The organism is Lysobacter sp. yr284 (assembly GCF_900107375.1).
Taxonomy (GTDB): Bacteria; Pseudomonadota; Gammaproteobacteria; order Xanthomonadales; family Xanthomonadaceae; genus Lysobacter.
In genome coordinates, this window is record NZ_FNPT01000018.1 from 1 (window position 1) to 57,671 (window position 57,671).

The following is a 57,671-nucleotide window of genomic DNA, read 5'->3' on the forward strand; positions in this document are numbered from 1 at the left end:
GCGGCCGGGTCACTTTCTTTGTCCAAAGCAACAAAGAAAGTAACCAAAGAAAGTGCTTTTTCCTGTTTCGAATCAAGAGCCACTATGGCTCACAGCGGCGCAGGGCCGCGCCATAAGGGGCATCCTGCCCCATGGCGCACGTGCGCATCCATGCGCACGCCCTCCGGGGCTGCGAGCATGTTCTTCGCGTGAAGTTGCGTCCGAGCGAACAGCAACGGCAACGGCAACGGCAACGGCAAAATGGATTCTGGCGTTCGCAGGAATGGCGGCGGTTGGAATTCGGCGTAGGTGATTCGACGTGGTCGCGGCTCGCGCCGCTCCTACAGTCGGAAGTGTGTCGGCCGAAGCCTTTGCAGGAGCAACGCGGGCCGCGGGCGCATTGCCGCACGGCTGCGTCAAACACTCCACCTCGCTCGCCCGCTCCAGGCCCGTCCATTCGCCGCGCGAACGTGCGCGGCGGCGGCCCTCGCAATCGTCTCAGCCTTCGCGCAAGGCCGCGAAAAACCGTCGCGGCGCGCCGTCGAAACCGCCGTTGGACATGAATACCACGTGGTCGCCCGCACGTACGCGTTCGCGCAAGGCCGCGATCAGCGCGTCGGCGTCGGCCACCGCCACGCCTTCGCCGCGCAGGCCGGCGACGACCTTGCCGGCGTCCCAGGCCAGTTCCGGGCGGTGCAGGAACACCACCGCGTCGGCTTCGCGCAGCGACGGCGCCAGGGCCTCGGCGTGCGCGCCCAGGCGCATGGAGTTGCTGCGCGGCTCCATCGCCACCACGATGCGCGCCGCGCCCACGCGCGCGCGCAAACCCGACAGCGTGGTCTCGATCGCGGTCGGATGATGGGCGAAGTCGTCGTAGACGGTGACGCCGGCGGCCTCGCCGATCAGTTCCAGGCGGCGCTTGACGCTGCGGAAGTTCGCCAGCGCCGGCAACACCGAGGCCACCTCGACGCCGACCGCGTTCGCTGCGGCCAGCGCCGCCAGCGCGTTCATCACGTTGTGGCGGCCCAGCAGCGGCCAACGCGCTTCGCCGATCTCCACGCCGCGATGCAGCACCGCGAACGCGCTGCCGTCGGCTTCGATCAGGCGTGCGCTCCACTCGTAATCGCCGCCGTCCAGGCCGAAGCGCTCGACCGGCGTCCAGCAACCCATCGCCAGCACTTCGGCCAGGCGCGCGTCCTCGCCGTTGACGATCAGGCGGCCGCGTCGCGGCACGGTGCGCACCAGATGGTGGAACTGGCGCTGGATCGCGGCGACGTCGGGGAAGATGTCGGCGTGGTCGTATTCGAGGTTGTTGAGGATCGCCACCAGCGGCCGGTAGTGGACGAACTTGCTGCGCTTGTCGAAGAACGCGGTGTCGTATTCGTCGGCCTCGACCACGAACTCGCGGCCCGCGCCGATGCGCGCGGAGGCGCCGAAGTCCTCGGCCACGCCGCCGATCAGGAAACCCGGCGCGCGGCCGGCGGCTTCCAGCAGCCAGGTCAGGATCGTGGTGGTGGTGGTCTTGCCGTGGGTGCCGGCGACCGCCAGGGTGTCGCGGCCCGGCAGCACCCGCTCGCTGAGCCACTGCGCGCCGGAGGTGTAGCGGCGGCCGTCGTCGAGCACCTGCTCCACCGCCGGGTTGCCGCGCGAGAGCGCGTTGCCGACCACGATCTCGTCGCAGTCGGCGGAGATGTTTTCCGGCGAGTAGCCCTGGCGCAGGGCGATGCCGAGGCGTTCGAGCTGGGTCGACATCGGCGGGTACACCGCCTGGTCGCTGCCTTCCACGTCGTGGCCGAGTTCGCGCGCGAGCGCGGCGACGCCGCCCATGAAGGTGCCGGCAATGCCCAAGATATGGAGTTTCATTCGGAGATACGCTGAAAATCGATTACAAAAGAATCGCCGTCGAAATCGACGACACGCCCTGTTACTTCAGGCTTGGTGTGGAATTTCTTGCGCACCGCACTGGCATCGCGACCGGCATCGATCTGCTCGCGGGACACAGGGGTCGCAACGACCAGGCGCACCGGTAAAGACGATGCAACCGCTTGGGCAAGATGCTCTTTGAGCAAACGGTTGCCCGATTCGTTACCGGCCCAGCGCGACAGGCGATCGCGGTAGCGCAGCGTGCCCGCGTCGGGCCTGTCGAAATACAGGCTCCAGCAACTGATCACCAGCGCGCCGTCCTCGGCCAGGGCCGAGACCGCCCATTGCGGATTCGGAAGCTTCGCGCCGAACGACGCGAAGCACTCCGTAAACGACTTCACGAATCGGCCGACCGGCTCAACCCACCGTCGGCGCCGGTTCCAGCGCCTCGACGATGCGGGTGAACACCTCGTCCAGCGAGCCGACGCCGTCGACCACGGTCAGGCGGCCGTGCTGGCGGTAGTACTCGATCACCGGCGCGGTGACGTCGTCGTACACCTTCAGGCGGGTGCGCACGGCTTCGGGGCTGTCGTCGATGCGGCCCTGCTCGGCGGCGCGGCCGGCGATGCGCTGGACCAGCAGGTCGGTCGGCACTTCCAGCTGCACGGCGAAGTCCATCGGCTGGCCGATGCGCTTGAGCAGCGCGTCGAGCGCGTCGGCCTGGGCCAGGTTGCGCGGGTAGCCGTCGAGGATGAAGCCGCCGTGGGTGTCCGGACGCGAGAAGCGGTCCTCGAGCATGCCCAGCAGGATTTCGTCGCTGACCAGGTTGCCGGCGTCCATCACCGCCTTGGCTTCCAGGCCCAGCTTGGTGCCGGCGGCGACTTCGCCGCGCAGCAGGTCGCCGGTGGAAATGTGCGGCACCTGCAGGTGGTCCTTGAGACGTGCGGCTTGCGTGCCCTTGCCCGAACCGGGCGCGCCCAGAAGTACCAATCGCATCTACATCGCTCCTAGAACAGATGAAACCTTGGCGGCCGTCGCATCGCGGCGGTCCCGGAGCCCTGCGGCCGCCCGCCGGGCCTCGCCGCGGGCTGGCCTGAACGAGAGGCGGCGCTACACTCGAAGCGGCCTGCCACCCGCCGGGCGGAATATTGCGGCCAGCTTACCGCAAACCGGCGCCAATCCTGGAATCCCCATGCCGACTGCCAAAACCGCCAGAAAATCTCCTGGCAAACCCACCGGAAACCTGCTTTACGCCCAATCCGGCGGTGTGACCGCCGTCATCAACGCCACCGCCGCGGGGGTCATCGAGGCCGCCCGGGCGCGCAAGGTCCGGGTCCTGGCCGCCCGCAACGGCATCCTCGGCGCGCTGCGCGAGGAGCTGATCGACACCTCCAAGGAGTCGGCCGCGGCGATCCGCGCGCTCGGCCACACCCCCGGCGGCGCGTTCGGTTCGTGCCGGCTCAAGCTCAAGGCCCTGGACGCCGACCGCGCCCGCTACGAGCGCCTGCTGGCGGTGTTGCAGGCCCACGACGTGCGCTGGTTCCTCTACAACGGCGGCAACGACTCGGCCGACACCGCGCTCAAGGTCTCGCAGCTGGCGGCCGAGTACGGCTACCCGCTGACCTGCGTGGGCGTGCCCAAGACGGTCGACAACGACCTCGCCGTCACCGACTGCTGCCCGGGCTTCGGCTCGGCCGCCAAGTACACCGCGGTGTCGGTGCGCGAGGCCGCGCTCGACGTGGCGGCGATGGCCGAGACCTCGACCAAGGTGTTCGTCTACGAGGCGATGGGCCGCCACGCCGGCTGGCTGGCCGCGGCCGCCGGCCTGGCCGGCGCCGATGCCGACGCGGCGCCGCACCTGATCCTGTTCCCCGAGCGCCCGTTCGTGGAGGCCGACTTCTTCGCCAAGGTCAAGGCGACGGTCGAACGCGTGGGTTACTGCGTGGTGGTCGCCAGCGAAGGCATCCAGACCGCCGACGGCCGCTTCGTCGCCGACGCCGGCGGCGGCAAGGATTCCTTCGGCCACACCCAGCTCGGCGGCGTCGCCTCGCACCTGGCCGGGCGGGTCAAGGACGCGCTCGGCTACAAGGTGCATTGGGCCCTGCCCGACTACCTGCAGCGCTCGGCCCGCCACTTGGCCTCCAAGACCGACGTCGAGCAGGCGCGCGCGGTCGGCAAGGCGGCGGTGGAGTACGCGCTCAAGGGCATGAACTCGGTGATGCCGGCGATCGTGCGCAGCTCCGACGCGCCGTACCGCTGGAAGATCGAAGCGGTGCCGCTGAGCAAGGTCGCCAACCACGAGAAGAAGATGCCGGCCGGCTTCATCCGCAAGGACGGCTACGGCATCACCGCGGCGGCGCGCAAATACCTGGAGCCGCTGATCCGCGGCGAGGCGCCGCCGCCGTACGGGCGCGACGGCCTGCCGCAGTACGTGACGCTCAAGAACGTGGCGGTGAAGGCGAAGCTGCCGCCGTTCGAGGGCTGAGGGACGCGCGGCGGTGTCCGCGGGCGCGCCGTGGCGGCCGCAGTTGCGGCCCTGGATCGAGACGGTCTGGGCCTGCGCGCGGCCGCGCGCGCGGCCGGCGCATGCGCGCGAGCACTCGCTGCCCAGCGGCGCCGCGCACCTGGCGCTGCGCCTGGACGGGCCGCCGCTGCGCACCTACGCCGACGCCGACGACGCGCGCGGCCGGGTCCATGGCCCGGCCGTCCTCGCCGGCGCGCGCGCCGGTTACTGCATCAAGGACACCTCGCAGCCGGCCGCCTCGGTCGGCGCGGTGCTGCGGCCGGGCGCGGCACTGGCCCTGTTCGGGGTGTCGGCGGCGGAGCTGGAAGGCCGTTACGTCGGCTTGGACGAGTTGTGCGGCGCCGGCGTCGCCGCCGAGTTGTACGAACGGCTGGCGGCGACGGCCGCCCCGGTGCTGCGGCGCCGCGCGTTCGAGGCGTTCCTGCAGGCGCGGCTGCGGCCGGTGCGCGGGCTGGACCCGCAGATCGTGCGCGCGGTGCGCCAGCTCGAAGGCGTGGCCGCGCCGCTGCGCGAGGACGACGACGGCCGCGTCGCCGCCCTGGTCGCGGCCAGCGGGCGCAGCCACCGCCGCTTCATCGCCGGCTTCCGCGACGCCGCCGGGCTGAGCCCGAAACGCTATGCGCGGGTGCACCGGTTCAAGCGCCTGCTGGGCGCGCTGGCGGCGACGCCGCGGCCGGACTGGGCGCAGCTGGCGCTGGACGGCGGGTATTTCGACCAATCGCACCTGATCCGCGAGTTCCGCGAATTCGCCGGGGTGTCGCCGCGCGCGTACCTGGCCGCCGCGGCGGCCTCGCCGCATCATTTGCCGATCGACGATCCGCAGCCTCGGTAGGTGCGGCGCGAGCCGCGACCGCGATAGCGCGCTTACCACGCGCCTGCCGCGAGCTGCACCGAACGGCGGACGACCTCGATTCCAGGCTTGCGCCGCGAACGGCCGCGGCGCGGTCGCGGCTCGCGCCGCTCCTACAGGGGCGAACCCACTTGCGGCGCGGCGGGGTAAATTTCGTCCAATACGCAACGGCGCCGGCGCGCCCACGCTGCGCCCACCTCATCCCGGAGCCCGCCATGGCCGTGCACGAACTGTTTTCCTATCTCTGCGTCGGCGACGCCCAGGCCGCGGTCGGGTTCTATTGCAAGGTGTTCGATGCGACCGAGAAGTTCCGCCTGGTCGAACCCGGCGGCCGCATCGGCCATGTCGAGCTCGACCTGGGCGGCACCACCTTGATGCTGTGCGAGGAATTCCCCGAGGTCGACATCCGCCGCCCGGTCGCCGGCGCCGGCCACAGCCACACCCTGCACCTGCACGTGGACGACGCCGACGACGTGGTCGCCCGCGCGGTCGCCGCCGGCGCGCAGTTGGCGATGGCGCCGCGCGATCATTTCTACGGCGAGCGCTCGGGCACGGTGATCGACCCGTTCGGCCATCGCTGGAACATCGGCCACAGCATCGAGGCGCTGGAACCCGACGAGATGCAGCGCCGCTACGACCGCGACCCCGGCTGCGGCGACGCGGCCGGCGACTGAGCCGGCCGCCTGCGGGTTCGCCCGCGCACGGCCGGGCGAACCGCCCGGCCGCTTCGCCGGTCGCCCCGCCGACCGCGCGCGCCTGCGGCCGGGACGCGGCGGCGCCCGTCGCCTGCGCCGCGGCGTCCCCCGCCGCGGCCGGCGCCGCGTTTATCTGTGCGCGGCGTCGCCAATGTCCGGCGCCGCGCCGCGAACCAACCGAAAAACGTTGAACCGCCCACCCGATTGCGGCAATCTGCCGCCGCAAGCGTTCATGCGGGGCGCACGGACGCAACGCTTTACAGGCTTTAGGCCATTACAGGGAGTCCTTCATGAAAGGCAGGTTTCTGGTTCCGTTGATGCTGCTGGTCCCTTCCGTCTCGGCCGTCGCCGGCCAGTGCGAAGACAATTTCACCAAGAAGGGCAATCCGCTCTCGGGGCAGGAGTACTTCACCTCGGTGCAGGTCAACGGCCTGTCGACCGCCAGCGCCATCGGCCAGGTCCGCAACAACGGCATCGGCCAGAACATGGTCGTGCTCGACGAGGACCTCAGCGCCGGCACCCTGGTGCTGGAGCAGCCGTCCTCGACCCTGCACCGCCCGCTGCCGGTCCAGGTCACCGCCGACAACGCCGGCACCGTCACCATCTCGCTGAAGCTGCGCAAGGGCTCGTTCGGCGGCGCCAACGAGATCAAGAAGTCGATGTGCGACCTGATCGGTTCGCTCAAGCCGGGCAAGACCGCGCCGCCGCGCTCGGCCGCGCCCAAGCCGCTGCCGATCCAGATCAGCGCGCAGCAGCTGGCCCAGGAGATCGACGCCCAGGCCAAGGAAAACGCCGCGGTCATCGCCGACCGCTACAAGGGCCGCCAGTACACGGTCAAGGGCGTCAACGCCGGCGTCAGCGACGGCAAGAGCGGCCGCTACTACGTGACCTTCCAGACCGGCGGCTCGCTGCTGCCGGGCCTGGTGGAGAGCGATAGCAAGCTGTTCGACACCCGCGTGCGCTGCGAACTGCAGCCCAGCCAGAAGGCCTACGCGCTGACCCTGCGCGCCAACGAGCGCATCCAGCTCACCGGCACCTTCCGCGAGTACAACGCCGAAGACTTCGTGGTCGAGCTCAACGACTGCGTGGGCGTCAAGTAAGCCGCGCCCGGCAACTGGCGCGGACCTGAGCGTCCGCGCCGCCGGCGCAAAAAGCGAAAGGGCCGCGCGAGCGGCCCTTTCGTCGTTTCCGGCGTCGCCGCGGCGCTCAGCCGCCGCAGGCCTTGCCCTCGATCGTCATCGAAGCGGCGAACATCGGCACCGCGGCCAGCTTGGCCGCTTCGGCGCGGGCCTTCTCGTCCTGCAGGTACAGCCGCGCGCGGCCTTGCGCGTCGAGTTCCGGCGGCGCCACCGCGGCCGGCTTGCGCCATACCCGCACCACCGCCTGCTGCTGCGGGCAGGCCGCGCTGGGCACGCGGATCAGGTCGTTGAACTTCCAGCCCGCGGCTTCCGACGGCCGCGCCTTGGCCGCGTCGACGAAGCGCGCGCGCGGCTGGCAGTTGGGGCTGCTGCGGACCACCGCGAACTTGTAGGGCTCGGCGGCCTGGCCGGTGAAGGCGCCTTCCAGACGCGCGCAGGCCTCGGGAATCTGGCGCAGTGTGTGGACGCTGCCGGCCGGCTGCGCCGGAACGGCGCCGGAACGCTGGATCTCGGGGACCGGATCGGCCGCGAACGCGGCCGGGGACACGAATGCGGCGAGCGCCATGGCGGCGCCGAACGCGGGAAGAAGTCTGCGCATGGCGGCTCCTGATTGCGGGGCCGGGGCAGCCTCGCACGCAACGGCTGAACCGCCACTTCACCCTCGCCTGCCGGTTGGGCGGAACCAAGCGGGAGTCCGGGGCCACGCCGCATCGGAGACAAGAGCATCGGGCCTGAAGGAGCATCGGGCCTGAAGGCCCTCCCACAACCGCCGCGCTCCCTGTGGGACGGCCTTCAGGCCCGATGCCTTCCGCTCAACTCGCTGCGTCGTACCGGAAACAAAAGCCTCGGAACTGAAACCCCTCCCAAAACCGCCGCGCTCCCTGTAGGAGGGCCTTCAAGCCCGACGCCCTCCGCTCAAGTCGCCGCGTCGCACCGCAAACGAAAGCCTAGGGGCTAAAGTCCCTCCCACCACCGCCGCGCCCGGCGCAAACGATGCGGCTGCGCAACATGCCGGCGTCGTCGATGCGGCGCGCGGCGCCGCCAACCTCGCCGCCGTCAAGCGCGCGTGACGGCTGGGCGGACCGCCGGCGCAAGGGTTCCGTGACTTCGTTCGCAGCCCGGCCGCACGCCGCGCGATGCGCGCCGCCGGCGCCGCCGCAGCGGTTCCTCCGGCCCATCCCCTATGCGATAGTCGCCGCATGCCGCGTCCGCAACGCGGCATCGCTGCGATGCAACACGCGCCGCGCACAACGCGATCCGCGGAACACCGGTCCACGACCGTACGCGGCACAAGTCGAATCCGTTGTCCCGTGATGTCCACTTTTCCACTTGGGGAGGGGTTTCATGCTGGAGCAGTACGGTTTGATTCTGGCGCTAGGCTGCGCCGTCATCGCGATTCTCTACGGAATCGTGTCCGCGCGCTGGATCAGCGCACAACCCGCCGGCAACGAACGCATGCAGCAGATCGCCGGCGCGATCCAGGAAGGCGCACGCGCCTATCTCAACCGCCAATACACCACCATCGGCATCGCCGGCGCGGTGCTGTTCGTGCTGATCGGACTGTTCCTCAACTGGCATACCGCGATCGGCTTCCTGCTCGGCGCGGTGCTCTCCGGCGCGGCCGGCTACATCGGCATGAACGTGTCGGTGCGCGCCAACGTGCGCACCGCCGAGGCCGCGCGCAAGGGCATGGGCCCGGCGATGGACGTCGCCTTCCGCGGCGGCGCGATCACCGGCATGTTGGTGGTCGGCCTGGGCCTGCTCGGCGTGGCCGGCTACTGGCTGGTGCTGGCCAAGCTCGGCGTCACCGGCGAGAAGGCGCTGCACGCGCTGGTCGGCCTGGCGTTCGGCTCCTCGCTGATCTCGATCTTCGCGCGCCTGGGCGGCGGCATCTTCACCAAGGGCGCGGACGTCGGCGCGGACCTCGTCGGCAAGGTCGAGGCCGGCATCCCCGAGGACGACCCGCGCAACCCGGCGGTGATCGCCGACAACGTCGGCGACAACGTCGGCGACTGCGCCGGCATGGCCGCCGACCTGTTCGAGACCTACGCGGTCACGGTGATCGCGACGATGCTGCTCGGCGGGCTGATGGCGAGCACGGTCGGCGCCAACGGCGTGCTGTACCCGCTGGTGCTCGGCGGCGTGTCGATCATCGCCTCGATCATCGGCGCGTTCTTCGTCAAGGTGAAGGCCGGCGGCTCGATCATGGGCGCGCTGTACAAGGGCGTGATCGTGTCGGCGGTGCTGGCGGCGATCGCGTTCTACCCGATCACCACCGAATTGATGCGCGACACCAGCGTCGGCGCGATGAACCTGTACTGGTGCGCGCTGATCGGCCTGGTCCTGACCGGCGCGATCGTGTGGATCACCGAGTACTACACCGGTACCCAGTACAGCCCGGTCAAGCACGTCGCCCAGGCGTCCACCACCGGCCACGGCACCAACATCATCGCCGGCCTGGGCGTGTCGATGAAGTCGACCGCGCTGCCGGTGATCGCGGTGTGCCTGGCGATCTGGGGCGCGCATGCGCTGGGCGGGTTGTACGGCATCGCCATCGCCGCGACCTCGATGCTGTCGATGGCCGGCATGATCGTCGCGCTGGACGCGTACGGCCCGATCACCGACAACGCCGGCGGCATCGCCGAAATGGCCGAGCTGCCGCCGGAGATCCGCGACATCACCGATCCGCTCGACGCGGTCGGCAACACCACCAAGGCGGTGACCAAGGGCTACGCCATCGGCTCGGCCGCGCTGGCCGCGCTGGTGCTGTTCGCCGACTACACCCACAACCTGCAGACCGCGCATCCGGGCAAGGTGTTCGCCTTCGACCTGTCCGACCACATGGTCATCATCGGCCTGCTGATCGGCGGCCTGATCCCGTACCTGTTCGGCGCGATGGCGATGGAAGCCGTCGGCCGCGCCGCCGGCGCGGTGGTCGAGGAAGTGCGGCGCCAGTTCCGCGACATCCCCGGGATCATGGAAGGCACCGGCAAGCCGCAGTACGACAAAGCGGTGGACATGCTGACCAAGTCGGCGATCAAGGAAATGATCGTGCCCTCGCTGCTGCCGGTCGCGGTGCCGGTGGTGGTCGGCCTGCTGCTCGGGCCGAAGGCGCTGGGCGGTTTGCTGATCGGCACCATCGTCACCGGCATCTTCGTGGCGATCTCGATGACCACCGGCGGCGGCGCCTGGGACAACGCCAAGAAGTACATCGAGGACGGCCACCACGGCGGCAAGGGCTCGGAAGCGCACAAGGCCGCGGTCACCGGCGACACCGTCGGCGACCCGTACAAGGACACCGCCGGCCCGGCGATCAATCCGCTGATCAAGATCATCAACATCGTCGCGCTGCTGCTGGTGCCGTTGCTGCCGGTGGGCGATGCGACCAGCGCCTCGGTCGAGGCGACGCCGCCCGCGGTGACGGCTCCGGCGCAGGGCGGTTCCGACATCGGCTCCGGGCTGAGCCGTGCGGCCGACGGCGACGCGGGCGCGAACGCGGGCGCCACTGCGAGCGCCGACATGACCATGGCCGCCAGCGATCACGCCAAGCTCTACTTCGATCTGGGCTCCTCGCAGTTGCCCGCCACCGCCGCCGGCGACCTCGCCGGCGTGCTCGCGGCGCTCAACGCCAGGGGCGACAGCAAGGCGCGCATCTCCGGCTTCCACGACGAGTCCGGCGGCGCCGCGACCAATGCCGAGATCGCCAAGCAGCGCGCGCAGGCGGTCAAGCAGTGGCTGCAGGAACAAGGCATCGCCAGCGAACGCATCGAGATGGACAAGCCGGCGGTGACCGAGGGCGGCGGCGACGCCAGCGAAGCGCGGCGGGTCGAGGTCAGCGTCGAGTAACCCGACGCCCGCAGCGACAGAGAAAACGGCGGCCCGCGGGCCGCCGTTTTCGTTGCGGCGTCGGTTGCCGTTCCGATCCGGCCTCGCGCCCCCGCGCCCGCCGGCGCCGGCATTCGCGCGGCGAGCGCGCCGGCCCGGTTTGCCGCACACTGGCGGCCCGCTCATGTGCAAGGACCGCCGCCGATGCGCGCGTTGCCGCTGTTGCCGCTGTTGTTGTTCGCCGCCCTCGCCGCCTGCTCGCGGCCGTTGCCCACCGATGGCGGCGACGATCTCGCCGCCGCACGCGCGGCCCACCCCACCCAACTGCGCGAACGCGCCCGCGACGGCAGCCCGGCGCTCGCGCCGCCGCCGCAGGTCCTGCAGCTCGTGCGCTACCGCGCCGACGGCGGCGAACTGGCCGCCTACCAGACGCCACGCCCGGACGTCGCCGGCAAGCGCCCGGCGATCGTCTGGCTCACCGGCGGCGACAGCAACACCCTCGGCGACGTGTGGACCGCGCAGCCGCGCGACAACGACCAGACCGCGGCCGCGTTCCGCGACGCCGGGCTGGTGGTCATGTATCCCTCGCTGCGCGGCGGCAACGACAACCCCGGCGTGCGCGAAGGCTTCTACGGCGAAGTGAACGACGTGCTCGCCGCCGCCGATTACCTCGCCAAGCTCGACTACGTCGACCCGCAGCGCATCTACCTCGGCGGCCACAGCACCGGCGGGACCCTGGCGCTGCTGGTCGCGCAGAGCGACGCGCGCTTCCGTGCGGTGTTCGCGTTCGGCCCGGTCGCCGACGTGTCCGGCTATGGCGAGCGCTACGTGCCGGTGGCGCAGGACGACGAACAGGAGATCCGCCTGCGCTCGCCCGGCTACTGGCTGGCCTCGATCCGCAGCCCGGTGTACGCCTTCGAAGGCGACCACGACGCCAACACCGAGGACCTGGAGGCGATGCGCAAGGCCAGCGCCAACCCGCTCGCGCACTGGTACGTCGTGCCGCGCGCGAACCACTTCAGCGTGCTGGCGCCGACCAACGAACTGATCGCGCGCAAGATCCAGGCCGACAGCGGGCCGCGCACCACGATCGCGTTCGACGCGGCCGAACTGCAAGGCCTGGTGCGTTGAGGCGGAACGAAAAGCGTCGGGGCTGAAGCCCCTCCCACAAAAACAGGCGATCCGGTGAGAGGGCCTTCAGGCCCGATGCTTTCCGCTCAGGTCGCTGCACCGCGTCGGAAACAAAAGCGTCGGGGCTCAAGCCCCTCCCACAACAGCCGCGCGCTCCATGTGGGAGGGCCTTCAAGCCCGATACTTTCCGCTCAGGTCGCTTCGCCGCCTCGGAAACAAAAAGCGTCGGGGCTCAAGCCCCTCCCACAAAATCCGGGCCACGCCGCCCCTGTGGGAGGGCCTTCAGGCCCGACGCTTTCCGCTCAGGTCGCGCCGCGGTATCGGAAGCGGCCCTCAAGCCTCGAACGCGCCCTTGGCCACGTCGAACCACGGCGTGCACAGCATCTGTTGCGCATCGGCGGCCGAGAACGGCGCGCTCCACACTTCGCCGTCGGCGGTCTTGGCCGGCGCATCGAAGAACGAGGCTTCGAACGGCATCACGCCCACGCACCAGCGCAGGCGCTTGGGCTCGGCCTCGCTCCATATCTGGGTCTGGAACGCGCCCGCCAGGGTCGCTCCCGGCGCGACCTTGGCCGCCAACGGCGTCGGCGGCGACGTCGGCGCGGGATCGGGCAGCGGCATCGCGGCATGCAGAATCTCGACGTCGCCGTTCTGTTCGACGAAACCGGGCTGCCCGATCGCGCCGAGCTTCTGCCGGCCGATCCGCACCTGGTGCAGGTCGCCGCGGTCGAACACCGCCAACGGCGGCGCCGCCGCCGGGTTGTGCAGGCGGTAGTCGATCCGGGCGAGGCGCGACGACGCGCGATAGTCGAACCGGACCTCGATGCGCACGCCGTTCGGGCCTTGGATCGTGGTCTCGGCGCCCGCGGCCTGCCGCGCCGATGCGGCGGGGGCGGTCGGAGGTGCGGCTGGTTTCATCTTGGGCTCCGCGGAAGAAGGAGGGCGGGCCTGCGTGCAGCCCGAAGCGGACAGCGCCGCCACCACGGTCAATGCCGCCGAGGCCAGGCGCACGGCCGCGGCCAGCCCCACGCGCGGGCCGGCAAGCGTGTGCGGGCGGCGAACCGAGGCGGCCGTCATCGCGACGGCCCCGCGCGGACCGGCGCATCGGGCTGCGGCGCCTGCGCGGGCGCTTCGCTCGCCTGCGTCCGGACCTGCGCAGCCAGCGCCTCCCGGTCCGCGGCGACGACCGCTTCGGCACGCAACGTCTGGCCCGGCTCGGCGCTGGTCGCGGCCTGCGTCAGGCGGCGGAACTCGCCGCGATCGCCGGCCTGCGCCGCGCCGATCATGCGGTCCAGCGTGCCGCCCGGATCCTCGTGCAGCGAGGTGCGCCCGCCCGCGGGGGCGGGTGCGATGCGGTAACTGGTGCGATCGTCGAAACCCAATTCGCGGCGCATTCCGTTTTCGGTCAACGGCAACGGGTTGGCCGTGGTCGGCGCGGTGCGCGGGTTGCGATCGAAATCGTAGGCCGCGCCGCTGTTGGCCAGGCCTACCGCCTGACGCTCGCGGTTGTTGATGCCCGCCTGGACGACGCCGCCGACGGTATGCGGGCCGTCGAGGCCGCTGCCGGTGTAGGTGCCCTGCTGGAAGGTACCGGTGACTCCGTTGTAGGCGTGCGAGAGCTCGTGGTAGAGGATCACGCCCGGGGTCGGGAACTGCGCGTCGTAGTACGACGGGTTGTAACGCACCTCGACGTCGCCGCCGCGGCCCGGCCGGCCGTCGGCGCGGATGAAGGCATCGCCCTGGGGCGTGGTGCGGGCGAAGCCGTTCTGTTCGTTCTCCAGTTCGCGGATGGTGACCTGGTTGCCGCGGGTACGCGAGGCCTCGTCCAGCGCCGTCAGCATTTGCCGGCCGTTGGGCGATCCGCGCAGGAACTCGATGTCGGCCTCGACCCGCTGGCGGAACGCGGCGGAACCTTCCACCCGGATCGACAGGCCCAGGTTGGGATCGACGCGTCCGTCGCGGACCAGATCCACCGACTGCCGCTCCTGCACGCTGTCGCGGCCGGCGCCCGGGTACAGGCGGTCGCCGTGCTCATTGCCGTCGAGCCGGTCGTTGCCGCGGCCGCCGGCCAGGATGTCGCGCCCCTGCCCGCCCTGGATGCGGTCGTCGCCGCGCCCGCCGTCGAGATAGTCGCGGCCGCGGTTGCCGATGAGTTCGTCGTTGCCGTCGCCGCCGTAGATCACGTCGTCGCCGGCGCCGCCGTTGATGCGGTCGTTGCCGCCGTTGCCGAATACGTAATCGCGGCCGCCGGCGGTGTAGATGCGGTCGTCGCCAAGGCCGCCATCGACCCGGTCGTTGCCGGCGCCAGTGGTGATGCGGTCGTTGCCGGCGCCGCCGTTCACGTCCATGGTCACCGCGACATCGGCGCGGGCGTGGACGATGTCGTTGCCGGCGCCGCTGCGCACCGCCAGTTCCTGGCCCGGCGCCAGGGTCAACGCGTAGCGGGTGCCGTTGATGCTGACGTCGAGGCGGCCGTTGCGCCCGTTCGCCACCTGGATGTTGTCGTCGCCCGCGCCGGTGCTCAGCACCAGCTGGTCCTGGCCGGGAACGCGCACGGGGCGGTTGTTGCGGTCGTAGTGGGTCTCGATCGTGGTTTCGCGCGTGATCGACACATCCCCGCGCTGGAACAGCACGTCGTAGTGGATGGGCTTGCCGTCGGCGGTGGTGCGGCCGACCACGGGCGGACCGCTGCGCACATGCGTGCCATCGATCGGTATGGGCCTCGCCTGCTCCGCCATCGTCATTCTCCCCAGGCCGAATCGTTGGAACCGAATCCTTTCGGCCAGCCCGTCGCGGGGCTGGCATCGATCCCGGTATTACGCCGGCGTTGCGACGGTGTCAAACCGATTCGGCAGCGCAGCGGCCCGTACTACCGCCGCGCTCACATCGGTGGCGTACGGAAGGCATAGTGAATGCGCGCGATCCCATTCACCCTTTGCGGGAGCGCTCCGATCCACGGCCGTCGCGCGCGTCGGCGACCCCTCCGGCATCCTCCTCCCGAGCGTTGCGATGCGGCCGCGTGGCGGAGACGTTACAGGCTATAGCTCGGCCGATCCGGCAGGCCCAGTTCGGCGCGCATCCCGTTCTCGGTGAGATGGTCGGGGTTGGCCGTGGTCTTGGGCGTGGCCGGGTCGCCGTCGAAGTCGTAGGCCGGCGCGCTGGTCTCCAGGCCCACCGCCTGGCGCTCGGCGTTGGGCACGCGGCCGCTGTCCGGGCCGCTGCCGACGTAGGTGCCGGGCTGGAAGGTGCCGGTGACGCCGTTATAGGCGTGCGACATCTCGTGGTAGAGCACGCCCACCGGGGCCGGGAACGCGTCCATGTGGAACGAGGGGTTGTAGCTGATCTGCACGTCGCCGCCGCGGCCCGGCCGGCCGTTGGCGATGTCGGCGTCGTTGCTGAAGGTCTGGGCGTAGCCGTTCTCTTCGTTGGCCAGTTCCTTGATGGTCACCGAGTTGCCGCGTGCGGCGGCCTTGTCGAACTCGGCGAGCATGCGCTGGCCGTTCGGCGAGGCGCGCAGGAACTCGATCTCGGCGCCGACGCGCTGCTTGAACGCGTCGGAGCCTTCGATGGTCACGCCCTTGGCCGCGCCGATCTCGACATTGACTACGGTGTTGCGCGCGCCGCTGGCGGCGTTGATGAGGTCGACCGCGCGCTGGGCGTAGACGGTGTCGGTGCCGGACTGGTTGTCGACGCTGTCGCGGCCGTCGCCGGTGTAGACCGCATCGTCGCCCTCGCCGCCGCGCAGCAGGTCGGCGCCGAGGCCGCCGGAGAGCATGTCGTGGCCGCCGCCGCCGTCGAGTTCGTCGTTGCCGCTGCCGCCTTCCAGGAAGTCGGTGCCGGCGCCGCCGAGCAGGCGGTCGGCGCCGTCGCCGCCGTAGACCACGTCGTCGCCGTTGCCGGCGTCGAGGACGTCGTCGCCGCTGTTGCCGAACACGTCGTCGCGGCCGTCGCCGGTGCCGATGCGGTCGTTGCCCAGGCCGCCGTCGACGCGGTCGTTGCCGGCGCCGGTCGTCACCGTATCGTCTCCGGCGCCGGCATCGACCACGATATTGACCTTGACGTTGGGCGCGACGGTAATGGTGTCGGCGCCGTCGCCGCTGCGGATGGTCAGCTCCTGGTTCTCGGTCAGGCGCACCGCGTAGCTCTCGCCGTTGACGCCGATGTCCAGGGTGCCGTCGTCGCGCTGGGTGACGTCGACCTTGTCGTTCTTGGCGCCGGTGGTCAGCACGATCTGGTCGGCGCTGACGTACTGGCGGCCGCCGCCGGCGTCGGCCAGGGTGCGCTCGCGCGCGATCGAGACCTCGGCGCCGTCGTGCAGCGGATCGACCTGCACCGGCTTGCCGTCGGGCGTGCTGGTCTGGGTGCGCTGCTGCGGATTGGTCGCGCTGCCGTCGATCTCGACCGTGCCGTCGGCGGCCAGGCGCGCGGTCGGTTCGATCGCCGCGGTCTGCAGCAGGGTCATCGGCTCGGGCGTCACCTGCCGGTTCGGGTCGGAGGCGGCCGGGTTGTCCCAGTAGGCATCGGCCTGCGGCGGCGCGGAACGGGTGGCGTCGAGCTGTACGGACATGGCGGACCTGCGCGGGTAGGAGTACGAGGCTCCCTAGATACGCACAGGTATGGCCGCGTCCAAGCTAGCGCCGACCCCAGCTAGGGTCGGCCCCAGGCCGGCGGCGGCACGATCGGGAGCGGGCTGCGCGCTTGGGGGGCCTCAGCTCCGACGCGTTCGGCTCAGGTCGCCTGGCGGCGGACGCCGGGTCCTGCGCCGGCTCGCTGACGTCCAGCCGCAGGTAGCGCGCCCCGGTCGGGGCGATGGCGTGGCCGCGCCCGGACTGGGGCCTGCCCCAGGGGCCGGACGCCGCGCGTGCTGCATCGCAGCAGCCGGACGCGTAAAATGGCCGGCCTTCCGGCCCGTTCCCCTGCGGGCCCCATTCCATCCGGCCCGCCCGACGCGGGCCCCAGCAGTCGGAGCACACATGGGTCTGGACCACGTCCCCACCGGCAAGAACCCGCCGCACGAGATCAACGTCATCATCGAAATCCCGAAGGATGCCGAGCCGGTCAAGTACGAGGTCGACAAGGCCTCCGGCGCGATCTTCGTCGACCGCATCCTCTCGACCCCGATGCGCTATCCCTGCAACTACGGCTACGTCCCGCACACCGTCTGCGGCGACGGCGACCCGGCCGACGTGCTGGTGGTGCTGCCGCTGCCGCTGATCCCCGGCTCGGTGATCCGCTGCCGCCCGGTCGGCGTGCTGCGCATGAGCGATGAGGCCGGCAGCGACGAGAAGCTGCTGGCGGTGCCGGTGGACAAGGTCTTCGCCGGCTACTCGCACATCCACGACATCGACCAGGTCAGCCCGCACTGGCTCGAGCGCATCGGCCACTTCTTCGAGCACTACAAGGACCTGGAGAAGGGCAAGTGGGTCAAGCTCGACGGCTGGGGCAACGCCGAGGAAGCCAAGAAGATCCTGGTCGAGGCGATCGAGCGCTACGCGGCCGAGGAAGACAAGCCGAAGTTCTGAGCGCGCCCAGCGCCTGCGAACTCGCGAGAGGCCGCCTTCGGGCGGCCTTTTTCGTTGCCGCGCGGCCGCGTCGTTCGCATCGCCCGCGCCAGGCTTTTGTGGGAGGGGCTTGAGCCCCGACGCTTTCCCATCCGGTCGCCGCGACCTGAAAGAAAAGCGTCGGGGCTGAAGCCCCTCCCACAAAAGCTTGGCGCGAGTTCGTCGCGCGATCCGCCGACGCAAAAAACTACGGCCCCTTTCGGGGCCGTAGTCGTGTCGCTAGTACCGCTCAGGCTTCGATCAGAAGCGCTGGGTGTACTTCATGTACACGAAGCGGCCGATGTCGAAGCTGCCGTTGTAGACGAAGCTGCTGTTCGGCTGGCTGTACATGGTCTGGCCGATGTGGTCGAACACGTTGTTCGCGCCCAGCGCCACGGTGGCGTTCCACGGGGTGTTGTAGCGGACCTGCACGTCGTGGAAGGTGTTGGCGCCCACTTCGCGGACCGGCACGATGCCGCGGTACGAGGACTGGTAGTTCGGCTTGTTGCACTCCGGACCGCCGTCGAGATCGTACGCGCACTCTTCCTTCAGGCCGCCGTAGTAACGGATGCCCCAGCTCGCGCCGAAGTCGCCGCGGCTCCAGTCGGCGTTGAAGTTCGAACGCACGCGGAAGTTGCTCGCGCCGTCGGCCACCCAGCTGGTGCGCTGCTCGACCGGGGTGTTGGCTTCGCCGTCGCGCTTGTACTCGGAGTAGTCGACGTAGGTCGTCTTCCAGGTGAAGGCGAAGTTGCCGTACGCGGTGTCGGCCAGGCGGTAGGAGACGCCCAGGTCGTAGCCCGCGGTCTCCTGGTAGCCGGCGTTGATCAGCGTGCGGGTCACGTCGACGACCTGGCCCTGGTTCAGCGGATCGGTGTCGCGGATGAAGCGGCCGCAGGCCGAGTCGATGCCGAGCACGTAGCAGTTGTTCAGGATCGAGGTGACGGTCTCGGACGCGATCACGTTCTCGATCTTGATCTTCCACCAGTCCAGGCTGACGTCGAAGCCGCTGAACCAGCTCGGGCTATAGACGAAGCCGATGTTGGTCGACTTGGAGGTCTCCGGCTTCAGCAGCGGGTTGGAACCGGACAGGAACGCGCTGTCGGACTGGGCATTCGGGCCGGTGGCCGGATTGCCGCCGGCGGCGGCCTGGCGGAAGTTCGCCGGGACCACGCCACCGCAACGCTGGGCGACCTGGCCGTTGCGCACGGCCGCGCCGAACAGGGTGTCGCACGGATCGGTGTAGTTGTCGAAGCTCTCGCCGACGCCGCCGTACAGATCGTTCACGGTCGGGGCGCGGAAGCCCGTGGCGTAGGTACCGCGGACCAGCAGGTCGTCGATCGGCTTCCACTTCAGGCTGAACTTGCCGTTGGTGGTGTCGCCGAAGGTGTCGTAGTCGGAGTAGCGGCCGGCGATGTTGAACGACAGCTCCTTCGCGAACGTCACATCCGACAGCACCGGCACGGCCAGTTCGACGTAGAACTCGTCGAGCGAGTAGCCGCCGTGGGTGGAGCTGCCGGCCAGGTCGGAACTCAGGCCCGACTGCAGCAGGGCGTCCGGCTCGTAGTTCGCGGTTTCCTTGCGGTGCTCGTAACCCGCGGCCAGGCCGAGGTCGCCCGCCGGCAGCGTGGCGAGCACGCCGCTGAGGTTGAGGCTGTAGACCTGGGTCTTGTTGGTGTAGCTGTCGTGGGTCGGCAGGAACAGGTACTTCTGCAGTTCCGGATTGGTCAGCGCGCCCGGACCGTTGGAGTCCGGACCCAGCAGCGGGTTCCACGCCAGGCAGCCGGCGATCGGCGCGTCGGGCGTGCCGCAGCGGGCGACGCCGCCGGCGTCGACGAACGACGGGCCCAGGGCCTTCTCGACGTTCGGCAGGAACAGGTTGCCGGTGCCGGTCTTGTTGCCCTTGTTCTGGTTGTAGAGGTAGCTCGCGTCCCAGTCCCAGGTCTTGCCGGCCAGTTCGAAGGAACCTTCCAGGCCGCCGCTGAAGCGATAGGTGCTCAGCTCGGACTTGGTCTGGCGCGGCATCTCCCAGGTGCGGCGGATGACGTTGGCGTCGTAGCCCAGCGGGTTGAACGCGCTGCTGCCCTTCAGGCTGAGGTCGCCGTCGTAGCGGCCGAAGCCGACCGAGCGGAACGGATAACCGGCGATCTGCTGGGTGGCTTCGCGATCCGTGTACAGGATGTCGGCCTTGGCGCGCAGGTTGTCGGTGATGTCGAACTCGGCGTTGGCGAACACCGAACGACGCTCCAGGCCGGTCGAGAGATACATCTGCTCGTTCGGGTTGGCCAGGTCGTTGATGTCGGTCTCGTGGAAGTTGCCCAGCGAGCCGGTGCTCGTGCTGCCGCGGTTGGCGGTGTACGAGATGTCGTCCTTCGGATTCAGCGGGGTCTGGCGGTTGTCGATCAACGCGCCCCACTGGGTGATGCCGTTCCAGCCGTTGTCGTCGCCGGCGACCGGCGCGGGATGGCCGCGGCCGTTCGGGTAACGGGTGAAGGAACGATCCTTGGCCATGACCGGATCTTCCTTGCTGTACTCGGCGCCCAAGGTCACCGAACCGCGCTCGCCGGTCTGGCCGATGACGAAGTTGTAGGTTTCCTTGTTGCCGTCGCCCTGGCCGTACTGGCCGAGGTAGGCGCTGCCTTCCAGGCCGTCGAAGCGCTTGCGGGTGATGATGTTGACCACGCCGGCGATCGCGTCGGAGCCGTACAGCGCCGAGGCGCCGTCGGTCAGCACTTCGATGCGCTCGATGATCGAGGTCGGGATCGAAGCCAGGTCGGAATAGCCGCTGGAGCTGATGCCCATGCGCTTGCCGTCGATCAGCACCAGGGTGCGTTCCGGACCCAGGTTGCGCAGGTCGACGTACTGGCCGCCCACGTTCTCGCCCGAGGCGAGCGCGTCGGCGCGCGAGATCGCCGGCGAACCGGTGGCGGTGATGTTCTGGACGATGTCGGCGACGGAAGTGAAACCCTGCTTCTGGATTTCGGCGCGCGACATGGTGACGACCGGCTGCGACGTCTCCAGGTTGGCCTGGCGGATGCGCGAACCGGTCACCTCGATGCGATCGAGAGTGGTGGGGGTCTTGGAGGCATCGGCTTCCTGAGCGCCGGCGATCGCCGGGACCAGTGCCGACACAAGCGCCGCGGCGATAGCGGACGGCAGAACGCCGTACCGCGCCACGGGGCGCAGACTACGATGGTTCATCTATCTCTCTCCAGTAATCTCGTTATGGGCGTGTTAAAACGCCCTGCAAAAGTACGTTCGAAGTCTCCGCACTGCTTTGCGGGTGCCAACGGGAGACTTTGCGAAGTCAGGCGTGGAAGCCACTGTCATCGCGTTTGAAAAAACACGACGCACGCATGAAACGTGATGAATTGCCCGTGTTTTTGACCGTTCGCGGCGCAGCGCCGCAACCACGCCGCGCGCGTCGATGCGGCTTGCCGCGCATTGGCGAATCGCTTGCCGAATCCGTCGCGAAGCTTTGCATCGCGTCTTTGCGCTGCGTGTCCGCTCACAGAGAAGCCGCTGATTGTTGGTCGCCGCGCGCATACGCATGCGCTGCGATCCGTATCGACATGATTGCGCGCACGACTTCGGCGCATCGCGCCGGTGCCTGCGCGAACCGCGGGATTCCAGGGGTTTTCGCTGCGTTCGCGCGGTATGCGCAAGGTGTGCGCAGGTGTGCGCACACGTTCGAACTGAACGAGTTGTTCAGTCAACAAGGAAGCGAAGCGATCGTTTCGATGAACGCGGCGCTCGCATCCGTTGCGCGAGGTCGAGCGTCGGTGCGACGCGAACGCCCAACGCCGAACGTCGATGCGTGGCGACGCGATGCGATGCGTGCGATGCATGCGATGAATCGTCTTCCGTTCGAATGCGCGCAGCGATGCTGAACGATTCGTTCATGCCCGCGTCTCTCGCACACACGCTTGCACCCACGCATGCATGCATGCATGCGAGCGAGCGCACGCCCGACTGCAGCCGCGCGCACGCGACGCGCAAAGACTGCCGCCGCGCCGATGCAGCGCGCCTGTAACAAGAAGGAGAGAAACGACCCGCCAAGCGCGAAGGCGCGTGCGCGCCGGCCCGATGCCGCCGAGGTCGGCTGCGCGCGGTGCGCGCAGTCGAAGCCTCGGCGTTGCTGCGGTGTCGCTGAAGTCCGGCCTACGGGGGGAGGCGGCTGGCGGTATCGGCCTGGCGGCGGTGCCGGATTCGCATCGGGCGGGCCGTGACACGGCGGATACAGCGGGCTCGGAGGACTGCGTTTGCTGCGTTTGCTACGAACGGCTTGCTTCGGATCGTACTGCCCGGCCAGGTTGCGGCCGTTTCGGAACCTTCTTCGGTGTTTCGCAACGCTTTCGTCGCCTGCGCTAGCCGACGTCAGCTCGCCATCGCCAGCTTGCGCAACGGCACCGCCGAGACCACCGCCGCACGCGCGGCTTCGGCCTTGGCGCTGGCCGCGGCGCTGCGGTAACGCGTGGCCGAGGTGCCGAAGCGGGCGCGGAAGGCGCGGGCGAAGCTGCAGCAGTTGTCGAAACCGCTGGCGGCGGCGACCTCGCCGATCATCATCGAGGTGTTCTTCAACAAGTCCGCGGCGTGTTCCAGGCGCATGCGCGCGGAGGCCGCTTGCGGGCTCTCCTCGTACAGGCTGTGGAAGGTCTTGGAGAAGTACCAGCTCGAGAAGCTGGTCAGCTCGGCCAGTTCGCTGATGCGCACGACCCGGTCGCAGTTGCCTTCCAGGTACAGGCGGGCGCGCTGGAGGCGGCCGAAGACCTGGCGCTTGCGGCTGCGCGAACGGCCCGGGCACCGCTGGATGCGCGCGGTCAGCTCGCGCTGGACGCCGGCCAGGTGCAGCAGGATCGGGCGCAGGGCGTTCAGGTCGAAGCCGGTGTCGGCCTCGCCGTTGCGGGCATGGGCCTGGCGCCACAGGCGCAGGGCGATGCGCGCGTCGTGCCGGCTCATGCGGCCGCGGCCGGCGTACAGGGTGCTGTCGGCCAGGCGCGCCATCGCCTTGATCGCGTCCGGGGTCAGGTTCAGGCCGATGCAGACGCCGTAGCGGTCGGCCTGCAGCACCGGCTTGGAGTCGCGCTCGAACGCGATCCAGTCGCCGCGCTTGAGGCGGAACTTGCCCTCTTTGGCTTCGACCCACGAGCTGCCGCGCAGCTGCACCCAGAGCGAGAAGTGAGTCCCGGACAACTGGGCGCTGCCCAGTCGCGAGACACCGACGCAACTTGCCTGAGCGGAGTGATCCTGCGCGTCCAGCTGCAACAGCTGTCCGCGATCCGCCCACAATGCTTGCTCCATTGGTCCACCTCATTTGCGGGGAATGAGGTTTTTATTTGCGCGAGCAACGAACCTTTGCGCAGGAAATTTGACGGAGAGTTAGGCGAATTCGGAACGATGTCACATCCGACGAACTTCCGAAAGGACTTTTCCCAGCCGGATCAATCAGTTGAGCCAGCCAGGAACGAAGGTCTTCGGTTCCTCGGGCAAGTCCATGTAACCGATATCGGCCCCATCCCACTTGGCCAGGGCCAGATACACGGTGTCGCCGCGCGGACTCAGGCTGAATCCATTGATCGCCGAGCGCCGGCTTTGGTCCAGACACAGCACCGAGGGCGGCAGCTCCGGGGTGGCCATCCGCCGCATCAGCGACAGGCAGGTCGGCTGCTGGTCCATGTAGCGCAACTCGCCGGTGGCGACGGCCACGTCCCACAGCCGGTAGCGGTCGGCGACCGGTTCGCTGTCGTCGATCTGGCGGACGCTGGCCGCGGCCAGGCCCAGGTCGGCCTGCCACAGCCCGGACTGGGTCTGGCGGGCGAACAGCAGGCGGTTGTGGGCCGGGTCGGCCTTGGCCTCGACCACGTCGTCGATCGCCGCCAGCAGCTTCCACGGCGAGCGGCTGCGGTCGAACAGATGCAGGCGCAGGCGGCCGTCGCCGACCCCGGCCAGGACCAGCATCCGCTCCGGGTCGGGCAGCTGCATGGCCTGGATCGGTTCGTCCACCGGCGCCGGCAGGCGGGTGACCCGGCCGCTGGCGGGAACCACCTCGAAGATCACGTTGCGCCCTTCCGCGTCCGGCCCTACCACGCTGACCCGGCTGCTGTCGGCCGACCACGAGGCGCCGTAGCGGGTGCCCGGGGTCACGCCCGGCAGCATGCGCAGCGAGTCGGGCTGGTCCAGGTCGGCCCACCACAGGTGGTTGCTGCCGGAGCGGTCGGAGAAGAACACGATCTGGCGCCCGTCCGGGGCCACCGCCGGCAGCATGTCGCGGGCCGAGGACGGGAACAGCGGGTCGACCACGTGCACCGCGCCCTTGGAGGTATCGCCCAGCACCACCCGGAACAGGCCGAAGTACGGCTTGCGCTGGACGAACGCCGCGGCCGGGCGCGAGGCCGCCACCGCCGGGAACTGCGCCGACTCGATGCCCAGGTCGCGGGCCTGGCCGGTTTCCAGGTCGAGCCGGAACAGGCGGGTATCGCCGTCGATCATGCGTCCGAACAGGATGCTGCGGTTGTCCGGCAGCCAGTCCCAGCCGCGCACGTCGGCGCTGAGCTGGCTCAGCCGCTCGGCGTTGCCGCCCTCGGCCGGCAGGCGCCAGAAGTCGCCCTGGGGGTTGTTGCGCAGGAACACGATCCAGCGCCCGTCGGGCGAGAACCGCGGCGACAGGTCGAGGTTGCCGGCGCCGGCGCGGTACGGCACCGCGCGCCATTCGCCGCTGGCCAGGTCGAGCACGCGCATGCCGACGATGCCCTGGGCGGTCTGCATGCTGCCGAAGATCAGGCCGCGCCCGTCCGGGGTCCATTCGAAGGTCGGCGGGTTGCGCGGGTCGCAATCGCCGATCTCGCGCTCGGCGCCGCCGTTGGCGGCGATCAGCAGGACCTTGCAGGCGCGCGCCGGATCGACCCGCAGGAACGCGATCGAACGCCCGTCCGGCGACCACGCCGGGGCGCTGTCCTCGGCCAGCCCGCTGGGCCGGGTGAGCTGGCGCGGCGGGGTCTGGTCGGTGGTCTGGACCAGGATCGCGGTGCCGCGCTGGCCCTCGGGGATGGCGACATAGGCGACCAGGGCCGCGTCCGGCGACAGGGTCGGCTGCACTTCGAAGCCGGGCATCGAGGTGATCAGCCGGTACGGACGCGCGGTGCTGGCGACCCGGGCCGGGTCGAGCGCGGCCGGCGCGGCGCCGGGCGCGTGCGCCTGGCGCGCCAGCGACCACCACACCAGCAGCACCACCAGGCCGAGCACCAACGCCACCGTCCCGACCAACGAACGCCAGGTGCCGCGCGGGCGCGGCTGGTTCGGCAGCGGGACCGGCTCGATCCGCTCGGCGGGGGCGGCCACGGACGCGACCGCCGCGGCCGCGGCCGCGGCGCCGTCGGCGCCGGCCATCGCCAGCGCCGCGCCCTCGCCCGCCGGCTCGGCTTCGCCGCCGGCGGCCGCCTGCTCCGGCACCAGCCAGCGCACCTTGGCCAGCAGGCGGTAGCCGTTCTTGGCGATGGTCTCGATGTAGCGCGGGTTGCCGCGGTCCTCATCGAAGGCCTTGCGCAGCTGGGTCACCGCCTGGGTGACCACGTCGTCGGTCGGCAGGGTGTCGGGCCAGACTTCGGCCAGCAGCGCATCGCGGCTGACCACCCGGTCGGCATGATCGACCAGCACCAGCAGCACGCCCATGGCCTTGGGCGTGATCCGGCGCGGCCGACGCGCCCCCGGCGCGCGGATCTCGCGCAAGGGGATGTCGACCAGGCAATCGCCTACCCGCAGGTGCTCGGCGGGCAAGGGCGGCGTCGATGGCTCGTGGGTTCGCGGCATGAATCCTGCTGATGGTGCGCACTTGCCCGCGGTGGGTCATGTGCCTGAACGCCTAGGCACAAGGCGGACCAACCGACATATCCGGCATGGCGCGGTGGCGCGATCGGAAAGGCGCGCCGGCACTGCTTGTTCTAGCTGCCTATTCTAGCCCCCGCCAAGCCGCGCCGAGCCGGTCCGCAACGTCGCAGGTGCGGCTTTGGGGCCGGAAAGACCGAAACGTATCGTTCCAAAACGCGCGCGCCGGCACGTGTTCATGTGTAACGCACCGCAGCTACACCGATTACATCATCACGCTGCGAATCACGTGCCTGTGAGGCAGCGTTTCGCCCCCGTTCAGCCGCCCACGCCCGCGCCGGCCGGTACCCTCGGCGTACGCGCGGTCCGCGACTACGGCCGCGGCTGCCGCAGCATGGTCAGCCCGATCAGCCGCGACACCACCGCCGCGATGTACCCGACCCCGGCGAACTGCTCGAACATGGTCAGCACGCGCGCCGCCGGCGACATCGGCAGGATGTCGCCCAGGCCGACGGCGGACAGGTTGGTGAAGCTCAGGAACAGCAGTTCCAGCCAGGTGCGCGGCTCGCCCGGCCGCTGCGCGCCGACGAAGCTGTCCGGATACCAGGCCTGGCAGACCAGGAAGGCGTAGGCGAAGCCCCAGGCCAAGAGAGTGAACGTGGCCCCGGCCGCGAACAGCTCGTCCGCGGTCACCTTGTGGTCGCTCATCATGTAAGCGATCAAGGCGCCCGCCGCATAGAAATACAGCGCCGCCTCCAGCGCCGAGGACAGCACCAGCAGCGCCGGGCTGGCGAACAGCACAGACAGCACCGACAGCGCGAACGCCGGGATCGCGATGATCCAGGCGATCCACTTGATCGCCGGGCTGCGGTTGACCACCCACACCGCCAGCGCCAGCACCAGCACCCCGAACGCGCCGAACACCACGCGCCCGCCGCCGGCCGGCTCGAACAGCGGATACACCGCCAGGCTCAGCAACTGCGCCGCCAGCAGGAACGCCGAGGGGTGGCGACGGGCGATCGCGCGCCATTTCAGGGATGCGTAGCTGGTCATGGGTCGCAGGCGGGGTCCGGTCGGAAGGAAAAAAGCCGGGCACAGCATGCCCGGCTTTTGCGCGGTTCTCACCCACCCTCGCCTGCGTTGTCGCGGCCGCCCCCTGCAGGAGCGGCGCGAGCCGCGACCAACCGAAGCAGCGTCGTGCCACGCAACCAACCCAAGCCCGTCAATCCTGTTCTGCGCCCGCACCGATTCCCATGACTTCGGGACGCGGCGCCTGCGTACGGCGCTTCGGTTGGTCGCGGCTCGCGCCGCTCCTACAGGCAGATCGCGCGGCAGCGCTTACGCGCGGTGGTAGACCTCCGCGCCCTGCGCGCGGAACTCCGCCGACTTCTCGGCCATGCCCTCGTTGACCGCCGCGCCCTCGTCCAGGCCGTGTTCCTTGGCGTAGTCGCGCACGTCCTGGGTGATCTTCATCGAGCAGAAGTGCGGGCCGCACATCGAGCAGAAGTGGGCGACCTTGTGCGCCTGCTTGGGCAGGGTTTCGTCGTGGTACTCGCGCGCGCGCTCCGGGTCCAGGCCGAGGTTGAACTGGTCTTCCCAGCGGAACTCGAAGCGCGCCTTGCTCATCGCGTTGTCGCGCGCCTGCGCGCCGGGATGGCCCTTGGCCAGGTCGGCCGCGTGCGCGGCGATCTTGTACGCCATCAGGCCTTCGCGCACGTCGTGCTTGTTGGGCAGGCCCAGGTGCTCCTTCGGCGTCACGTAGCACAGCATCGCGGTGCCGTACCAGCCGATCATCGCCGCGCCGATCGCGCTGGTGATGTGGTCGTAGCCCGGCGCGATGTCGGTGGTCAGCGGGCCCAGGGTGTAGAACGGCGCTTCGCCGCACACCTCCAGCTGCTTGTCCATGTTCTCCTTGATGAGCTGCATCGGCACGTGGCCGGGGCCCTCGATCATGGTCTGCACGTCGTGCTTCCAGGCGATCTTGGTCAGCTCGCCCAGGGTTTCCAGTTCGCCGAACTGGGCCGCGTCGTTGGCATCGGCGATCGAGCCCGGACGCAGGCCGTCGCCGAGCGAGAAGGCCACGTCGTAGGCCTTCATGATCTCGCAGATGTCTTCGAAGTGGGTGTAGAGGAAATTTTCCTTGTGGTGCGCCAGGCACCACTTGGCCAGGATCGAGCCGCCGCGCGAGACGATGCCGGTGACCCGGCGCGCGGTCAGCGGCACATAGCGCAGCAGCACGCCGGCGTGGATGGTGAAGTAGTCCACGCCCTGCTCGGCCTGTTCGATCAGGGTGTCGCGGAAGATCTCCCAGGTGAGTTCCTCGGCGCGGCCGTCGACCTTCTCCAGCGCCTGGTAGATCGGCACCGTGCCGATCGGCACCGGCGAATTGCGGATGATCCACTCGCGGGTTTCGTGGATGTGCTTGCCGGTCGACAGGTCCATGACCGTGTCGCCGCCCCAGCGCATCGACCACACCAGCTTCTCCACCTCCTCGGCGATGCCGGACGACACCGCCGAATTGCCGATGTTCGCGTTGACCTTGGTCAGGAAGTTGCGGCCGATGATCATCGGCTCGCTTTCGGGATGGTTGATGTTGTTGGGGATGATCGCGCGGCCGCGCGCGACTTCCTCGCGCACGAACTCGGGGGTGATGATCTTCTGGATGTTCGCGCCGAAGCTCTGGCCCGGATGCTGCCTCAGCAGATGCGCTTCGCGGATCGATTCCAGCTGCTGGTTCTCGCGGATGGCGATGTATTCCATCTCCGGGGTGACGATGCCGCGGCGCGCGTAATGCATCTGGGTGACGTTGGCGCCGGCGATCGCGCGGCGCGGCAGCGGGCGGTTGCCGAAGCGCACGTGGGCGAGCTTGGGGTCGTGCTCGCGCTGGCGGCCGAATTCCGAGGACAGGCCCGTGAGCAGCTCGGTGTCGCCGCGCTCGGCGATCCAGTTCGCGCGCAGCGGCGCCAGGCCCGCGGCCAGGTCGATGTGCGCGTCCGGGTCGGTGTAGGCGCCGGAGGTGTCGTACACCGCCAGCGGCGCGTTGTCTTCGCCGCCGAAGATGGTCGGGGTGCGGTCCAGCGCGATCGCGCGCATCGGCACGTTCAGATCGGGGCGCGATCCTTGCACATGGATCTTGCGCGAGCCGGGGATCGGGCGGGTGACGTCGGCCGACAACTTCTCGGCTTGCTGGATCAGCTCGGAGGGAACCGCGTTCATTGGAATTCGTCCGCTTTGGAGAGGGGCTTGTGAGGAAAAGCCGGCCGCACCCCTGACGGTGCGGCGCTACGAGCCGGAAGGCTCGCGCAAAGCGGGCGCGCGGACGCAGCGATCGCGTCCTGCGAAGCTTCCCTACGGCGGTCTCAACCGCATCAGGTTCGAAGGGACTGTCTCAACCGCGCGACCGTGCCGGCCCGCCGCGGTACCCCCGCTTCAAGCCTGCATTAGACCCGGAAACCGGCCCCGGCGCCAATCCCGCCGGCGGCGACCGCCGTCGCAGGCCCGCGCGGCCCGCCTTGCCGGCGCAACGCCCGGCCGCTAGCGTGCCCGCATGAACCCATCGCGCCCGCTCGTCCTGCTGCCCCTCGTCGCCGCCTTGCTGCTCGGCGGCTGCCTCCTCGGCCACACCGTGCGGCCCGCGCCGCAGGCCGAACGCGCCGCCGAACGCGCCCGCGCCGGCGAGTTGCTCGAACGCCTGCGCCCGCTGTGCGGCCAGGCCTTCGCCGGCCGCATCGTCGCCGACACCCCGCGCAGCGCCGACGATCCCTTCATCGGCAAGACCCTGGTCATGCACGTGCGCGGCTGCGAGGCCGACGCGATCCGGGTGCCGTTCCAGGTCGGCGAGGACCGCTCGCGCACCTGGGTGTTCCAGCGCCAGGGCGACGGCCTGAGCTTCAAGCACGACCATCGCCACCGCGACGGCAGCGAGGACGAGCTGACCCTGTACGGCGGCGACCTCAAGCCCGGCGCCGCGCCGGGCCGCTACGAATTCCCCGCCGACCCGCACAGCCGCGCGCTGTTCCGCCGCCTCGGCCGCGAGGTCTCGGTGCCGAACGTGTGGGCGGTGGAGATCGACGCGCAACGCTTCGTGTACGAACTCGCCCGCCCCGGCCGCCTGTTCCGGGTCGAGTTCGACCTGACCCGGCCGGTGCCCGCGCCCCCGCCGCCCTGGGGCGGCTGAGGCGCGGGCGCGCCGCGCCGGCCTCAGTTCGGGCCCGGGTTGGTGTAGTAGCCGTAGCAGTAGTTCTGCCCGCCCTTGGTCAGGTAGAAGCGGCTGCAGTTGGTGTCGTAGCTGCTGCCGGTGGCGGTGATACGATAGCCCGACAGATACGTGCCGTTGAGGTGGTAGAAGCTGCCGTTCTGCTTCAGCGACCAGTGCTCGTGCGGGCCGGTCGAGCTGCCGCCGTTGCACAGCGCCTGCGCCTGGGTGTTGGCCGGGTTGGCGATGGCGGTGTTCATCGACACGTTGGCGCCGGTGTTGTACTGGATGTTCATCAGGTGGTAGTAGGTCGTCGACCAGCCGCCGGTGTGCACGATCTCGGCGAAGCAGGAGGAATGGCGCTTGAACGAGCCCGCCGCCGACGCCGACACCCAGTTGCCGTTCTGGTTGCTGCCCCAGCCGCCGCCGCGCGACATGTCCAGCGACGACATCGGGTAGTTGCCCGAGCCGGTGTTGGTGTGCGCGCCGCCGACATGCCAGCTGGCGCCGCGCGGGAACGGGAACTGCAGCAGGCCGTTGGGCGAGAGCGGCTGCACATCCGGGCCGGCCTTGGCGAAGCGGTCCGACGGCGCCTTGGCCTGGCGCGGCTCGTTGAACAGGCGGCCGTAGACCAGCTGGAATTCGCCGTCGCCGCGCAGCGCCGCGGCCGGTTCGTTGTCGCCGGAGCGCTCGAACAGCGCCTGCAGCGGATTGGCGCGGGCCAGCGTCACCGGGCCCTTGGCCCCGTCGGGATCGCGCGCGTACAGCGACTGGCGCAGCGCCAGCGCCACTTCGCGCGTCTGCGCGCCGAAACCGTCGGCGCGGGCGAGCTTGCCGAACGGCCGCGCCGGCGCGCGCTTGCCGCTGACCGCGCCGCTCTGCTGCTCCATCAGCGCGATCAGCACCTTCGGGCTGATGCCGCTGTAGCCGGCCCAGTGCGAGATTTCTTCCGAATGCTTGCGCAGGTGCGGCGCGCGCTTGGCCAGGTAGGCGTCGGTGTCGAAGTCGAACATCTCGTCGTAGGAATACACCAGGTCCTCGCCCTGCAGGCCGCGGCCCTGCGCGGCGGCGGTGCCGCCGATCGTCGCCAGCGCGCAGCACAGCGCCAGCCCCAGTCCCGCCTTGGAAATCGTCTTCATGTTCTTCTCCCGAGAAAGACGTCGAAGCGTGCAATGGACGGCGCAACGGCCGCGCGGGCCGAACCGCGCGGCGGACGGCGCGTACGACCGTTCGTCATCGTCGGAACGCCCGCAACGGCAGTCCGTAAAATCGCGGGCGGCCGGACTGTGACCGCAGCCTTCGGCGCTGTCGTGCGACGCAGTTCAAATCGGCGGCGTACATGCGCCGGCGCACGGCCATTCCTCAATGCGCTTCACACCCGATGCGCGAGCGCGTCGCCAAAGCGGCCGCGGCGGCGCGGCGCGAGCATGAACGCAATCGGGCGCGGCGCACACAATGCGCGCGCGCCGTGCAGGCAATGCTGCGATGCCGCGCGGGCGAGCGCGGCGCCCGCGGGGTGCGCCGCGCCGGCGATGCAGGCGCCGCGCGCCGGCGACGCGCATATCGCGCATCTGCGACACTGGCGCTCTGCACGCCAAGGAGAGCCGCGCATGCCCGCATCCCGTTCGTCCGCTTCCCGTTTCCCCGTCGTCCGTCGTTCGGCGTCGCTTTCCGGCTGCGGCCGCGCGAGCGCGCGCGCGGTCCGCCGCATCGCGCCGCTGCTGGCTGCGGCCGGCCTGTCGCTGAGCGCGCTCGCCCAGGCGCAGAGCCTGGAACTGCACAGCGCCGACCTGCGCGAAGGCGAGACCATCGCCGCCGCGCACGTGTCGCTCGCCTGCGGCGGCGGCAACCAGGCGCCGGCGCTGGAGTGGAAGAACGTGCCCGAAGGCACCCGCAGCTTCGCCATCACCGTGTTCGACCCCGATGCGCCCACCCGCGGCGGCTGGTGGCACTGGGCGGTGGTCAACCTGCCGGTCGCGACCACCTCGCTCGAACGCGGCGCCGCCCCGCCCAAGCCCGCGTTGCAGCTGCGCAACGATTTCGCCAAGGCCGGCTACACCGGCCCGTGCCCGCCGCCGGGCAAGCCGCACCGCTACGAATTCACCGTGTGGGCGCTCAAGAGCGAGGCGCTGCGGCTCGACGCCAAGGCCCCGGCAGCGATCGCCGGCGCCATGGCCCGCGCCGACGCGCTCGGCCACGCCACGATCACGGTGCAGTACGGCCAGGCCAAGAAATGAACCGGGCCGGCGCCGCGCCGCGACCGGCGGCGCCGGCAAAGTAACCGCAGAAACCATTGGCCCTGGCCGTTCGGACAGGGCCGGCCGCCCACGCGCGAGCGCGCACGCAACCGCGCGGACAGGGGAGTCCAGCGCCGCGCACAGTTTGCCGATGAAATTTTTTCGACCCACTTGACGCGCTGCACAACGGCACGGTATTGCTAGTTCCATGCACGCCGCCCTCGCCCTCGTCCGCTCCGTCTCGACCCTGCCGCACGGCCGGGTAGGCGCCGTCGCGGCGATGTCGATTACCACTACCGGTACCGGTACCACCCGCCAATGGGTGCGGACGGGCGTGTCCAGCTGAATCACCACGCCGCTCCGCACCCGATCCCGGGTGCGGGCTGCCGGCCCCCACTCGAACGGACCGCGGAGCTCCACCAGGAGCCTTGCCATGTCGTCCGCCCCACCTCAAGCCGCATCGGTCCACCCCACATCGGACACCCAGCCCGATGCGGCCGCGGCCGATGACCACCTTGCCGCCGACGCCGCGGCCAAGGCCGCCGCCTACGCCGACGCGACCCTGTCGCCGGCGCGCCACGCGCACAAGTTCGGCGGCAGCAGCCTCGCCGATCCCGACCGCTACCGCGTCGCCGTAGGCCTGCTCGACGACGGCGCGCGCGAACGCGTGGCCGTGGTCTCGGCGATGCAGGGCGTCACCGACGCGCTGCTGGCGCTGGTCGCCGCGGCCCGCGACGGCCAGGACTGGGCGCCGGCGTGGAGCGCGCTGCGCAAGCGCCATCTCGACACCGCGCTGTCGCTGGACCCGCACCGCCGCCACGGCACCATCGAAGCGCTGGAGGCCGAATTCGAGCGCCTGCGCGACACCCTGGAAGGCTTGCGCCGCGCCGACGACGAAGCGCTCGCCGCGGCGCTGCCGGGCCTGGGCGAGGTGTGGTCCTCGTACCTGATCCACGCCGCGCTCGGCGGCGCGCCGGCCGGCTGGGCGCGGCTGGACGCGCGCGAGGTGCTGGTGGTGCATCCGGGCGAGATGGGCGTGGCGGTGGACTGGGCGCACAGCCGCGAGCGCCTGGGCGAATGGCGAAAACGCAACGACGCCGCCAACGTCGTGGTCACCGGCTTCGTCGCCCGCGACGCGCACGGCCGCGACACCACCCTGGGCCGCAACGGCAGCGACTATTCCGCGGCGATCTTCGCCAACCTGTTCGACGCCGACGCGCTGACCATCTGGACCGACGTCGACGGCGTGCTCTCGGCCGATCCGCGGCTGGTGCCCGACGCGGTCTGCCTGCCCTCGATGTCGTACGCCGAGGCCTGCGAACTGGCCTATTTCGGCGCCAAGGTGCTGCACCCGCAGACCATGGCGCCGGTGCAGCAGCGCGGCATTCCGCTGCGCATCCGCAACACCCGCAACCCGCAGGCGCCCGGCACCTTGATCAGCCTGCGCCCGCAGCCGGGCGCCGCGCCGGTGAAGGGGCTGAGCCTGGTCCACGACCTGGCGGTGCTGGAGCTGGTCGGCAACGGCATGGTCGGCGTGCCCGGCGCGGCAGAGCGCCTGTTCGGCGCGCTGCGCGCGGCCGGGGTGTCGGTGACGATGATCTCGCAGGGTTCCTCCGAACATTCGATCTGTTGCGTGGTGCGCGCCGACCAGGCCCAGCGCGGCCGCAACGCGATCGTCGCCGCGTTCGCCGACGCCATGGCCGACGGCCAGGCCCAGCACGTGCTGGTGACGCCGGACATCTGCGTGCTGGCCGCGGTCGGCGACGGCATGGTCGGCCTGCCCGGCGTGGCCGCGCAGTTGTTCGACGGCCTGGCCAAGGCGCGGGTCAACCTGCGCGCGATCGCCCAGGGCGCCGGCGAGCGCAACATCTCGGTGGCGATCGCCGCGCGCGACGCGACCCGCGCGCTGCGCGCCGCGCATTCGGCGTTCTGGCTGTCGCCGCAGTGCATTTCCATCGGCGTGATCGGCCCGGGCAAGGTCGGCCGCGCCCTGCTCGCGCAGCTGTCGGCCGCGCAGCCGCGTTTCCAGCGCGAGGCGCGCCCGCAGTTCCGCCTGGACCTGCGCCTGCGCGCGCTGGCCGACAGCCGGCGCATGCGCCTGGCGCCGCGCGCGCTGGCGTTCGAGGACGCGCAGGCGCTGGACGACGAATCCGAGGCGCTGGATCTCGACCGCTTCGCCGCGCACGTGCGCGCCGAGCACATCCCGCATGCGCTGATCGTCGATTGCAGCGGCTCCGACGCGGTCGCCGCGCGCTATCCCGACTGGCTCGCCGCCGGCATCCACGTGGTCACCCCGAGCAAGCACGCCGGCGCCGGTCCGCTGGCGCGTTACGACGCGATCCGCGAGGCCGCGCGCCACGGCGGCCAGTTCCGCTACGAAGCCACGGTCGGCGCCGGCCTGCCGGTGATCCAGACCCTGCGCTCGCTGCTCGACACCGGCGACGAGCTGACCGAGGTCGAAGGCATCCTGTCGGGCACCCTGGCCTGGCTGTTCAACCGCTACGACGGCCGCACCCCGTTCTCCGCGCTGGTGCGCGAGGCGCACGAGCTGGGCTACACCGAGCCCGATCCGCGCGACGACCTGTCCGGCACCGATGTGGCGCGCAAGCTGGTGATCCTGGCGCGCGAAGCAGGCCGGCCGCTGTCGCTGGAGCAGATCGAAGTCGAGAGCCTGGTGCCGGAGCAGTTGCGCGCGGTGTCGAAGGACGAATTCTTCGCCCGCCTCGACGAGCTCGACGCGCCGCTGCAGCAGCGCTTCGATGCCGCGCGCGCGGCCGGCCTGAGCCTGCGCTACCTCGCCCGCCTCGACCGCGACGGCCGCGCCAGCGTCGGCGTGGTCACGCCGCAGCCGGGCCACGCCGCCCTGCACGGCGCGCTGACCGACAACCTGATCCAGTTCCGCACCCGCCGCTACGCCGACAACCCGCTGGTGGTGCAAGGCCCGGGCGCCGGCCCGGACGTTACCGCCGCCGGCGTGTTCGGCGATATGTTGACCATCGCCCAGACCCTCGGAGCCCGTGCATGAGCGCTGCCCTTCCCTCCGCCGACGAGGCCGACGCGGTGCCCGCGCAGCAGGCGCGCGCGTTCGCGCCCGGCAGCGTCGGCAACATCGGCGTGGGCTTCGACCTGCTCGGCCATTCCATCGACGGCGTGCGCGATCTCGCCACGGTGCGGCGCATCGACGAACCCACCGTGCGCATCCGCGCGATCCGCGGCGCGGTGCCCGGCGCCGACGCGCTGCCGCTGGAGGCCGCGCGCAACACCGCCGGACAGGCGCTGATTTCGCTGCGCGACAAGCTCGGGCTGGAACACGGCTTCGAGCTGGAACTGGACAAGGGCATTCCGCTCGGCTCCGGCCTCGGCGGCTCGGCCGCGTCCTGCGTCGCCGCCCTGGTCGCGGCCAACGCGGTGCTGGCCAGGCCCTTGCCGCGCGAGGCGCTGTACGAATTCGCCCTGGACGGCGAGTCGGTGTCCAGCGGCAGCCGCCACGGCGACAACGTCGCGCCGATGCTGCTCGGCGGCGTGGTCATGGCGACCGCGACCCGGATGATTCCGCTGGCGGCGCCCGACTGGCTGTACGCGGTGGTGGTCCACCCCGACCAGGTGCTGGAAACCCGGCGCGCGCGCGCGGTGCTGGCCGAGCCGTATCCGCTCGCCCAGGTGGTCAAGCAGAGCGCGCACCTGGCGCTGTTCCTGACCGGCCTGCAGCGCGGCGACGCCGGCCTGCTGCGCGAGGGTCTGGTCGACCTGCTGGTGGAACCGCGGCGCGCGCCGCTGATTCCCGGCTTCGCCGAAGTGAAGGCCGCCGCGCTCGACCACGCCGCGCTCGGCGCCAGCATCTCCGGCGCGGGCCCGAGCTGCTTCGCCTGGTTCGCCGCGCGCGCCGACGCCGCCGCCGCCGCGATCGCGATGCGCCAGGCCTTCGCCCAGGCCGGATTCGATTCGCGCGCCTATGTCACGCCGGTGGCCGGGCCGCGCGCGGAGGTGCTCGACTGAGCCAGCGCCGCCCCGCCGCAACGCTCCGCCCTCGACCCCTGCCCTGCGCCGCGCTCGCGAACGCGAAGCCGGCGCGGCGCCTTCAACCGGATTGCGCATGAACTTCCTCAGCACCCGCGGTCAGACCGCGCCCACCGCCCTCGACGCCGCGCTCGCCGCCGGCCTGGCGCCGGACGGCGGCCTGTACGTTCCCGACGCCTTCCCGACCCTCGATGGCCCGCTACCGGCGCGGGCCCTGCACGAAACCGCGCAGGCCGTGCTCGCGCCCTATTTCGTGGATTCCGCCTTGCGCGACCGGCTCGGCGCGATCTGCGCGCAGGCGTTCTGCTTCGACGCGCCGCTGCGCCCGCTGGCCCAGCCCGACAGCTGGCTGCTGGAGCTGTTCCACGGCCCGACCGCCGCGTTCAAGGACTACGCCGCGCGCTTCCTCGGCGGCGCGCTGTCGGCGCTGCGCGCGCCCGATGCGCCCGACACCACGATCGTGGTCGCCACCTCCGGCGACACCGGCGCCGCGGTCGCCGCCGCGTTCCACCGCCGGCCCGGCTTCCGCGTGCTGATCCTGTATCCCGACGGCCGGGTCTCGCCGCGCCAGGCCCACGGCCTGGGCTGCTGGGGCGACAACGTCCAGGCGCTGCGCGTGGACGGCGACTTCGACGCCTGCCAGCGCCTGGCCAAGCAGGCGCTCGGCGACGACGCGCTGCGCGCGCAGTCGCCGCTGAGCTCGGCCAACAGCATCAGCCTGGGCCGGCTGCTGCCGCAGGCGGCGTACTACGCCCACACCGCCGCGCGCTACTACGCCGATCACGGCGAGCCGCTGAACTTCATCGTCCCCACCGGCAACCTCGGCAACGCCTGCGCCGCGCTGGTGGCCAAGCGCATGGGCGCGCCGGTCGGCGAACTGCGCCTGGCGACGAACGCCAACGACACGTTGCCGCGTTACTTCGACGGCGCCGACTACGCCCCGCAGCCGACCCGCGCGACCCTGGCCAATGCGATGGACGTCGGCGCGCCGAGCAACTTCGAGCGCCTGCGCCACTGGTACCGCGACGACGCCGAACTGCGCGCCGCGATCCATGCCGAAGGCGTCGACGACGCCACCATCGCGCAGACCATCCGCGCCGCGCCGCAGCGCTACGGCATCGTGCCCTGCCCGCACACCGCGACCGGCCTGCGCGTGCTGGAGACCCTGCGCGCGCAGGGCGACGAGCGGCCGTGGGCGGTGGTGGCCACCGCGCATCCGTCCAAGTTCGACAGCATCGTCGAGCCGCTGGTCGGACATGCGGTCGAGCCGCCGCCGGCGTTGGCCGAATCGCTGGCGCGGCCGGCCTGCGCCGAACCGATGGCGGCGGACTACGCGGCCCTGCGCGAGCGCTTGCTGGCCGGTGCGCTCGCCGACGCCATGTAGCGACCGCGCGCGAACCGCGGATCGAAGCGGCTTCGGCGCTGATCGCGGGGCGCGGCGCCGCGGCGATGTCCGCTGCGGCGATGTGCGCACCGCGGCAGGCACCGGGCGTTGCCGTCTGCGGCGGGCGGCGCGCACCGGCAGCATCAACGCTCGGCCTCGTCGGCGGTTGCGCAAGCCACCGCCGCGGAACGCCCGCCGGCTCCGCCACGCTCGCGGCCGGACACGACCGGCCCCATCCCGGCCGCGTAGTCGAGCCCGATCGTCCGCCGCGAAAAGCCCGGCCGCAACCGCACCGAGCCGAACGCGTTGCCGAACTCGACGGTCGGATCGATCTGGTAAGCCACCCCGTCGCCGTAGTAGCCACGCGGCACCGCGGGCGCGGCCAGACGCAGTCGGTAACCGCTACGGATATAACGCTGCAGTTCGAACTCGGGCGGCAACACCAGGGTGCCGCGGGCGAAGTCGCGCGCTTCCACCTGGTAACCGCTGCCCAACGCCCGGCCGGGCAGCTCCAGGGTCGCGGTCGTGTAGGCCACCGCGTCGTCGCCGGCGTCCGCATCGGCCTCCCAGACGCTGGCGGCGACCCGCGGATCGAGCCAGAGGTAGGTGTCGGCGCGGCCGTTGCAGACCACGACCGCGAGCCGGTGTTCGGACAGGTCGCGGCTCAGCGCTTGCAAATACAGGGTGCGGCCGCCCCAGGCCGCCGACAGGCAGAACATCGTCAGCAACCACGCGATCGCTTGTGGCGTTCGCGCCCGGGCAGGCAGTCGGTACGGGAGGGGCATGGTGCGCTCGATCGGTTCGCGGCGGCCGACAGGGACGCCGTCTCACCAGCCCGATTCGGGCCGATGCGGACAGACTCCACGGTGCGTGTGCGCTCGCCACGAAGCGAAAGTGAATCCGCAACGCGCCGTCGGTCGCCCCTCGCCGCGACCGCGGCCACGGTTCGCGATGGTTTTCCAGGAAACTATTGACAAGCCCCAAACGGGCGTGGTCTTCTCGACCCATGACGCAGCGCAGCAACCATCGCCAGACCACTTCGCGGGCCATCGCGGCCTCGAACGAGTCCGCGCGCGCCGCGCAGCTTCGCAGCACCCTGCTCAAGGCCGCTCCGGCCATCGCCAGCATTATTCTTGCCCTCGTACTTATTACCTCGCTCACCAGCGCGGGAGTCGGGTTCGTGTAGCAAAACCACACAACCCAAGGTCGAAGAACCTCGAACCCCGCGCCCGAAAGGCGCGGGGTTTTTCGTTATGCGGCCCTGGGTTCCTTGCAACACCGCACGCGGACGTGCGGCAACGGCGACGGATTCGCCCCCAAGGAACGCCGTTCGTGAGAAGCAACGCCATCAAGCAAGGCCCGGCCCGAGCCCCCGCGCGCGCGATGCTGCGCGCGACCGGCCTGGACGATGCGGCCATCGCCAGACCGCTGGTCGCCGTCGTCCACACCTGGAGCGACGTCTCGCCGTGCAACATCACCCTGCGCGACCTCGCCCAGCACGTGCGCCGCGGCGTGGTTGAGGGCGGCGGCACGCCGATCGAGTTCAACACCATCGCCGTCACCGACGGCATCGCCATGGGCAGCGACGGCATGCGCGCCTCGCTGGCCTCGCGCGAGACCATCGCCGATTCGATCGAACTGGCGGTCTCCGGCCACTGCCTGGACGCGATGGTGCTGCTGGTCGGCTGCGACAAGACCATCCCCGCCGCGGCGATGGCGGCCGCGCGTTTGGACATCCCGACCGTGATCCTCTACGGCGGCACGATCATGCCGGGCCGTTGCCCGTCGAAGAAAGGCGCCGCCGACGACAAGCCGCTGACCGTGCAGGACGTGTTCGAAGCGGTCGGTGCGCATTCGGCCGGGCGCATCGACGACGCCGAGCTGCATCGGATCGAATCGCACGCCTGCCCCGGCGCCGGCGCCTGCGGCGGCCAGTTCACCGCCAACACCATGGCGATGGTGCTGACCTTCCTGGGCCTGTCGCCGCTGGGCTACAACGACGTTCCGGCGATCCACGACGACAAGCCCGAGACCGCGCGGCTGTGCGGCGAACTGGTCACGCAGCGCCTGCGCGACGGCGCGCCGACGCCGCGCCAGCTGATCACCGCCGCCTCCTTGCGCAACGCCGCGCGCGCGGTCTCGGCCACCGCCGGCTCGACCAACGCCGCGCTGCACCTGCTGGCGATCGCCCACGAAGCCGGCGTCGCCTTCGACCTGGAAGAGTTCGAAGCCGCCGCGCACACCCCGGTGATCGCCGACCTGAAACCCGGCGGACGCTATACCGCCGCGGAAATGTTCGAATTCGGCGGCGCGGCGCTGGTGGCGCGCGAGCTGGAGACGGCCGGCCTGATCGAGGATGTTCCGACGGTCACCGGCCGTTCGTTTTTCCGGGAGCTGAGCGAGGCGACGATGGCCGCGCAGCAGGACGTGGTGCGTCCGATCAGCGACCCGCTCAAGCCGCGCGGCGGCTACTCGATCATCTACGGCAACCTCGCCCCGGAAGGCTGCATCCTCAAGCTGGCCGGCCACGGCCGCGAGCACTTCGAAGGCCCGGCGCGGGTGTTCGATTCGGAAGAAGCCGCGTTTGCCGCGGTGCAGGCGCGCAAGATCGAAGCCGGCGACGTCGTCGTGATCCGCTTCGAAGGCCCGACCGGCGGCCCGGGCATGCGCGAAATGCTGGCGGTGACCGCGGCGCTGGTCGGCCAGGGCTTGAGCAACGACGTCGCGCTGATCACCGACGGCCGTTTCAGCGGCGCCACCCACGGCTTCATGGTCGGCCACATCTCGCCGGAGGCCGCGCACGGCGGCCCGATCGCGCGGCTGCGCGAAGGCGACCGCGTCGCCATCGACGTCGCCACCCGCACCTTGAGCGTCGCCGCCGACCTGGCCGCGCGCGAGCCCGCGCGCATCGCCCCGCGCGTGACCACCGGCGTGCTGGCCAAGTACGCGCGCAGCGTCGGCTCGGCCTCGCGCGGCGCGGTCACCGCGCCCGGCCCGCTGCAGGCGCCGAAGAAGATCGAAGCGACCTTGATCGAAAACGCAGTACCCGAACCCGCCTGACCCGTTCTCTCCCGCTCCTCCCTCCTCTCCGCTCACTCCTGCCTACGAGACCCGCCATGACCAGCACCGCCTCCCGTCCCAAGATCGCCGTCGTCGGCTACGGCAGCCAGGGCCGCGCCCACGCGCTCAACCTGCGCGATTCCGGATTCGACGTCACCGTAGGCCTGCGTCCCGGCGGCCCGACCGAAATCAAGGCCAAGGCCGACGGCTTCACCGTGCAAACCCCGGCCGAAGCCGTCGCCGGCGCCGATCTCGTCGCCGTGCTGACCCCGGACATGGTCCAACCGCAGCTCTACCGCGAGGTGATCGAACCTAATATCCGCCAAGGCGCCTGCCTGCTGTTCGCGCACGGCTTCAACGTGCACTACGGCCAGATCGCGCCGCGCGCCGACCTCGACGTGGTTCTGGTCGCGCCGAAGGGCCCGGGCGCGCTGGTCCGCCGCGAATACGAAATCGGCCGCGGCGTGCCGAGCGTCTACGCGGTGCACCAGGACACCAGCGGCCGCGCCGAAGAGTTCGCCCTGACCTACTGCGCCGGCATCGGCGGCGCGCGCCAGAACGCGATCAAGACCACGTTCAAGGAAGAGACCGAGACCGACCTGTTCGGCGAGCAGGCGGTGCTGTGCGGCGGCGCGACCAAGCTGGTCCAGGCCGGCTGGGAAACCCTGGTCGAAGCCGGCTACCAGCCGGAAGTCGCCTATTACGAGTGCCTGCACGAACTGAAGCTGATCGTCGACCTGTTCTACGAAGGCGGCATCACCCGCATGCACGAGTTCATCAGCGAGACCGCCCAGTACGGCGCGCTGACCCGCGGCACCTACGTGGTCGACGACAACACCCGCGCGCAGATGCGCAAGGTGCTGGCCGAGATCCAGGACGGCACCTTCGCCAAGCAGTGGATCGCCGAGTACGCCTCGGGCAACGCCAACTACAAGGCGCTCAAGCGCGGCGACCTGGAGCATCCGATCGAAGCGGTCGGCAAGAAGCTGCGCGCGAACATGAAGTGGCTCGACAACGCTCCCAAGACCGCGGCCGCTCCGGCGCCCGCGCCGGCCGCGGCCCGCGGCGAACGACAGGAAGAGGCCGCCTGATGAACGGTGCCCGCTGGCTGGCGCAAGCGCTGGCCGCAGAAGGCGTGGACACGCTGTTCGGTTATCCGGGCGGCACGATCATGCCTTTCTACGACGCTTTGCACGGATCGGACCTCAAGCACATCCTGGTCCGCCACGAGCAAGGCGCGGCTTTCGCGGCCAACGGCTACGCCCGTGCCAGCGGGCGAGTCGGGGTCTGCGTAGCCACGTCCGGCCCGGGCGCATCCAACCTGGTCACCGGCATCGCCGACGCGATGCTGGACTCGGTGCCGATGGTCTGCATCACCGGACAAGTCGCGACTTCGCTGATGGGCACCGACGCGTTCCAGGAACTGGACGTGTTCGGCATGACCCTGCCGATCGTCAAGCACAGCTTCCTGGCGCGCAGCGTCGACGACCTGCCGCGCATGCTCGGCGAAGCGTTCCGGCTGGCGCGTTCGGGCCGGCCGGGGCCGGTGCTGATCGACCTGCCCAAGGACGTGCAGAACGCCGACGCCTCGCACCTGCCGGTGCATGCGCCGCTGCCGACCGATCCGGTTCCGGCCGCGCCGGACGCCTCGTACCACGAAGCCGCCGCGTTGATCGCGCATGCGCGCAAGCCGCTGGTCTACGGCGGCGGCGGCATTTCGCTGGGCGATGCGGTGGAATCGTTCCGCGCCTTCGTCGAAGGCAGCCAGATCCCGGCAGTGCTGACGCTGAAGGGATTGGGCGCGCTGCCGGCCGATCATGCGCTGAACCTGGGCATGCTCGGCATGCACGGCACCCGCGCGGCGAATCTGTCGGTGCAGGAATGCGACCTGCTGATCGTGGTCGGCGCGCGCTTCGACGACCGCGCCACCGGCAAGCTGGCCGAGTTCGCGCCGAACGCGCGGGTGGTCCACATGGACCTGGACGCCTGCGAGATCGGCAAGCTGCGCCACGCCGACGCTGGCGTGCGCGGCTGCCTACGCCGCTCGCTGGATGCGCTGACCCCGGCGATCAGCGCGCAGCTGCAGGGCCGCAACGGCGGCGCCCGCCGCGCCTGGCGCGACACCTGCCTGCAGCGCAAGCGCGAGTGCGCGCCGCGCTACGACGCGCCGGGCGAGACGGTGTACGCGCCGGCGTTGCTGCGCACGCTGTCCGAGCGCGCGCCGCAGGCGGTGGTCGCCTGCGACGTCGGCCAGCACCAGATGTGGGTCGCCCAGCACTGGCGCTTCGACGATCCGCGCAAGCACCTGACCAGCGGCGGCCTCGGCGCGATGGGCTTCGGCGTGCCGGCCGCGTTGGGCGCGCAGTTGGAGAACCCGGACGCCACGGTGATCTGCGTCAGCGGCGACGGCTCGTTCCTGATGAACGTGCAGGAGCTGGCGACCATCGCCCGCTATCGCCTGCCGGTGAAGATCGTGCTGCTCGACAACCAGGCCCTGGGCATGGTGCGGCAGTGGCAGGAGTTGTTCTTCGAGCGCCGCTATTCGGAGATCGACCTGTCCGACAACCCGGACTTCTGCGCGATCGCCGCCGCGTTCGGGATCAAGGCGATGTACGTCGATCGCGCCGATTCGGTCGACGAAGCGCTGGACTACATGCTCGACACCCCCGGCCCCGTGCTGCTGCACGTGGCCATCGACCAGGCCGCCAACGTCTGGCCGCTGGTCCCGCCGAACCACAACAACGCGCAGATGCTGGACCCGGAAGCGAGCGACGCCGACGCGATCGCCAGCCTGACGCCCCCCGCCGAAAAGGAGAGCGCCCATGCGATACCAGCTTGATCTGACCCTGCGCCAGGCCGAAGGCGCCCTGGCCCGGGTACTGGGCGCCGCCGAACGCCGCGGCTTCCGTCCGCTGTCGGTGGACGGCGAGGCGCAACCCGACGGCGACCGCTGGCACCTGCGCATGACCGTGGAAGGCGACCGCGCCGACACCGCCCTGCAGAGCCAGCTCGCCAAGCTCTACGACTGTCTTGCCGTCGAGGTTTCGCCATGCACCTGACCACCGAAGTTCTCGAACGTCCCGAACACGCGCAGGCGCCGGCGCATGCCGCCGCGACGGTGCGCGAGCGCGCGCCTGCGCCCAGCCGCAGCATCGAGGTTCCGGCCGCGCAGCCGCAGATCTGGTTCGATGGAAAGTTCATAAGCACCGACGCACCCGAAGCGCCGCTGACCACCCATGCCATGCACTACGGCACCGCGGTGTTCGAAGGCATCCGCAGCTACGCCACCGCCGACGGCGGCGCCGCGGTGTTCCGCCTGCCCGAACACCTGGAGCGCATGCGCAAGGGCGCGGACATGTTCGGCATCGATTTCGACGTCGAACGCGCCGGCCGCGCGGTGCTGGACACGCTGCGCGCCAACGGCCATCGCGACGCCTACATCCGTCCGCTGACCTGGATGGGCACCGGCAGCATCGGTCTGGACGTGGACCCGCTGAGCCAGCACCTGATGGTCGCCACGATGGCCAAGGTCGTGCACCTCGGCGGCGCGCGCACCCGCCTGACGGTGTCGCCGTGGAAGCGCAACCCGGCCACTTCGCTGCCGCCGCTGAAGCTGTCGGGCGCCTACGTCAACTCGATCCTGGCCAAGCGCGAGGCCAAGCAGCGCGGCTTCGACGAAGCGCTGTTCACCGACGACAAGGGCTACGTGGTCGAGTGCACCGGCGCCAACGTGTTCATGGTCAAGAACGGCGAGGTGACTTCGGTCGAGCACCGCGACGCGCTGCCGGGCATCACCCGCGACACCATGATCGCGCTGTCGGGCGCGGCTTCGCGCGAAGTCACCCTGCACGAACTGCTGGACGCCGACGAAGTGTTCGTCTGCGGCACCGCCGCCGAAGCCTGCGCCATCGACGTGCTGGACCGCCGCGTGTTCGGCGACAACCCGGTCACCCGCGAACTGTCGGCGCTGTACGCGCAGGTCGTGCGCGGGCAGGACCGCGGCTATGCGCATTGGCTGACGGCGGTCTGAGCATGGACGGCGACGTAGTACGCACCCGGGTCGACGTCGGCGCCGCCGATCTGCTGGCGGCGCAGGCGCGGTTGCGCCGCTACCTCAGCGTCACTCCGCTGCACCACGCCGAGCGCTTCGGCTGCTGGCTGAAGCTGGAGAACCTGCAGCGCACCGGCTCGTACAAGGTGCGCGGCGCGCTCAACGCGCTGCTGGCCGCGCGCGAACGCGGCGATCACCGCCCGGTGATCGCCGCCTCGGCCGGCAACCACGCCCAGGGCCTGGCCTGGGCCGCGTATCGCCTCGGCGTCAACGCGATCACGGTGATGCCGCGCTGCGCGCCGCAGACCAAGATCGCCGGCGTCGCCCACTGGGGCGCGACCGTACGCCTGCACGGCGACACCTACGACGAAGCCAAGGCCTTCGCGATCGAACTGGCGCAGCAGCACGACTACCGCCTGCTGTCGGCGTTCGACGACCCCGACGTGATCGCCGGCCAGGGCACCGTCGGCCTGGAGCTGGCCGCGTTCGCGCCCGACGTGGTGCTGGTGCCGATCGGCGGCGGCGGGCTCGCCTCCGGCGTGGCCCTGGCGCTGAAGTCGCAAGGCGTGCGCATCATCGGCGCCCAGGTCGAGGGCGTCGATTCGATGGCGCGCGCGCTGCGCGGCGACCGCCGCCTGATCGAGCCGGTCGCGACCCTGGCCGACGGCGTGCGGGTCAAGGACCCCGGCCGGCTGACCCAACGCCTGCTGGCCGACCTGCTCGACGATGTGGTGATCGTGCGCGAAGCCGAACTGCGCGAGACCCTGGTCCGGCTGGCGCTGGAAGAACACATCATCGCCGAAGGCGCCGGCGCGCTGGCGCTGGCCGCCGGCCGCCGCATCGCCGCCAAGCGCAAGTGCGCGGTGGTCTCCGGCGGCAACCTCGACGCCGGCGTGCTGGCGCAGTTGTTGTCGGAAGTGCGACCGCGCGCACCGCGGCGGCCGCGCCGTCGCAATCGCGACACCGCGCTGTCGCGCGCCGGCGCCAGCATCGAGGCGGACATTTACCGCCTGGCCAACCTGCCGCCGCCGCGCGCGGCGTCGCCCGTCCCCTCTCCCTCCCCGCATCGCACCGTTACAGAGGACATCCCCGCATGAACGAGTCGCCCGGTCCGGTAGCGTCGATTACCGACGCGCCGCAACACGTCACCATTTTCGACACCAGCCTGCGCGACGGCGAGCAATCGCCCGGCTGCAGCATGAGCGCCAGCCAGAAGCTGCGCTTCGCCCATGCGCTCAGCGAGCTCGGCGTGGACGTCATCGAGGCCGGCTTCCCCGCGAGTTCCGAGGCCGACCTCGAGGGCGTGCGGTCGATCGTGCGCGAAGTGCGCGGCTCGTCGCTGGCCACCCTGGCGCGCTGCCACCCCGGCGACATCGAAGCCTGCGCGCGCGCGCTTGAGGGCGCGGCCAAGCCGCGCATCCACGTGTTCATCTCGACCAGCCCGCTGCACCGCCAGCACAAGCTCAACCTGGACAAGCGGCAGGTGCTGGAGCGCGCGGTGGCCGCGGTCGAGCAGGCGCGCAAGTACGTCGACGACGTCGAGTTCTCCTGCGAGGACGCGCTGCGCACCGAGCACGACTACCTGGTCGAGATCTGCAGCGCCGCCATCGCCGCCGGCGCGCGCACCCTGAACATCCCCGACACCGTCGGCTACACCACCCCGAGCGAGATCCGCGCGCTGTTCGAGTACCTGCGCGACAACGTCCGCGACGCCCACAAGGCGGTGTTCAGCGCCCACTGCCACAACGACCTGGGCCTGGCCGTGGCCAACAGCCTGGCGGCGATCGAAGGCGGCGCGCGCCAGGTCGAGTGCACCATCAACGGCATCGGCGAGCGCGCCGGCAACTGCGCGCTGGAAGAGCTGGTGATGGCGCTGCGCGTGCGCAACGCCTACTACAACGCCAGCACCCGCATCGACACCCGCCGGCTGGTGCCGACCTCGCGCCTGCTCTCGCGCATCACCGGCATGGTGGTCCAGCGCAACAAGGCGGTGGTGGGCCAGAACGCGTTCGCGCACGAGTCGGGCATCCACCAGCACGGCATGCTGAAGCACCGCGGCACCTACGAGATCATGGCGCCGGAAGACGTCGGCTGGGCCCAGTCGCAGATGGTGATGGGCCGCCACAGCGGCCGCGCCGCGCTCAGCGACCGCCTGCAGACGCTGGGCTTCAGCCTGGACGAGGCGCGCCTGAACTCGGTGTTCGCCGCGTTCAAGACCCTGGCCGAGAAGAAGCGCGAAGTGTTCGACGCCGACCTGGAAGCGCTGGTGCTCGGCGCCGACGCCAAGGCCGCGCGCGGCTACCGGCTGGTGCGCGCCCACGTCAGCACCGGCGTCAGCGACGGCAGCCTGCCGACCGCGAGCGTGCAACTGGTCGATCCCGACGGCGCCACCGTCAGCGAGGCCGCGGTCGGCGACGGCCCGGTGCACGCGATGTTCGCCGCGCTGGCGCGCGCCACCGGCGTCGACCTGGGCATCGACAGCTACCACGTCTCCAGCGTGACCACCGGCGACGACGCCCAGGGCCAGGCCAGCGTGACCGCGCGCGTGGACGGGATCGAACTGACCGGTTCGGGCACCAGCACCGACATCATCGAGGCCAGCGCGCTGGCGTGGCTGGAACTGGCCAACCGGATGGTGCGCACGCAGCGGCAGCCTGAGCCGGCCGCGCCGCGCAAGGTCGCCGCAACCGCATGAAGAACGAAGCCCCTCTCCCGCCTGCGGGACAGGGGTTGGGGTGAGGCCCCCCCCCCTCATCCGGCCCTTCGGGCCATCTTCTCCCGCCAGCGGGAGAAGCAAACATCAAAGAACGAAAAACCAGAAGCCATAGTCGCCACCATCATGACTGCAGCCACCCAACCCACCACGCTGTTCGACAAACTGTGGACCGCCCACCTGGTCGCGCCCGAATCCGAGGCCGCGCCGGCGGTGCTCTACATCGACCTGCACCTGATCCACGAAGTGACCTCGCCGCAGGCCTTCGCCGAACTCGAAGCGCGCGGCCTGGGCCCGCGCCGGCCCGACCTCACCAAGGGCACGCTCGACCACTCCACCCCGACCCTGCCCGCCGGCGCCGACGGCCGCCTGCCCTACTACACCGCCGAGGCCGAGCATCAGGTCGAGACCCTGCGCCGCAACTGCGCGCGCCACGGCGTCGAGCTGTTCGACTACGACAGCGCGCACCGCGGCATCGTCCACGTGATCGGCCCGGAGCTGGGCCTGACCCAGCCCGGCCAGACCATCGTCTGCGGCGACAGCCACACCGCCACCCACGGCGCGTTCGGCGCGCTGGCCTTCGGCATCGGCACCAGCGAAGTCGGCCACGTGCTGGCCACCCAGTGCCTGCTGCAGCGCAAGCCCAAGACCCTGGCGATCGAGGTCGAAGGCGAGCTCGCGCCCGGCGTCGGCGCCAAGGACCTGATCCTGCACATCATCGGCGCGATCGGCGTCAACGGCGGCACCGGCCACGTCATCGAGTACCGCGGTTCGACCATCCGCGCGCTGTCGATGGACGAACGCATGACCGTGTGCAACATGTCGATCGAGGCCGGCGCGCGCGCCGGCCTGATCGCGCCGGACCAGGTCACCTTCGATTACCTGGCCCGGACCCCGCGCGCGCCGCGCGGCGGCGACTGGGACCGCGCGGTGGAACGCTGGCGCGGGTTCAAGACCGACGAAGGTGCGCGCTTCGACCGCGAAGTGCGCATCGACGCGAGCGCGATCAAGCCGACCCTGACCTGGGGCACGCACCCCGGCCAGGTCGCGGCGATCGACGCGCGCCTGCCGCAGGCCGACGACGCCGACGAAGCCAAGGCGCTGGCCTACATGGGTTTCGACAGCGGCGCGCCGATGGCGGGCCGGCCGGTCGACGTGGTGTTCGTCGGCAGTTGCACCAACTCGCGCCTGTCCGACCTGCGCCAGGCCGCGCAGGTGCTGCGCGGGCGCCGGGTGCATCCGCGCGTGCGCATGCTGGTGGTGCCGGGTTCCGAGCAGGTCAAGCGCGACGCCGAAGCCGAAGGCATCGACGCGGTGGTGCGCGCGGCCGGCGCCGAATGGCGCGAGCCGGGCTGTTCGATGTGCATCGCCATGAACGGCGACCTGGTCGGCGCGGGCCAACTGGCCGTGTCCACCAGCAACCGCAATTTCGAAGGCCGCCAGGGCAAGGGCGCGCGCACCCTGCTGGCCTCGCCGCTGACCGCCGCGGCCTGCGCCGTGGCCGGGCAGGTGGTGGATCCGCGCGAGTATCTGACCGACGTCAAGGAGGTCGCGTAATGTCCGCCGGCATTTCCGAAGTCGTCTCGCGCACCGTGGTCCTGCGCGAACGCAACATCGACACCGACCAGATCATTCCCGCGCGCTTCCTCACCACCACCCAGCGCCAGGGCCTGGGCAAGTTCGCCTTCAACGACTGGCGCTACCTCGCCGACGGCGCGCCGAACCCCGAGTTCGAGCTCAACAAGCCGGCCAACGCCGGCGCCGCGATCCTGGTCGCCGGGCGCAACTTCGGCTGCGGCTCCTCGCGCGAACACGCGCCGTGGGCGCTGACCGACCTCGGCCTGCGCGCGGTGATCAGCAGCGAGATCGCCGACATCTTCCGCAGCAACTCGCTCAAGAACGGCCTGCTGCCGGTCGTGGTCGAGCAAGAACTGCTGGACGAGTTGCTGGAGCGCCCCGGCATCGAGCTGCGCATCGACGTGCGCGAGCGCCGGCTGCACCTGCCCGACGGGCGCAGCGTGCAGTTCCCGCTCGACGCCTTCGCCCAGACCTGCCTGATCGAGGGCGTCGACCAGCTCGGCTACCTGCTGCGCCAGCTCGACGCCATCCACGTCTACGAACAACGCCGCGCCGCGGCCCACAACGAATCCCAGGAGCAAGTCCATGCGCGCTGACATCGTCGTTCTCGAAGGCGACGGCATCGGTCCGGAAGTCACCGCCGCCGCGGTCCAGGTGTTGCAGGCGGTCGCCGCCCGCTACGGCCACCAGTTCGAACTGCAGCGCCACCTGATCGGCGGCGCGGCGATCGACGCCACCGGCGAGCCGCTGCCGGCGGCGACGCTGCAGGCCTGCCAGCGCAGCGACGCGGTGCTGCTCGGCGCGGTCGGCGGGCCGAAGTGGTCCGACCCCAAGGCCAAGGTGCGGCCCGAACAAGGCCTGCTGGCGCTGCGCAAGGGCCTGGGCCTGTACGCCAACCTGCGCCCGGTGCAGCCGCACGCGGCGACCCTGGGCGCCTCGCCGATCAAGCCGCACCTGCTCGCCGGGGTGGACATGATCGTGGTGCGCGAGCTCACCGGCGGCATCTACTTCGGCGACAAGCAACGCAGCGAATCCAGCGCCAGCGACCTGTGCCAGTACAGCGTGGCCGAGATCGAGCGCGTGGTCCGCCGCGCCTGCCAGCTGGCGCGCGGCCGCCGCAGCCACGTGGTCAGCGTGGACAAGGCCAACGTGCTGGAAACCTCGCGGCTGTGGCGCGAGGTGGCGACGCGGGTCGCGCGCGAGGAATTCCCCGAGGTGACCCTGGAGCACCAGCTGGTGGATTCGATGGCCATGCACCTGATCGCCAAGCCGCGCGCGTTCGACGTGATCGTCACCGAGAACATGTTCGGCGACATCCTCACCGACGAGGCCTCGATGCTGGCCGGCTCGCTCGGCCTGCTGCCGTCGGCGTCGCTGGGCGAGGGCAAGGTCGGCCTGTACGAACCGATCCACGGCTCGGCGCCCGACATCGCCGGCCGCGGCATCGCCAATCCCTGCGGCACCATCCTCAGCGCCGCCTTGCTGCTGCGCCACTCGCTGGGCCTGGACGCCGAAGCCGCCTGCCTGGAGCAGGCGGTGGCCGCGGTGCTCGACGCCGGCGTGCTGACCGCCGACCTGGCTCCGGCCGGCGAGGCCGCGACCACCGCCCAGGTCACCGCCGCGGTGCTGGCCCAGCTCGACCTGCCCTGCCACGTCGCCGAACTGCGCGACTGAACGCAGCGGCCGTCCCTCCCCGCGTGGGGGAGGGACGCCACGGCATTCCTCCAACGACACAGGCCCCATGCGACGCGAACGGATCCCCGAAATAACAAAGCGAACCCCACCGCTCTCTCCAGCAACACCCTTCCCCTCGCCCGACGCTCCCCCGCATCGGGCTTTTTTTCGTCCGCGCGCCGGCCCGCGGCCGACATCGATCCCTCACCCGCCATTGATGTGAACCCAGGCAACAATCGCCGCAACACGCTGTGCGATCATCCCGACGCACCCTGGGCCGGCGCCAAGCAGCCCGCAGTCCTACGCGAACGCGCCCCCGGCACCGCATGACCGAAGCAGAAGCACCCACGGCCGACCTGCTGATCGTCGGCGGCGGCATCAACGGCGCGGCGATCGCGCGCGACGCGGCCGGACGCGGGTTGTCCGTGGTGCTGTGCGAGCGCGGCGACATCGCCTCGCACACTTCCAGCGCCAGCACCAAGCTGATCCACGGCGGCCTGCGCTACCTCGAACAATTCGAGTTCGCCCTGGTCGGCAAGGCCCTGGCCGAACGCAAGCGCCTGCTGCGCATGGCCCCGCACATCATCTGGCCGCTGCGCTTCGTGCTGCCGCACCAGCCGCACCTGCGCCCGGCCTGGATGATCCGCATCGGCCTGTTCCTCTACGACCGCCTCGGCGGGCGCCGCAGCCGCGAACTGCCGGGCTCGCGCTCGGTCAACCTGCGCAAGCACATCGCCGGGCGGCCGCTGCGCGAGGAGTTCAGCCGCGGCTTCGTCTATTCCGACGCCTGGGTGCAGGACGCCCGGCTGTGCGTGCTCAACGCCATGGATGCGGCCGAACGCGGCGCGCAGGTGTGGGGGCGCACCGCCTGCGTCGGCGCCGAACGCGGCGCGCAGCACTGGCAGGCGCAACTGCGCGGCCCCGACGGCGCGCTGCGCCAGGTCCGCGCGCGCGCCCTGGTCAACGCCGCCGGCCCGTGGGCGGCGAGCTTCCTGGACGGCATCGCGCGCGTCGCCCACCAGCGCAACCTGCGCCTGATCAAGGGCAGCCATATCGTGGTGCCGCGGCTGTTCGAGCACGACCACGCCTACATCTTCCAGCAACCCGACCGGCGCATCGTGTTCGCGATCCCCTACGAACACGACTACACCCTGATCGGCACCACCGACGTGGACTACCGCGAGGACCCGTCGGCGCCGCGCATCTCCGGCGAGGAAATCGACTACCTGTGCGCCGCCGCCTCGCGCTATTTCCAGCGCCCGGTGCTGGCCGAGGACGTGGTGTGGACCTACAGCGGCGTGCGCCCGCTGCTCGACGACGACAGCGACAAGGCCTCGCAGATCACCCGCGACTACGTGCTCGACCTCGACCACGGCGGCGCGCCCGTGCTGAGCGTGTTCGGCGGCAAGATCACCACCGCGCGCAAGCTCGCCGAAGAGGCCTGCGACACCCTGGCGCCGCTGCTGGACAACCGTCGCGGCGCCTGGACCGGCGCCTCGAAGCTGCCCGGCGGCGACTTCCCGGACGCCGATTTCGAGGCGTTTTTTGAGGATTTCAGCCTGCGCCGGCCGTGGCTGCCGGACCCGCTGGCCTACCGCCTGTGCCGCAACTACGGCAGCCGCGCGCTGCGCATCGTCGAGAGCTGCGTGCGCCTGCAGGACCTGGGCGAGCGCTACGGCGCCGACCTGTACCGGGCCGAAGTGGATTACCTGATCGACTTCGAATGGGCGCGCACGGCCGAGGACATCCTGTGGCGGCGTTCCAAGCTCGGCCTGCGCTTCGATGCGGCCGGGCGCGAGGCGTTGCAGCGCTACATGGCGCAGCGGATTTCGGCATGATCGCCCTCGCGCCTCGATGCCCAACGGCAGCAGCGGCGCGAGCCGCGACCGCGACAACGCAACTGCGACGAAACCCGCACCGTGGCTGCGTTGTCGCGGTCGCGGCTCGCGCAGCCCCTACAAGCAGATACCCACAACGTTGACGTAATCGCGACTTAAGGAGATCCACCCGCAATGGCCAGCCCCATGGCGCAATACCTCAGCGAGTTCATCGCCACCGGCATGCTGATCCTGCTCGGCAACGGCGTGGTCGCCGGCGCGCTGCTCAACCAGTCCAAGGCGCAGGGCGCCGGCTGGGGCGTGATCACCGCGGCCTGGGGCCTGGCGGTGCTGATCGGCATCTACATCGCCGGCCCGACCAGCGGCGCGATCATGAACCCGGCGCTGACCATCGCCCTGGCCGCGATCGGCAAGCTGTCGTGGGCGCTGGTGCCCGGCTTCGTGGTCGCCCAGCTCGCCGGCGCCTTCGCCGGCGCGACCCTGGTGTGGCTGGCCTACCTCGCCCACTGGCGGGTCAGCGACGACGCCGAACTCAAGCGCGCGATCTTCTGCACCTCGCCGGCGATCCGCGACACCAAGGCCAACGTGCTGACCGAAGTCATCGGCACCTTCGCCCTGACCTTCGGCGCGCTCGCCGTCGGCGCCAACACCCTCGCCCCGGGCATGGGCCCGCTCGGCGTCGGCCTGCTGGTGGTGGTGATCGGCATGTCGCTCGGCGGCCCGACCGGCTACGCCATCAACCCCGCGCGCGACCTCGGCCCGCGCCTGGCCCACGCGCTGTTGCCGATCGCCGGCAAGGGCGGCTCGGACTGGGGCTATGCGTGGGTGCCGGTGGTCGCGCCGATCGTCGGCGCGCTGCTCGGGGCGTTCGCGTTTCAGGCCGTTTACGGCTAAGAGAGCGTGAGCGACCTTCGCTGCGCGGCCGATCGCGGTTTCATCCTCCCATTCTTATCCGCTAACCCCTATCCGGGCGGCCCACCATGACCAAGCGCTACATCCTCGCCATCGACCAAGGCACCACCAGCTCGCGCGCCATGCTGTTCGACCGCGACGGCAGCATCGTCGGGGTGGCGCAGCGCGAGTTCGAGCAATTCTTCCCGCGGCCGGGCTGGGTCGAGCACGATCCGCGCGAGATCCTCGCCAGCGTGCAGACCACCGCCATCGAGGTGATGACCAAGGCGCAGGTCAGCGCGGCGCAGATCGCCGGGATCGGCATCACCAACCAGCGCGAGACCACGGTGGTGTGGGACCGCCACACCGGGCAGGCGGTGCACAACGCCATCGTCTGGCAGTCGCGGCAGACCGCGCAGATCTGCGAGCAGCTCAAGGCCGACGGCTACGAGCCGATGGTGCGCGAACGCACCGGCCTGCTGATCGACGCGTACTTCTCCGGCACCAAGGTCAAGTGGATCCTCGACAACGTCGAGGGCGCGCGGGCCAAGGCCGAGCGCGGCGACCTGCTGTTCGGCACCATCGACACCTGGCTGATCTGGAACCTGTCGGAGAACAAGGCCCACGTCACCGACTACAGCAACGCCTCGCGCACGCTGATGTACGACATCCACAAGCGCCAGTGGTGCCCGCAACTGCTGGAGATGCTCGGTGTGCCGGCGTCGATGCTGCCGGAGGTACGTTCCAGCAGCGAGGTCTACGCCCACACCGGCGCGCGCCATTTCTTCAACAACTCGGTGCCGATCTGCGGCGTCGCCGGCGACCAGCAGGCGGCGCTGTTCGGCCAGGCCTGCTTCGAGGCCGGCATGGCCAAGAACACCTACGGCACCGGTTGCTTCCTGCTGATGAACACCGGCGACAAGGCGGTGCGCTCGGACAACGGCCTGCTGACCACCATCGCCTGGGGCGTCGACGGCAAGGTCGAGTACGCGCTGGAAGGCAGCATCTTCGTCGCCGGCTCGGCGGTGCAATGGCTGCGCGACGGCTTGCGCATGCTCGGCAAGGCCGGCGACTCGCAGGCCTACGCCGAGCGCGCGCGCTCGACCGAGGGCGTGTACTTCGTCCCGGCCTTCGTCGGCCTGGGCGCGCCGTACTGGCGCAGCGACGTGCGCGGGGCGATGTTCGGGCTGACCCGCGGCACCCGCAAGGAACACTTCGTCCGCGCCGTGCTCGAATCGTTGGCCTACCAGACCCGCGACGTGCTCAGCGCGATGCAGGCCGACGCCGGCATCGAACTGACCTCGCTGCGCGCCGACGGCGGCGCCATCGCCAACGACTTCACCGCGCAATTCCAGGCCGACATCCTCAACGTCGCCCTGGAGCGGCCGCGGATCAACGAGACCACGGCGCTGGGCGCGGCGTATCTGGCGGGGCTGGCGGTGGGGTTCTGGGACAGCCGCGAGCAGATCGCGCAGCAGTGGCAGGTGGAGCGCAGCTTCGAGCCGCAGATGCTGGAGGCCGAGCGCGAGAAGCTTTATGCGGGGTGGAAGCGGGCGATCGAAGCCACGCTGGCTTTCAGCGTCGAGCATGCCTGATTCAAGCCCCTCTCCCGCTTGCGGGAGAGGGGATGTGGCGGCGGCGCTTAGCCCTGCTCCGGCACCTTCACCTTGAACCATGCCGCATACAGCGCCGGCAGGAACAACAAGGTCAGCGCCGTCGCCACCATCAAGCCGCCCATGATCGCCACCGCCATCGGCCCGAAGAAGGCGCTGCGCGACAGCGGGATCATCGCCAGGATCGCCGCCAACGCGGTCAGCACGATCGGCCGGAACCGGCGCACGGTCGCATCGACGATCGCCTTCCAAGGCTCGTGTCCTTCCGCCCGGTCCTGCTCGATCTGATCCACCAGGATCACCGAGTTGCGCATGATCATGCCCGCCAGCGCGATCGTGCCCAGCATCGCCACGAACCCGAACGGCACCCGGAATATCAGCAGGAACAAGGTCACCCCGATCAGGCCCAGCGGCGCGGTCAGCAGCACCATGAAGCTGCGCGAGAAGCTGCGCAGCTGCAGCATCAGCAGGGTGAACACCACGAACAGGAACAGCGGCATGCCGGCGTTGATCGACTTCTGCCCGCGCGAGGAGTCCTCGACGCTGCCGCCGACCTTGATCGAATAGCCGTACGGCAGTTGCGCGCGCAGCGCGTCCAGGGTCGGCGAGATCTGCGCGGTCACGCTCGCCGGCTGGGTGCCGTCGTAGATGTCGGCGCGCACGGTCATGGTCGGCTGGCGGTCGCGGTGCCAGATGATGCCTTCCTCGAAGCCGTATTCCAGGGTCGCGATCTGGCTCAGCGGCACGCTGCGGCCGTTGCCGGTCGGCACCATCAGGTTGCCGAGCATGTCGAGCTGGATGCGTTCCTGGTCCGGGCCGCGCAGCAGCATCTCGATCAGGCGGTTGCTCTCGCGGTAGGTGCTGATGTGCGAGCCCGACAGCGAGCTGGACAGGAACTGCGACAGTTGCGCCGAGCTGATGCCGAGCGCGCGCGCGCGTTCCTGGTCGACCTGCAGCCGTACCACCTTGCTCGGCTCGTCCCAGTCGAGGTTGACGTTGGCCACGTGCGGGTTCTCGCGGATCTTCTCGCGCACCTGGTAGGCGAGCTTGCGCACCTGGTCGATGTGCTCGCCGGAGACGCGGAACTGCACCGGGTAGCCGACCGGCGGGCCGTTCTCCAGCCGGGTCACGCGCAGCTGCAGTTCGGGGAAGCGCGGGACCACGTCGCGGATGACCCAGTCGCGCAGGGTCTCGCGCGCCTTGAGGTCCTTGGGCATCAGCACGAACTGGGCGAAGTTCGCCGCCGGCAACTGCTGGTCCAGCGGCAGGTAGAAGCGCGGCGAACCGGTGCCGACGTAGGCGACGTAGTTGTCCAGGTCCTTGCGCTGCTTGAGCAGCGCCTCCAGGCGCGCGACCTGCTCGGCGGTCTGGCGCAACGAGGCGCCTTCGGCCAGCTCCATGTCCACCATCAGCTCCGGCCGCACCGAGTCGGGGAAGAACTGCTGCGGCACGAAGCGGAACAGGAAGATCGAACCGACGAACGCGGCCACGGTCACCGCGATCACCAGCCAGCGCCGGCGCACGCACCACAGCACCCAGCCGCGGAAGCGCACGTAGAACTTCGATTCGTAGGGGTCGTGCGCGTGGCCGTCGATCGGCGGCTTGGGCGCGATCGCGCCGGCCAGCGCCGGCACCCGCCGCGCCAGGCCCTCGCGCGCGCCTTGCCAGCGCGCGGCCAGCGAGCCGGGCTTCGGCGGCGCGGCCGCGTGGCCGTAGTCCGGCAGCAGCTTGTCGCCGAGGAAGGGAATGAACGCGACCGCGGCGATCCACGACACGCACAGCGCGATGGTCACCACTTCGAACAGCGAGCGGGTGTATTCGCCGGTGCTGGAGGCCGCGGTGGCGATCGGCAGGAAGCCGGCCGCGGTGATCAGGGTGCCGGTCAGCATCGGGAAGGCGGTGCTTTCCCAGGCGAAGGCGGCCGCGCGCAGGCGGCTGTAGCCCTGCTCCATCTTGATCGCCATCATTTCGACCGCGATGATCGCGTCGTCGACCAGCAGGCCCAGCGCCAGCACCAGCGCGCCCAGCGAGATCTTGTGCAGGCCGACGCCGAAGAAGTCCATGACCGCGAAGGTCATCGCCAGCACCAGCGGGATCGACAGCGCCACCACCAGGCCGGTGCGCAGGCCGAGCGAGAAGAAGCTCACCAGCAACACGATCGCGACCGCTTCGGCCAGCACCCGCACGAACTCGCCGACCGATTCCTCCACCGCCGCGGGCTGGTCGGCGACCTTGCGCAGTTGCATGCCGGCCGGCAGCGTTTTCTGCAGGCGCGCGAATTCGGTTTCCAAAGTCTTGCCGAGCTTGAGGATGTCGCCGCCTTGCTTCATCGACACGCCGATGCCGATCGCGTCCTCGCCCATGAAGCGCATGCGCGGCTGCGGCGGGTCGGCGAAGCCGCGGCGCACGTCGGCGACGTCGCCGAGGCGGAAGGTGCGGTCGCCGACCCGGATCGGGAATTCGCGGATCTGCTCGACCGTCTTGAACTGGCCGTCGACGCGGATCGGCACGCGGCTGGACGGGGTCTCGAAGAAGCCCGCCGGCACCAGCGCGTTTTGTTGGTTGAGCGCGTCCTGCACCGCCTGCGCCGGGACGCCGAGGGTGGACAGCTTCACGTTCGACAGCTCGACCCAGATCTTCTCGTCCTGCACGCCGAACAGCTCGATCTTGCCGACGTCGGGCTGGCTCTGCAGCGCCAGCTGCACGCGGTCGGCGTAGTCCCTGAGCACGGCGTAGTCGAAGCCCTGCCCGGTCAGCGCGTAGATGTTGCCGAAGGTGTCGCCGAATTCGTCGTTGAAGAACGGGCCGACGATGTCGTCGGGCATGGTCGGCCGGATGTCCCCGATCTTCTTGCGCACCTGGTACCACAGCGGCTGGACGTCCTTGGAGCGCATCGAGTCGCGCGCGGCGAAGATCACCTGCGACTCGCCGGGGCGCGAGTACGAGCGGATGAACTCGTACTGGCCGGTCTCCATGAGCTTCTTCTCGATCCGCTCGGTGACCTGGCGCGAGACCTGCTCGGCGGTGGCGCCCGGCCACAGCGTGCGCACCACCAT

General features: G+C 70.5%; 43 protein-coding genes, 1 pseudogene and 1 riboswitch (1 of these 45 running past the window's edge). Of the genes and pseudogenes, 28 read left to right on the plus strand and 16 right to left on the minus strand.

The genetic code is table 11. The features are described 5' to 3' along the window. Positions 1 to 477: 477 nt before the first annotated feature. Genes mpl through BLV01_RS20005 form a run of 3 tightly spaced genes read right to left on the minus strand, consistent with a single transcriptional unit; the run spans position 478 to position 2,838 of the window. Positions 478 to 1,842, minus strand: a complete 1,365-nt coding sequence (mpl, locus tag BLV01_RS20000; RefSeq protein ID WP_091804172.1) for a UDP-N-acetylmuramate:L-alanyl-gamma-D-glutamyl-meso-diaminopimelate ligase — start codon at positions 1,840 to 1,842, stop codon at positions 478 to 480. Next, on the minus strand, positions 1,839 to 2,243 hold the full coding sequence (locus tag BLV01_RS25725) for a hypothetical protein (protein ID WP_139178909.1): 405 nt from the start codon (positions 2,241 to 2,243) through the stop codon (positions 1,839 to 1,841). Before BLV01_RS25725 ends, mpl begins: the two co-directional genes overlap by 4 nt. Before the next feature lie 16 nt (positions 2,244 to 2,259). Further along, positions 2,260 to 2,838, minus strand: coding sequence for an adenylate kinase (locus BLV01_RS20005; protein ID WP_091804175.1), 579 nt, complete (start codon positions 2,836 to 2,838; stop codon positions 2,260 to 2,262). A gap of 196 nt (positions 2,839 to 3,034) precedes the next feature. Between BLV01_RS20005 and BLV01_RS20010 the strand changes: the two genes are divergently transcribed. The 4 genes from BLV01_RS20010 to BLV01_RS20025 all read left to right on the plus strand — a co-directional run bounded on the left by BLV01_RS20010 (position 3,035) and on the right by BLV01_RS20025 (position 7,011). Beyond that, positions 3,035 to 4,327 (plus strand): 6-phosphofructokinase, encoded by a 1,293-nt coding sequence (locus BLV01_RS20010; RefSeq protein WP_091804178.1) that lies wholly within the window; start codon positions 3,035 to 3,037, stop codon positions 4,325 to 4,327. A 13-nt stretch (positions 4,328 to 4,340) separates the two neighbouring features. Continuing rightward, positions 4,341 to 5,198, plus strand: a complete 858-nt coding sequence (locus BLV01_RS20015; RefSeq protein WP_091804180.1) for an AraC family transcriptional regulator — start codon at positions 4,341 to 4,343, stop codon at positions 5,196 to 5,198. A gap of 233 nt (positions 5,199 to 5,431) precedes the next feature. Then, positions 5,432 to 5,890 (plus strand): VOC family protein, encoded by a 459-nt coding sequence (locus BLV01_RS20020; protein ID WP_091804183.1) that lies wholly within the window; start codon positions 5,432 to 5,434, stop codon positions 5,888 to 5,890. A 311-nt stretch (positions 5,891 to 6,201) separates the two neighbouring features. Then, positions 6,202 to 7,011: a hypothetical protein gene (locus BLV01_RS20025; protein WP_091804186.1), complete on the plus strand. Its 810-nt coding sequence runs from the start codon at positions 6,202 to 6,204 to the stop codon at positions 7,009 to 7,011. Between the two features lie 106 nt (positions 7,012 to 7,117). Here the strand turns inward: BLV01_RS20025 and BLV01_RS20030 are convergent, their stop codons facing one another. Then, positions 7,118 to 7,648: a hypothetical protein gene (locus BLV01_RS20030; protein ID WP_175486134.1), complete on the minus strand. Its 531-nt coding sequence runs from the start codon at positions 7,646 to 7,648 to the stop codon at positions 7,118 to 7,120. 746 nt (positions 7,649 to 8,394) lie between these two features. Between BLV01_RS20030 and BLV01_RS20035 the strand changes: the two are divergent. From BLV01_RS20035 to BLV01_RS20040, 3 genes and pseudogenes are all read left to right on the plus strand, one after another. Next, a pseudogene (locus tag BLV01_RS20035) lies at positions 8,395 to 10,419 on the plus strand (sodium-translocating pyrophosphatase); the annotation flags it as partial. Positions 10,420 to 10,575: 156 nt separating this feature from the next. Next, positions 10,576 to 10,896: an OmpA family protein gene (locus BLV01_RS26960; protein WP_254782708.1), complete on the plus strand. Its 321-nt coding sequence runs from the start codon at positions 10,576 to 10,578 to the stop codon at positions 10,894 to 10,896. A gap of 183 nt (positions 10,897 to 11,079) precedes the next feature. Further along, positions 11,080 to 12,006: an alpha/beta hydrolase family protein gene (locus tag BLV01_RS20040; protein WP_217633548.1), complete on the plus strand. Its 927-nt coding sequence runs from the start codon at positions 11,080 to 11,082 to the stop codon at positions 12,004 to 12,006. A gap of 333 nt (positions 12,007 to 12,339) precedes the next feature. On the opposite strand, the gene BLV01_RS20045 is transcribed toward BLV01_RS20040, so the two are convergent. The 3 genes from BLV01_RS20045 to BLV01_RS20055 form a co-directional block, all read right to left on the minus strand. Beyond that, positions 12,340 to 12,924: a hypothetical protein gene (locus BLV01_RS20045; RefSeq protein ID WP_091804195.1), complete on the minus strand. Its 585-nt coding sequence runs from the start codon at positions 12,922 to 12,924 to the stop codon at positions 12,340 to 12,342. Positions 12,925 to 13,079: 155 nt separating this feature from the next. Further along, complete coding sequence (locus BLV01_RS20050; RefSeq protein WP_175486136.1) at positions 13,080 to 14,702, minus strand: M91 family zinc metallopeptidase; 1,623 nt, start codon at positions 14,700 to 14,702, stop codon at positions 13,080 to 13,082. Positions 14,703 to 15,037: 335 nt separating this feature from the next. Beyond that, positions 15,038 to 16,573, minus strand: coding sequence for a M91 family zinc metallopeptidase (locus BLV01_RS20055; RefSeq protein ID WP_091804200.1), 1,536 nt, complete (start codon positions 16,571 to 16,573; stop codon positions 15,038 to 15,040). Between the two features lie 406 nt (positions 16,574 to 16,979). Between BLV01_RS20055 and ppa the strand changes: the two genes are divergently transcribed. Further along, entirely contained in the window at positions 16,980 to 17,528 is a 549-nt protein-coding gene (gene ppa / locus BLV01_RS20060) for an inorganic diphosphatase (protein ID WP_091804202.1), read from the plus strand. Between the two features lie 279 nt (positions 17,529 to 17,807). Here ppa and BLV01_RS20065 read toward each other — a convergent pair whose 3' ends face one another. Continuing rightward, complete coding sequence (locus tag BLV01_RS20065; protein WP_343124261.1) at positions 17,808 to 20,675, minus strand: TonB-dependent receptor plug domain-containing protein; 2,868 nt, start codon at positions 20,673 to 20,675, stop codon at positions 17,808 to 17,810. Between the two features lie 224 nt (positions 20,676 to 20,899). Here BLV01_RS20065 and BLV01_RS25730 point away from each other — a divergent pair, with 224 nt between their 5' ends. Further along, positions 20,900 to 21,433: a hypothetical protein gene (locus BLV01_RS25730; protein ID WP_139178912.1), complete on the plus strand. Its 534-nt coding sequence runs from the start codon at positions 20,900 to 20,902 to the stop codon at positions 21,431 to 21,433. Positions 21,434 to 21,920: 487 nt separating this feature from the next. On the opposite strand, the gene BLV01_RS20070 is transcribed toward BLV01_RS25730, so the two are convergent. The 4 genes from BLV01_RS20070 to thiC all read right to left on the minus strand — a co-directional run bounded on the left by BLV01_RS20070 (position 21,921) and on the right by thiC (position 28,580). Then, the gene (locus BLV01_RS20070) at positions 21,921 to 22,844 is read right to left on the minus strand and encodes a helix-turn-helix domain-containing protein (protein WP_091804207.1); all 924 of its coding nucleotides are present in this window, start codon (positions 22,842 to 22,844) and stop codon (positions 21,921 to 21,923) included. A 144-nt stretch (positions 22,845 to 22,988) separates the two neighbouring features. Continuing rightward, positions 22,989 to 25,349 (minus strand): winged helix-turn-helix domain-containing protein, encoded by a 2,361-nt coding sequence (locus BLV01_RS20075; protein WP_091804210.1) that lies wholly within the window; start codon positions 25,347 to 25,349, stop codon positions 22,989 to 22,991. Positions 25,350 to 25,736: 387 nt separating this feature from the next. Further along, positions 25,737 to 26,417, minus strand: coding sequence for an ion channel (locus BLV01_RS20080; protein ID WP_091804213.1), 681 nt, complete (start codon positions 26,415 to 26,417; stop codon positions 25,737 to 25,739). 285 nt (positions 26,418 to 26,702) lie between these two features. Beyond that, a complete protein-coding gene (thiC, locus tag BLV01_RS20085; protein WP_091804217.1) occupies positions 26,703 to 28,580 on the minus strand; it encodes a phosphomethylpyrimidine synthase ThiC in 1,878 nt (625 codons plus the stop codon). Positions 28,581 to 28,691: 111 nt separating this feature from the next. Then, a riboswitch (TPP riboswitch) is annotated at positions 28,692 to 28,800 on the minus strand. Positions 28,801 to 28,911: 111 nt separating this feature from the next. Here thiC and BLV01_RS20090 point away from each other — a divergent pair. Then, positions 28,912 to 29,541: a hypothetical protein gene (locus BLV01_RS20090; RefSeq protein ID WP_091804220.1), complete on the plus strand. Its 630-nt coding sequence runs from the start codon at positions 28,912 to 28,914 to the stop codon at positions 29,539 to 29,541. A gap of 23 nt (positions 29,542 to 29,564) precedes the next feature. Here BLV01_RS20090 and BLV01_RS20095 read toward each other — a convergent pair whose 3' ends face one another. Continuing rightward, a complete protein-coding gene (locus BLV01_RS20095) occupies positions 29,565 to 30,698 on the minus strand; it encodes a M23 family metallopeptidase (protein ID WP_091804222.1) in 1,134 nt (377 codons plus the stop codon). A 233-nt stretch (positions 30,699 to 30,931) separates the two neighbouring features. Beyond that, positions 30,932 to 31,171: a hypothetical protein gene (locus tag BLV01_RS25735; protein WP_139178915.1), complete on the minus strand. Its 240-nt coding sequence runs from the start codon at positions 31,169 to 31,171 to the stop codon at positions 30,932 to 30,934. On the opposite strand from BLV01_RS25735, the gene BLV01_RS20100 reads away from it, so the two are divergent. The 4 genes from BLV01_RS20100 (at position 31,170) to thrC (ending at position 37,197) form a co-directional block, all read left to right on the plus strand. Beyond that, positions 31,170 to 31,796: a YbhB/YbcL family Raf kinase inhibitor-like protein gene (locus tag BLV01_RS20100; RefSeq protein WP_091804225.1), complete on the plus strand. Its 627-nt coding sequence runs from the start codon at positions 31,170 to 31,172 to the stop codon at positions 31,794 to 31,796. The genes BLV01_RS25735 and BLV01_RS20100 overlap by 2 nt on opposite strands. 433 nt (positions 31,797 to 32,229) lie before the next feature. Continuing rightward, positions 32,230 to 34,821 (plus strand): bifunctional aspartate kinase/homoserine dehydrogenase I, encoded by a 2,592-nt coding sequence (gene thrA, locus BLV01_RS20105; RefSeq protein ID WP_091804228.1) that lies wholly within the window; start codon positions 32,230 to 32,232, stop codon positions 34,819 to 34,821. After that, positions 34,818 to 35,792: a homoserine kinase gene (locus BLV01_RS20110; protein ID WP_091804231.1), complete on the plus strand. Its 975-nt coding sequence runs from the start codon at positions 34,818 to 34,820 to the stop codon at positions 35,790 to 35,792. The genes thrA and BLV01_RS20110 overlap by 4 nt, the downstream gene beginning before the upstream one ends. A gap of 97 nt (positions 35,793 to 35,889) precedes the next feature. Beyond that, complete coding sequence (gene thrC, locus BLV01_RS20115; RefSeq protein ID WP_091804234.1) at positions 35,890 to 37,197, plus strand: threonine synthase; 1,308 nt, start codon at positions 35,890 to 35,892, stop codon at positions 37,195 to 37,197. Between the two features lie 143 nt (positions 37,198 to 37,340). On the opposite strand, the gene BLV01_RS20120 is transcribed toward thrC, so the two are convergent. Next, positions 37,341 to 37,982, minus strand: a complete 642-nt coding sequence (locus BLV01_RS20120) for a hypothetical protein (RefSeq protein WP_139178918.1) — start codon at positions 37,980 to 37,982, stop codon at positions 37,341 to 37,343. A gap of 221 nt (positions 37,983 to 38,203) precedes the next feature. On the opposite strand from BLV01_RS20120, the gene BLV01_RS20125 reads away from it, so the two are divergent. The 14 genes from BLV01_RS20125 to glpK all read left to right on the plus strand — a co-directional run bounded on the left by BLV01_RS20125 (position 38,204) and on the right by glpK (position 54,597). Then, positions 38,204 to 38,383 (plus strand): hypothetical protein, encoded by a 180-nt coding sequence (locus tag BLV01_RS20125; protein WP_091804240.1) that lies wholly within the window; start codon positions 38,204 to 38,206, stop codon positions 38,381 to 38,383. Between the two features lie 146 nt (positions 38,384 to 38,529). Next, positions 38,530 to 40,257 carry a dihydroxy-acid dehydratase gene (locus tag BLV01_RS20130; protein ID WP_091804243.1) on the plus strand — a complete coding sequence of 576 codons (1,728 nt, stop codon included), beginning with the start codon at positions 38,530 to 38,532 and terminating at the stop codon, positions 40,255 to 40,257. Between the two features lie 56 nt (positions 40,258 to 40,313). Continuing rightward, complete coding sequence (ilvC, locus tag BLV01_RS20135) at positions 40,314 to 41,348, plus strand: ketol-acid reductoisomerase (protein ID WP_091804245.1); 1,035 nt, start codon at positions 40,314 to 40,316, stop codon at positions 41,346 to 41,348. Next, on the plus strand, positions 41,348 to 43,096 hold the full coding sequence (ilvG, locus tag BLV01_RS20140; protein WP_091804249.1) for an acetolactate synthase 2 catalytic subunit: 1,749 nt from the start codon (positions 41,348 to 41,350) through the stop codon (positions 43,094 to 43,096). Before ilvC ends, ilvG begins: the two co-directional genes overlap by 1 nt. Then, entirely contained in the window at positions 43,080 to 43,316 is a 237-nt protein-coding gene (locus BLV01_RS20145; RefSeq protein WP_057946323.1) for an ACT domain-containing protein, read from the plus strand. The genes ilvG and BLV01_RS20145 overlap by 17 nt, the downstream gene beginning before the upstream one ends. Further along, entirely contained in the window at positions 43,307 to 44,287 is a 981-nt protein-coding gene (locus BLV01_RS20150; RefSeq protein ID WP_091804252.1) for an aminotransferase class IV, read from the plus strand. Before BLV01_RS20145 ends, BLV01_RS20150 begins: the two co-directional genes overlap by 10 nt. Before the next feature lie 2 nt (positions 44,288 to 44,289). After that, complete coding sequence (locus tag BLV01_RS20155; protein ID WP_091804254.1) at positions 44,290 to 45,405, plus strand: threonine dehydratase; 1,116 nt, start codon at positions 44,290 to 44,292, stop codon at positions 45,403 to 45,405. Continuing rightward, complete coding sequence (locus BLV01_RS20160) at positions 45,402 to 47,003, plus strand: 2-isopropylmalate synthase (RefSeq protein ID WP_091804257.1); 1,602 nt, start codon at positions 45,402 to 45,404, stop codon at positions 47,001 to 47,003. Before BLV01_RS20155 ends, BLV01_RS20160 begins: the two co-directional genes overlap by 4 nt. A 144-nt stretch (positions 47,004 to 47,147) precedes the next feature. Then, entirely contained in the window at positions 47,148 to 48,578 is a 1,431-nt protein-coding gene (leuC, locus tag BLV01_RS20165; RefSeq protein WP_091804260.1) for a 3-isopropylmalate dehydratase large subunit, read from the plus strand. After that, entirely contained in the window at positions 48,578 to 49,195 is a 618-nt protein-coding gene (gene leuD, locus BLV01_RS20170; RefSeq protein WP_091804263.1) for a 3-isopropylmalate dehydratase small subunit, read from the plus strand. Before leuC ends, leuD begins: the two co-directional genes overlap by 1 nt. Next, positions 49,185 to 50,273 carry a 3-isopropylmalate dehydrogenase gene (leuB, locus tag BLV01_RS20175; protein WP_091804266.1) on the plus strand — a complete coding sequence of 363 codons (1,089 nt, stop codon included), beginning with the start codon at positions 49,185 to 49,187 and terminating at the stop codon, positions 50,271 to 50,273. Before leuD ends, leuB begins: the two co-directional genes overlap by 11 nt. A gap of 326 nt (positions 50,274 to 50,599) precedes the next feature. Then, a complete protein-coding gene (gene glpD, locus BLV01_RS20180; RefSeq protein ID WP_091804268.1) occupies positions 50,600 to 52,111 on the plus strand; it encodes a glycerol-3-phosphate dehydrogenase in 1,512 nt (503 codons plus the stop codon). A 174-nt stretch (positions 52,112 to 52,285) separates the two neighbouring features. Then, entirely contained in the window at positions 52,286 to 53,005 is a 720-nt protein-coding gene (locus BLV01_RS20185; protein ID WP_217633549.1) for an MIP/aquaporin family protein, read from the plus strand. An 86-nt stretch (positions 53,006 to 53,091) separates the two neighbouring features. Continuing rightward, positions 53,092 to 54,597 carry a glycerol kinase GlpK gene (gene glpK, locus BLV01_RS20190; protein ID WP_091804271.1) on the plus strand — a complete coding sequence of 502 codons (1,506 nt, stop codon included), beginning with the start codon at positions 53,092 to 53,094 and terminating at the stop codon, positions 54,595 to 54,597. 47 nt (positions 54,598 to 54,644) lie between these two features. On the opposite strand, the gene BLV01_RS20195 is transcribed toward glpK, so the two are convergent. Continuing rightward, positions 54,645 to 57,671, minus strand: the 3' portion of a protein-coding gene (locus BLV01_RS20195) for an efflux RND transporter permease subunit (RefSeq protein ID WP_091804274.1). The gene runs 138 nt beyond the window's last position; 3,027 of the gene's 3,165 nt are visible here — the last part of the coding sequence; its start codon lies off the right edge, out of view; its stop codon occupies positions 54,645 to 54,647.

What these genes read in the sequence shown, in the direction of transcription:
- mpl (WP_091804172.1), bottom strand. Translation starts at nt 1,842, where the DNA reads ATGAAACTCCATATCTTGGGCATTGCCGGCACCTTCATGGGCGGCGTC.
- BLV01_RS20005 (WP_091804175.1), bottom strand. Translation starts at nt 2,838, where the DNA reads ATGCGATTGGTACTTCTGGGCGCGCCCGGTTCGGGCAAGGGCACGCAA.
- BLV01_RS20010 (WP_091804178.1), top strand. Translation starts at nt 3,035, where the DNA reads ATGCCGACTGCCAAAACCGCCAGAAAATCTCCTGGCAAACCCACCGGA.
- BLV01_RS20020 (WP_091804183.1), top strand. Translation starts at nt 5,432, where the DNA reads ATGGCCGTGCACGAACTGTTTTCCTATCTCTGCGTCGGCGACGCCCAG.
- BLV01_RS20025 (WP_091804186.1), top strand. Translation starts at nt 6,202, where the DNA reads ATGAAAGGCAGGTTTCTGGTTCCGTTGATGCTGCTGGTCCCTTCCGTC.
- BLV01_RS20030 (WP_175486134.1), bottom strand. Translation starts at nt 7,648, where the DNA reads ATGCGCAGACTTCTTCCCGCGTTCGGCGCCGCCATGGCGCTCGCCGCA.
- BLV01_RS26960 (WP_254782708.1), top strand. Translation starts at nt 10,576, where the DNA reads ATGGCCGCCAGCGATCACGCCAAGCTCTACTTCGATCTGGGCTCCTCG.
- BLV01_RS20040 (WP_217633548.1), top strand. Translation starts at nt 11,080, where the DNA reads ATGCGCGCGTTGCCGCTGTTGCCGCTGTTGTTGTTCGCCGCCCTCGCC.
- BLV01_RS20045 (WP_091804195.1), bottom strand. Translation starts at nt 12,924, where the DNA reads ATGAAACCAGCCGCACCTCCGACCGCCCCCGCCGCATCGGCGCGGCAG.
- BLV01_RS20055 (WP_091804200.1), bottom strand. Translation starts at nt 16,573, where the DNA reads ATGTCCGTACAGCTCGACGCCACCCGTTCCGCGCCGCCGCAGGCCGAT.
- ppa (WP_091804202.1), top strand. Translation starts at nt 16,980, where the DNA reads ATGGGTCTGGACCACGTCCCCACCGGCAAGAACCCGCCGCACGAGATC.
- BLV01_RS25730 (WP_139178912.1), top strand. Translation starts at nt 20,900, where the DNA reads ATGAAACGTGATGAATTGCCCGTGTTTTTGACCGTTCGCGGCGCAGCG.
- BLV01_RS20070 (WP_091804207.1), bottom strand. Translation starts at nt 22,844, where the DNA reads ATGGAGCAAGCATTGTGGGCGGATCGCGGACAGCTGTTGCAGCTGGAC.
- BLV01_RS20075 (WP_091804210.1), bottom strand. Translation starts at nt 25,349, where the DNA reads ATGCCGCGAACCCACGAGCCATCGACGCCGCCCTTGCCCGCCGAGCAC.
- BLV01_RS20080 (WP_091804213.1), bottom strand. Translation starts at nt 26,417, where the DNA reads ATGACCAGCTACGCATCCCTGAAATGGCGCGCGATCGCCCGTCGCCAC.
- thiC (WP_091804217.1), bottom strand. Translation starts at nt 28,580, where the DNA reads ATGAACGCGGTTCCCTCCGAGCTGATCCAGCAAGCCGAGAAGTTGTCG.
- BLV01_RS20090 (WP_091804220.1), top strand. Translation starts at nt 28,912, where the DNA reads ATGAACCCATCGCGCCCGCTCGTCCTGCTGCCCCTCGTCGCCGCCTTG.
- BLV01_RS20095 (WP_091804222.1), bottom strand. Translation starts at nt 30,698, where the DNA reads ATGAAGACGATTTCCAAGGCGGGACTGGGGCTGGCGCTGTGCTGCGCG.
- BLV01_RS20100 (WP_091804225.1), top strand. Translation starts at nt 31,170, where the DNA reads ATGCCCGCATCCCGTTCGTCCGCTTCCCGTTTCCCCGTCGTCCGTCGT.
- BLV01_RS25735 (WP_139178915.1), bottom strand. Translation starts at nt 31,171, where the DNA reads ATGCGCGGCTCTCCTTGGCGTGCAGAGCGCCAGTGTCGCAGATGCGCG.
- thrA (WP_091804228.1), top strand. Translation starts at nt 32,230, where the DNA reads ATGTCGTCCGCCCCACCTCAAGCCGCATCGGTCCACCCCACATCGGAC.
- BLV01_RS20110 (WP_091804231.1), top strand. Translation starts at nt 34,818, where the DNA reads ATGAGCGCTGCCCTTCCCTCCGCCGACGAGGCCGACGCGGTGCCCGCG.
- thrC (WP_091804234.1), top strand. Translation starts at nt 35,890, where the DNA reads ATGAACTTCCTCAGCACCCGCGGTCAGACCGCGCCCACCGCCCTCGAC.
- BLV01_RS20120 (WP_139178918.1), bottom strand. Translation starts at nt 37,982, where the DNA reads ATGCCCCTCCCGTACCGACTGCCTGCCCGGGCGCGAACGCCACAAGCG.
- BLV01_RS20125 (WP_091804240.1), top strand. Translation starts at nt 38,204, where the DNA reads ATGACGCAGCGCAGCAACCATCGCCAGACCACTTCGCGGGCCATCGCG.
- ilvC (WP_091804245.1), top strand. Translation starts at nt 40,314, where the DNA reads ATGACCAGCACCGCCTCCCGTCCCAAGATCGCCGTCGTCGGCTACGGC.
- ilvG (WP_091804249.1), top strand. Translation starts at nt 41,348, where the DNA reads ATGAACGGTGCCCGCTGGCTGGCGCAAGCGCTGGCCGCAGAAGGCGTG.
- BLV01_RS20145 (WP_057946323.1), top strand. Translation starts at nt 43,080, where the DNA reads ATGCGATACCAGCTTGATCTGACCCTGCGCCAGGCCGAAGGCGCCCTG.
- BLV01_RS20150 (WP_091804252.1), top strand. Translation starts at nt 43,307, where the DNA reads ATGCACCTGACCACCGAAGTTCTCGAACGTCCCGAACACGCGCAGGCG.
- BLV01_RS20155 (WP_091804254.1), top strand. Translation starts at nt 44,290, where the DNA reads ATGGACGGCGACGTAGTACGCACCCGGGTCGACGTCGGCGCCGCCGAT.
- BLV01_RS20160 (WP_091804257.1), top strand. Translation starts at nt 45,402, where the DNA reads ATGAACGAGTCGCCCGGTCCGGTAGCGTCGATTACCGACGCGCCGCAA.
- leuC (WP_091804260.1), top strand. Translation starts at nt 47,148, where the DNA reads ATGACTGCAGCCACCCAACCCACCACGCTGTTCGACAAACTGTGGACC.
- leuD (WP_091804263.1), top strand. Translation starts at nt 48,578, where the DNA reads ATGTCCGCCGGCATTTCCGAAGTCGTCTCGCGCACCGTGGTCCTGCGC.
- leuB (WP_091804266.1), top strand. Translation starts at nt 49,185, where the DNA reads ATGCGCGCTGACATCGTCGTTCTCGAAGGCGACGGCATCGGTCCGGAA.
- glpD (WP_091804268.1), top strand. Translation starts at nt 50,600, where the DNA reads ATGACCGAAGCAGAAGCACCCACGGCCGACCTGCTGATCGTCGGCGGC.
- BLV01_RS20185 (WP_217633549.1), top strand. Translation starts at nt 52,286, where the DNA reads ATGGCCAGCCCCATGGCGCAATACCTCAGCGAGTTCATCGCCACCGGC.
- glpK (WP_091804271.1), top strand. Translation starts at nt 53,092, where the DNA reads ATGACCAAGCGCTACATCCTCGCCATCGACCAAGGCACCACCAGCTCG.